At 54.4% G+C, this 53,937-nt stretch carries 66 protein-coding genes and 3 tRNA genes (2 of these 69 running past the window's edge); 23 read left to right on the top strand and 46 right to left on the bottom strand.

The window, feature by feature from the left end:
• Positions 1–487, bottom strand: the start of a protein-coding gene (tsaD, locus tag M1158_03715; protein MCL5100193.1) for a tRNA (adenosine(37)-N6)-threonylcarbamoyltransferase complex transferase subunit TsaD. It extends 491 nt beyond the left edge of the window; only the first 487 of its 978 coding nucleotides appear in the window; it begins with the start codon at positions 485–487; its stop codon lies beyond the left edge, outside the window.
• A 75-nt stretch (positions 488–562) separates the two neighbouring features.
• Between tsaD and M1158_03710 the strand changes: the two genes are divergently transcribed.
• Entirely contained in the window at positions 563–1,087 is a 525-nt protein-coding gene (locus tag M1158_03710) for a tRNA methyltransferase (GenBank protein MCL5100192.1), read from the top strand.
• Here the strand turns inward: M1158_03710 and yciH are convergent, their stop codons facing one another.
• From yciH to M1158_03695, 3 genes are read right to left on the bottom strand one after another with little or no spacing between them, the layout of a single operon-like run.
• On the bottom strand, positions 1,088–1,393 hold the full coding sequence (yciH, locus tag M1158_03705) for a stress response translation initiation inhibitor YciH (protein MCL5100191.1): 306 nt from the start codon (positions 1,391–1,393) through the stop codon (positions 1,088–1,090).
• Positions 1,393–1,629 (bottom strand): 50S ribosomal protein L29, encoded by a 237-nt coding sequence (rpmC, locus tag M1158_03700; GenBank protein ID MCL5100190.1) that lies wholly within the window; start codon positions 1,627–1,629, stop codon positions 1,393–1,395. The genes yciH and rpmC overlap by 1 nt, the downstream gene beginning before the upstream one ends.
• A 44-nt stretch (positions 1,630–1,673) precedes the next feature.
• Positions 1,674–2,300, bottom strand: a complete 627-nt coding sequence (locus M1158_03695; GenBank protein MCL5100189.1) for a hypothetical protein — start codon at positions 2,298–2,300, stop codon at positions 1,674–1,676.
• Positions 2,301–2,351: 51 nt separating this feature from the next.
• On the opposite strand from M1158_03695, the gene M1158_03690 reads away from it, so the two are divergent.
• On the top strand, positions 2,352–3,725 hold the full coding sequence (locus M1158_03690) for a divalent metal cation transporter (protein ID MCL5100188.1): 1,374 nt from the start codon (positions 2,352–2,354) through the stop codon (positions 3,723–3,725).
• Between the two features lies 1 nt (position 3,726).
• Complete coding sequence (locus M1158_03685) at positions 3,727–3,933, top strand: hypothetical protein (protein MCL5100187.1); 207 nt, start codon at positions 3,727–3,729, stop codon at positions 3,931–3,933.
• Positions 3,934–3,978: 45 nt separating this feature from the next.
• Here the strand turns inward: M1158_03685 and M1158_03680 are convergent, their stop codons facing one another.
• The 7 genes from M1158_03680 to M1158_03650 form a co-directional block, all read right to left on the bottom strand.
• Complete coding sequence (locus M1158_03680) at positions 3,979–5,226, bottom strand: transposase (protein MCL5100186.1); 1,248 nt, start codon at positions 5,224–5,226, stop codon at positions 3,979–3,981.
• 89 nt (positions 5,227–5,315) lie between these two features.
• Positions 5,316–6,062: a fused MFS/spermidine synthase gene (locus M1158_03675; GenBank protein ID MCL5100185.1), complete on the bottom strand. Its 747-nt coding sequence runs from the start codon at positions 6,060–6,062 to the stop codon at positions 5,316–5,318.
• Positions 6,063–6,093: 31 nt separating this feature from the next.
• Positions 6,094–6,606, bottom strand: coding sequence for a CDP-2,3-bis-(O-geranylgeranyl)-sn-glycerol synthase (locus M1158_03670; GenBank protein MCL5100184.1), 513 nt, complete (start codon positions 6,604–6,606; stop codon positions 6,094–6,096).
• A gap of 27 nt (positions 6,607–6,633) precedes the next feature.
• Positions 6,634–7,044 carry a 30S ribosomal protein S11 gene (locus tag M1158_03665; GenBank protein ID MCL5100183.1) on the bottom strand — a complete coding sequence of 137 codons (411 nt, stop codon included), beginning with the start codon at positions 7,042–7,044 and terminating at the stop codon, positions 6,634–6,636.
• 113 nt (positions 7,045–7,157) lie between these two features.
• The gene (locus tag M1158_03660) at positions 7,158–7,751 is read right to left on the bottom strand and encodes a 30S ribosomal protein S4 (GenBank protein ID MCL5100182.1); all 594 of its coding nucleotides are present in this window, start codon (positions 7,749–7,751) and stop codon (positions 7,158–7,160) included.
• Positions 7,752–7,755: 4 nt separating this feature from the next.
• Positions 7,756–8,436 (bottom strand): 30S ribosomal protein S13, encoded by a 681-nt coding sequence (locus tag M1158_03655; protein MCL5100181.1) that lies wholly within the window; start codon positions 8,434–8,436, stop codon positions 7,756–7,758.
• A gap of 13 nt (positions 8,437–8,449) precedes the next feature.
• A tRNA-Ser gene (locus tag M1158_03650) sits at positions 8,450–8,565 on the bottom strand.
• A gap of 206 nt (positions 8,566–8,771) precedes the next feature.
• Between M1158_03650 and lysS the strand changes: the two genes are divergently transcribed.
• Entirely contained in the window at positions 8,772–10,241 is a 1,470-nt protein-coding gene (lysS, locus tag M1158_03645) for a lysine--tRNA ligase (GenBank protein ID MCL5100180.1), read from the top strand.
• A gap of 28 nt (positions 10,242–10,269) precedes the next feature.
• Here lysS and M1158_03640 read toward each other — a convergent pair.
• A tRNA-Lys gene (locus tag M1158_03640) sits at positions 10,270–10,344 on the bottom strand.
• 198 nt (positions 10,345–10,542) lie between these two features.
• Here M1158_03640 and M1158_03635 point away from each other — a divergent pair.
• Together M1158_03635 and M1158_03630 are read left to right on the top strand one after the other, a co-directional pair.
• Positions 10,543–11,058 carry a hypothetical protein gene (locus M1158_03635; GenBank protein ID MCL5100179.1) on the top strand — a complete coding sequence of 172 codons (516 nt, stop codon included), beginning with the start codon at positions 10,543–10,545 and terminating at the stop codon, positions 11,056–11,058.
• Positions 11,051–11,575, top strand: a complete 525-nt coding sequence (locus tag M1158_03630) for a DUF488 domain-containing protein (protein ID MCL5100178.1) — start codon at positions 11,051–11,053, stop codon at positions 11,573–11,575. Before M1158_03635 ends, M1158_03630 begins: the two co-directional genes overlap by 8 nt.
• Positions 11,576–11,583: 8 nt before the next feature.
• Here M1158_03630 and M1158_03625 read toward each other — a convergent pair whose 3' ends face one another.
• The 4 genes from M1158_03625 to M1158_03610 form a co-directional block, all read right to left on the bottom strand.
• Positions 11,584–12,150, bottom strand: coding sequence for a hemerythrin domain-containing protein (locus tag M1158_03625; GenBank protein MCL5100177.1), 567 nt, complete (start codon positions 12,148–12,150; stop codon positions 11,584–11,586).
• 80 nt (positions 12,151–12,230) lie between these two features.
• Complete coding sequence (gene cadA / locus M1158_03620) at positions 12,231–14,300, bottom strand: cadmium-translocating P-type ATPase (protein ID MCL5100176.1); 2,070 nt, start codon at positions 14,298–14,300, stop codon at positions 12,231–12,233.
• 156 nt (positions 14,301–14,456) lie between these two features.
• The gene (locus tag M1158_03615; protein ID MCL5100175.1) at positions 14,457–14,576 is read right to left on the bottom strand and encodes a YHS domain-containing protein; all 120 of its coding nucleotides are present in this window, start codon (positions 14,574–14,576) and stop codon (positions 14,457–14,459) included.
• A gap of 25 nt (positions 14,577–14,601) precedes the next feature.
• On the bottom strand, positions 14,602–15,033 hold the full coding sequence (locus tag M1158_03610) for a PadR family transcriptional regulator (GenBank protein MCL5100174.1): 432 nt from the start codon (positions 15,031–15,033) through the stop codon (positions 14,602–14,604).
• Positions 15,034–15,216: 183 nt separating this feature from the next.
• On the opposite strand from M1158_03610, the gene M1158_03605 reads away from it, so the two are divergent.
• Positions 15,217–16,047, top strand: coding sequence for a sugar phosphate nucleotidyltransferase (locus tag M1158_03605; GenBank protein ID MCL5100173.1), 831 nt, complete (start codon positions 15,217–15,219; stop codon positions 16,045–16,047).
• A 5-nt stretch (positions 16,048–16,052) separates the two neighbouring features.
• On the opposite strand, the gene M1158_03600 is transcribed toward M1158_03605, so the two are convergent.
• From M1158_03600 to M1158_03575, 6 genes are all read right to left on the bottom strand, one after another.
• Positions 16,053–16,124: transfer RNA gene (locus tag M1158_03600), tRNA-Asn, on the bottom strand.
• 47 nt (positions 16,125–16,171) lie between these two features.
• Complete coding sequence (locus tag M1158_03595) at positions 16,172–16,876, bottom strand: hypothetical protein (protein ID MCL5100172.1); 705 nt, start codon at positions 16,874–16,876, stop codon at positions 16,172–16,174.
• Between the two features lie 23 nt (positions 16,877–16,899).
• Entirely contained in the window at positions 16,900–17,733 is an 834-nt protein-coding gene (locus M1158_03590; protein MCL5100171.1) for a hypothetical protein, read from the bottom strand.
• A gap of 68 nt (positions 17,734–17,801) precedes the next feature.
• Entirely contained in the window at positions 17,802–18,371 is a 570-nt protein-coding gene (locus M1158_03585; protein MCL5100170.1) for a hypothetical protein, read from the bottom strand.
• Positions 18,355–19,560, bottom strand: a complete 1,206-nt coding sequence (locus M1158_03580; GenBank protein MCL5100169.1) for a response regulator — start codon at positions 19,558–19,560, stop codon at positions 18,355–18,357. Before M1158_03580 ends, M1158_03585 begins: the two co-directional genes overlap by 17 nt.
• Positions 19,561–19,642: 82 nt before the next feature.
• The gene (locus tag M1158_03575) at positions 19,643–21,871 is read right to left on the bottom strand and encodes an ATP-binding protein (protein ID MCL5100168.1); all 2,229 of its coding nucleotides are present in this window, start codon (positions 21,869–21,871) and stop codon (positions 19,643–19,645) included.
• Positions 21,872–21,952: 81 nt separating this feature from the next.
• On the opposite strand from M1158_03575, the gene M1158_03570 reads away from it, so the two are divergent.
• The 3 genes from M1158_03570 to M1158_03560 all read left to right on the top strand — a co-directional run bounded on the left by M1158_03570 (position 21,953) and on the right by M1158_03560 (position 23,907).
• On the top strand, positions 21,953–22,324 hold the full coding sequence (locus tag M1158_03570; protein ID MCL5100167.1) for a HEPN domain-containing protein: 372 nt from the start codon (positions 21,953–21,955) through the stop codon (positions 22,322–22,324).
• A 68-nt stretch (positions 22,325–22,392) separates the two neighbouring features.
• Complete coding sequence (locus M1158_03565; protein MCL5100166.1) at positions 22,393–23,055, top strand: fibrillarin-like rRNA/tRNA 2'-O-methyltransferase; 663 nt, start codon at positions 22,393–22,395, stop codon at positions 23,053–23,055.
• Between the two features lie 36 nt (positions 23,056–23,091).
• Complete coding sequence (locus M1158_03560) at positions 23,092–23,907, top strand: hypothetical protein (GenBank protein MCL5100165.1); 816 nt, start codon at positions 23,092–23,094, stop codon at positions 23,905–23,907.
• A 1-nt stretch (position 23,908) separates the two neighbouring features.
• Here the strand turns inward: M1158_03560 and gltX are convergent, their stop codons facing one another.
• Entirely contained in the window at positions 23,909–25,636 is a 1,728-nt protein-coding gene (gltX, locus tag M1158_03555) for a glutamate--tRNA ligase (protein MCL5100164.1), read from the bottom strand.
• Positions 25,637–25,647: 11 nt separating this feature from the next.
• The gene (locus M1158_03550; GenBank protein ID MCL5100163.1) at positions 25,648–26,268 is read right to left on the bottom strand and encodes a hypothetical protein; all 621 of its coding nucleotides are present in this window, start codon (positions 26,266–26,268) and stop codon (positions 25,648–25,650) included.
• A 127-nt stretch (positions 26,269–26,395) separates the two neighbouring features.
• Between M1158_03550 and M1158_03545 the strand changes: the two genes are divergently transcribed.
• Positions 26,396–27,118: a peptidylprolyl isomerase gene (locus M1158_03545; GenBank protein MCL5100162.1), complete on the top strand. Its 723-nt coding sequence runs from the start codon at positions 26,396–26,398 to the stop codon at positions 27,116–27,118.
• 3 nt (positions 27,119–27,121) lie between these two features.
• Here M1158_03545 and M1158_03540 read toward each other — a convergent pair whose 3' ends face one another.
• From M1158_03540 to M1158_03530, 3 genes are read right to left on the bottom strand one after another with little or no spacing between them, the layout of a single operon-like run.
• Positions 27,122–27,313, bottom strand: coding sequence for a DNA-directed RNA polymerase subunit E'' (locus M1158_03540; protein MCL5100161.1), 192 nt, complete (start codon positions 27,311–27,313; stop codon positions 27,122–27,124).
• A 4-nt stretch (positions 27,314–27,317) separates the two neighbouring features.
• The gene (locus M1158_03535) at positions 27,318–27,914 is read right to left on the bottom strand and encodes a DNA-directed RNA polymerase (protein ID MCL5100160.1); all 597 of its coding nucleotides are present in this window, start codon (positions 27,912–27,914) and stop codon (positions 27,318–27,320) included.
• Between the two features lie 53 nt (positions 27,915–27,967).
• Positions 27,968–28,339 (bottom strand): hypothetical protein, encoded by a 372-nt coding sequence (locus M1158_03530; GenBank protein ID MCL5100159.1) that lies wholly within the window; start codon positions 28,337–28,339, stop codon positions 27,968–27,970.
• Between the two features lie 53 nt (positions 28,340–28,392).
• Here M1158_03530 and M1158_03525 point away from each other — a divergent pair, with 53 nt between their 5' ends.
• Positions 28,393–28,809, top strand: a complete 417-nt coding sequence (locus M1158_03525; GenBank protein MCL5100158.1) for a CoA-binding protein — start codon at positions 28,393–28,395, stop codon at positions 28,807–28,809.
• On the opposite strand, the gene M1158_03520 is transcribed toward M1158_03525, so the two are convergent.
• Positions 28,810–29,181, bottom strand: a complete 372-nt coding sequence (locus tag M1158_03520) for a DUF488 domain-containing protein (GenBank protein MCL5100157.1) — start codon at positions 29,179–29,181, stop codon at positions 28,810–28,812.
• Positions 29,182–29,376: 195 nt separating this feature from the next.
• Between M1158_03520 and M1158_03515 the strand changes: the two genes are divergently transcribed.
• On the top strand, positions 29,377–29,730 hold the full coding sequence (locus M1158_03515; protein MCL5100156.1) for a cell division protein SepF: 354 nt from the start codon (positions 29,377–29,379) through the stop codon (positions 29,728–29,730).
• 4 nt (positions 29,731–29,734) lie between these two features.
• Here the strand turns inward: M1158_03515 and M1158_03510 are convergent, their stop codons facing one another.
• From M1158_03510 to M1158_03455, 12 genes are all read right to left on the bottom strand, one after another.
• Positions 29,735–30,454, bottom strand: coding sequence for an RNA methyltransferase (locus M1158_03510; protein MCL5100155.1), 720 nt, complete (start codon positions 30,452–30,454; stop codon positions 29,735–29,737).
• A gap of 7 nt (positions 30,455–30,461) precedes the next feature.
• A complete protein-coding gene (locus tag M1158_03505; protein ID MCL5100154.1) occupies positions 30,462–31,193 on the bottom strand; it encodes a lysostaphin resistance A-like protein in 732 nt (243 codons plus the stop codon).
• Positions 31,194–31,352: a 30S ribosomal protein S27ae gene (locus M1158_03500; GenBank protein MCL5100153.1), complete on the bottom strand. Its 159-nt coding sequence runs from the start codon at positions 31,350–31,352 to the stop codon at positions 31,194–31,196.
• 4 nt (positions 31,353–31,356) lie between these two features.
• Positions 31,357–31,788 carry a hypothetical protein gene (locus M1158_03495; protein ID MCL5100152.1) on the bottom strand — a complete coding sequence of 144 codons (432 nt, stop codon included), beginning with the start codon at positions 31,786–31,788 and terminating at the stop codon, positions 31,357–31,359.
• Positions 31,789–32,199 carry a translation initiation factor IF-5A gene (gene eif5A / locus M1158_03490; protein MCL5100151.1) on the bottom strand — a complete coding sequence of 137 codons (411 nt, stop codon included), beginning with the start codon at positions 32,197–32,199 and terminating at the stop codon, positions 31,789–31,791.
• 116 nt (positions 32,200–32,315) lie between these two features.
• Positions 32,316–33,332, bottom strand: a complete 1,017-nt coding sequence (ftsZ, locus tag M1158_03485) for a cell division protein FtsZ (GenBank protein MCL5100150.1) — start codon at positions 33,330–33,332, stop codon at positions 32,316–32,318.
• A gap of 27 nt (positions 33,333–33,359) precedes the next feature.
• The gene (gene ftsZ, locus M1158_03480; GenBank protein MCL5100149.1) at positions 33,360–34,418 is read right to left on the bottom strand and encodes a cell division protein FtsZ; all 1,059 of its coding nucleotides are present in this window, start codon (positions 34,416–34,418) and stop codon (positions 33,360–33,362) included.
• A gap of 226 nt (positions 34,419–34,644) precedes the next feature.
• Positions 34,645–35,295 carry a hypothetical protein gene (locus tag M1158_03475; protein ID MCL5100148.1) on the bottom strand — a complete coding sequence of 217 codons (651 nt, stop codon included), beginning with the start codon at positions 35,293–35,295 and terminating at the stop codon, positions 34,645–34,647.
• Positions 35,296–35,341: 46 nt separating this feature from the next.
• Positions 35,342–36,235, bottom strand: coding sequence for an ornithine carbamoyltransferase (argF, locus tag M1158_03470; protein ID MCL5100147.1), 894 nt, complete (start codon positions 36,233–36,235; stop codon positions 35,342–35,344).
• Positions 36,236–36,613: a hypothetical protein gene (locus M1158_03465; GenBank protein MCL5100146.1), complete on the bottom strand. Its 378-nt coding sequence runs from the start codon at positions 36,611–36,613 to the stop codon at positions 36,236–36,238. It abuts the gene before it with no gap.
• A 4-nt stretch (positions 36,614–36,617) separates the two neighbouring features.
• Entirely contained in the window at positions 36,618–37,013 is a 396-nt protein-coding gene (locus M1158_03460) for a 30S ribosomal protein S8e (protein MCL5100145.1), read from the bottom strand.
• Between the two features lie 114 nt (positions 37,014–37,127).
• Positions 37,128–37,742 (bottom strand): NUDIX domain-containing protein, encoded by a 615-nt coding sequence (locus M1158_03455; protein MCL5100144.1) that lies wholly within the window; start codon positions 37,740–37,742, stop codon positions 37,128–37,130.
• Positions 37,743–37,877: 135 nt separating this feature from the next.
• Between M1158_03455 and M1158_03450 the strand changes: the two genes are divergently transcribed.
• Positions 37,878–38,204: a tRNA-binding protein gene (locus M1158_03450; protein MCL5100143.1), complete on the top strand. Its 327-nt coding sequence runs from the start codon at positions 37,878–37,880 to the stop codon at positions 38,202–38,204.
• Positions 38,205–38,207: 3 nt separating this feature from the next.
• Here M1158_03450 and metG read toward each other — a convergent pair whose 3' ends face one another.
• Entirely contained in the window at positions 38,208–39,872 is a 1,665-nt protein-coding gene (gene metG / locus M1158_03445) for a methionine--tRNA ligase (protein MCL5100142.1), read from the bottom strand.
• 162 nt (positions 39,873–40,034) lie between these two features.
• Between metG and M1158_03440 the strand changes: the two genes are divergently transcribed.
• Both M1158_03440 and M1158_03435 read left to right on the top strand, forming a co-directional pair.
• Positions 40,035–43,202: a hypothetical protein gene (locus M1158_03440; GenBank protein ID MCL5100141.1), complete on the top strand. Its 3,168-nt coding sequence runs from the start codon at positions 40,035–40,037 to the stop codon at positions 43,200–43,202.
• Positions 43,203–43,215: 13 nt separating this feature from the next.
• Positions 43,216–44,202 carry a presenilin family intramembrane aspartyl protease gene (locus M1158_03435; GenBank protein MCL5100140.1) on the top strand — a complete coding sequence of 329 codons (987 nt, stop codon included), beginning with the start codon at positions 43,216–43,218 and terminating at the stop codon, positions 44,200–44,202.
• Between the two features lie 35 nt (positions 44,203–44,237).
• On the opposite strand, the gene M1158_03430 is transcribed toward M1158_03435, so the two are convergent.
• Together M1158_03430 and M1158_03425 are read right to left on the bottom strand one after the other, a co-directional pair.
• Positions 44,238–44,588, bottom strand: a complete 351-nt coding sequence (locus M1158_03430) for a hypothetical protein (GenBank protein ID MCL5100139.1) — start codon at positions 44,586–44,588, stop codon at positions 44,238–44,240.
• A gap of 55 nt (positions 44,589–44,643) precedes the next feature.
• The gene (locus tag M1158_03425; GenBank protein MCL5100138.1) at positions 44,644–46,485 is read right to left on the bottom strand and encodes an ATP-dependent DNA helicase; all 1,842 of its coding nucleotides are present in this window, start codon (positions 46,483–46,485) and stop codon (positions 44,644–44,646) included.
• Between the two features lie 126 nt (positions 46,486–46,611).
• Between M1158_03425 and M1158_03420 the strand changes: the two genes are divergently transcribed.
• A complete protein-coding gene (locus M1158_03420) occupies positions 46,612–47,076 on the top strand; it encodes a hypothetical protein (protein MCL5100137.1) in 465 nt (154 codons plus the stop codon).
• An 11-nt stretch (positions 47,077–47,087) separates the two neighbouring features.
• On the opposite strand, the gene M1158_03415 is transcribed toward M1158_03420, so the two are convergent.
• Positions 47,088–47,234: a hypothetical protein gene (locus M1158_03415; protein ID MCL5100136.1), complete on the bottom strand. Its 147-nt coding sequence runs from the start codon at positions 47,232–47,234 to the stop codon at positions 47,088–47,090.
• A 31-nt stretch (positions 47,235–47,265) separates the two neighbouring features.
• Between M1158_03415 and M1158_03410 the strand changes: the two genes are divergently transcribed.
• The 6 genes from M1158_03410 to M1158_03385 all read left to right on the top strand — a co-directional run bounded on the left by M1158_03410 (position 47,266) and on the right by M1158_03385 (position 53,121).
• Positions 47,266–48,219 (top strand): hypothetical protein, encoded by a 954-nt coding sequence (locus M1158_03410; protein MCL5100135.1) that lies wholly within the window; start codon positions 47,266–47,268, stop codon positions 48,217–48,219.
• Positions 48,220–48,290: 71 nt separating this feature from the next.
• Positions 48,291–50,117, top strand: a complete 1,827-nt coding sequence (locus M1158_03405) for a hypothetical protein (GenBank protein ID MCL5100134.1) — start codon at positions 48,291–48,293, stop codon at positions 50,115–50,117.
• A 40-nt stretch (positions 50,118–50,157) separates the two neighbouring features.
• Positions 50,158–50,328 carry a zinc finger domain-containing protein gene (locus M1158_03400; protein MCL5100133.1) on the top strand — a complete coding sequence of 57 codons (171 nt, stop codon included), beginning with the start codon at positions 50,158–50,160 and terminating at the stop codon, positions 50,326–50,328.
• Positions 50,328–50,573 carry an elongation factor 1-beta family protein gene (locus M1158_03395; GenBank protein ID MCL5100132.1) on the top strand — a complete coding sequence of 82 codons (246 nt, stop codon included), beginning with the start codon at positions 50,328–50,330 and terminating at the stop codon, positions 50,571–50,573. Before M1158_03400 ends, M1158_03395 begins: the two co-directional genes overlap by 1 nt.
• 14 nt (positions 50,574–50,587) lie before the next feature.
• A complete protein-coding gene (locus M1158_03390) occupies positions 50,588–50,791 on the top strand; it encodes a hypothetical protein (GenBank protein ID MCL5100131.1) in 204 nt (67 codons plus the stop codon).
• A 32-nt stretch (positions 50,792–50,823) separates the two neighbouring features.
• Complete coding sequence (locus tag M1158_03385; GenBank protein ID MCL5100130.1) at positions 50,824–53,121, top strand: hypothetical protein; 2,298 nt, start codon at positions 50,824–50,826, stop codon at positions 53,119–53,121.
• On the opposite strand, the gene M1158_03380 is transcribed toward M1158_03385, so the two are convergent.
• Entirely contained in the window at positions 53,122–53,772 is a 651-nt protein-coding gene (locus M1158_03380; GenBank protein MCL5100129.1) for a thioredoxin family protein, read from the bottom strand. It abuts the gene before it with no gap.
• An 85-nt stretch (positions 53,773–53,857) separates the two neighbouring features.
• On the bottom strand, positions 53,858–53,937 hold the 3' end of the coding sequence (gene ftsZ / locus M1158_03375; GenBank protein ID MCL5100128.1) for a cell division protein FtsZ. Its footprint extends 958 nt past the window's final position; only the last 80 of its 1,038 coding nucleotides appear in the window; its start codon lies beyond the right edge, outside the window; its stop codon occupies positions 53,858–53,860.

Below are 53,937 nucleotides of genomic sequence, written 5' to 3'. Positions count from 1 at the left end.
CGAGCATGTTGCCGACGCCTATGTCGAACGTCTCTCCGTACACGCTGTAATGCCTGAAGGGGTCGTTGGCCATGCCAAGGATCTGGGAGTTGCCTCCGCTGACGTAAAGCGCAAGCGGATCCTTGAAGCCCGAGAGATGGCGCGTCACCTCTATGTGCGCCAGCGCATGGTTGATAGGATAGAGAGGCACGCCGAGAGCGCTTGAAAGAGTCTTTGCGGCGAGCATGCCTACGCGCAGGCAGTGGCCTATGCCTGGGCCGCGCGTGTAGCCTATGGCATTTATATCGTCGAAGCCCAACCCGGCCTGCCTCATTGCCGAGCGCACAGTCTTGGCCGCGTTCCTGGAATGGAGCTCCGCCGCCCTAGAGGGTATCATTCCTGCGCTCGTTATGTTGTACATGGCCTTGGCATTCGAGAGCACGGCTCCGTTTTCGACTACCCCTGCGCCGAAGGTGTGCGCGCTGCTCTCTATTCCGAGCACTGCCATAATACCGCCGATATGACAATACGATTCGCGTGGAACATATTAAAAGGCGCCGATGCGATTAGTAACCGATGCACTATGGGGAAGGTATACGTGCTCAGGATCGGCCACAGGCCGGAGCGAGACAAGCGCGTAACGACGCACGTCGGGCTGGTGGCGCGGGCATTCGGAGCGAACGGCTTCGTTCTTGAGGGCGACGACAGCCATGTGCTCGCGGCTGTGCGCGGGGTCCTTGAGAGGTGGGGCGGCAGGGGCTTCGCCCTGGAGAGCGCGAAAGACGGCAAAGCGTATGTTAGGAGATGGAAGCGTGCTGGCGGTGCTGTGGCGCATCTTACGATGTACGGAATCAACATAAAAGATGCGCCCAAGATGCCGCCGAGAAAGCCGCTGCTTGTGGTTGTCGGGGCGGAGAAGGTGGAGCCATGGTATTACCGCAACGCGACTTACAACATAGCAATAGGCAACCAGCCGCACTCCGAGGTCGCGGCTCTCGCGATATTCCTTGACAGGCTTGGCAAAGGCAAAGAGCTGGCCAGGAGCTTCCCCGGCGCGCACATGAAGATAATCCCCCAGAAATCAGGAAAGAAAGTGGTCAGGATATAGTCATGCGATGTCTATGTTGCCCTCCTTGTAGCCGAGGCCTATGAGCACGTTCTTGACCTTGCCCTTATGGTTGCCCTGGAGCTCTATCATGCCGTCCTTTGACGTACCGCCGCACGCGAGAGAGCGCTTGAGGTCTTTCGTGGTGTCTTCCACTTCATCGGGGTTGATCCCCTCAACTATCGTCATGATCTTATCGAACTTGGCCTTCTTCAGGTAGACCTTTATCTTGCCCTCCACCTCCTTGTCAAGGACGTCGCATACGCAAAGCTCCTTGGGAAGTCCGCACTTTGGGCATATGTCGGTCATTACTGAGGCGCACCTCTCTCTTTAAGGATGGTATTTATCCTTGCGATTGTCTTCTTCAGCTCGCGGGTCTTGACCACCTTGCTCGAAACTCCCGTTGAGGCGACCTTCCTCTTCTCGATCGCTAGCTCAAGAGAGAGTTCATCAAGCCTTGATTTCAGAGTGGTGGTGGGCAGAGCCCTTATGTCTTTTATCTTTATAACAAGCACCTGTTCGTTGTACAGCATTGTTTTGTCCATTAAGATATTAAAAGCTTTCTCAAGCCTTCCGCGCATGGCCGCGCTCACGGCTCCATGCTGTCCCTGATCTCCTTCAGCGTGGCCGTGTCGTCAGACGCTATATATGGCACGGTATCGAGGTCCTTCGGGCTGCGCGCTAGCTTCGCCGAGCTCACGAGCGAGAGGTGCCTGTTCACCTCCCGGCTGTATGCGTCCCACGACACGCCAAGAGACTCGACGTAAGCGCGCTCGCTCCTGTTCGCTATCTCGTGCGCGTATTGGTAGTCGTAGGCGCTGTCCACGAACCACTTCTCTGTTAGTTCGTGGTGCCTGCCTATGCTCTCGAGCGCGTCTACTTTTTTCCCATCAACATCTATCGTCTTCGGGAAGTTCGAGTCTATGTATATGGTTGAGCCGTCGCGTGAATAGCCGCCGGTGTACTTTATGCTGTAGCTAGTGTCTATCTTTATGCCGGTGCCTGATTCCAGCTTCTTTATCTCGCCGATGTCCTTGCCATACATGTAGACGCGCTTTTCGCCCACCTGCACGATATCGTTGGCCTTCAGCTCGACCGACACGAGCATTATGGCGTGCGTCGGCACTCTGAAGTTCATTGCATTTGCCACGAACGATTCCTGCGCATGCTCCTGCCCGGGCACCCTGTGCGTCTCGATTATCTCGTAATCGTCCATCAGTTGCGCTTGCGTGCGCATCTATAAATTGTTTACGTTCGCTCTGTAATCATGTCTGGGGGCCAGTTCGACATTGACGAGAAGCTAAATGGGTTGCCGGTGGACCTCAGGCGGAGGGCCATCGACAGGCTTGAGGTAACAAGGCTTAGGCGCAGCCGCGGGACATGGACCAGATTCCTCCTCTTCCTTGCGCTCCTTGGCCCGGGCATACTCGTCATGATAGCTGATAACGATGCCGGCGGCGTCATAACATATGCGCAGAGCGGCTCCATATTCGGCATAGGCTTCTTCGTGCCGCTCCTTGTGCTCATGATACCGGTAGCATACATGGTCCAGGAGATGACGGTCAGGATGGCTGCCGTGACAAGGCGGGGCCACGCGGAGATGATATGGAAGAGGTACGGCTCGTTCTGGGGGGCGTTCTCGCTCGGCGACCTCCTTATCGCTAACTCCCTCACGCTCGTGACCGAGTTCATAGGCATCACGTTCGGCCTGGGCATATTTGGGGTGCAGCCTGCCGTTGCTGTATTGGTCGGGATTGCCTTCGTGACAACCATAACGCTGACGATGCGGTACCATACCTGGGAGAGAGCCAGCCTCATTGTGGCATTCTTTAACCTAATATTCATACCTCTTGTGCTTTTTGCGCATCCTGACTGGTCGCTCGTGGCGAGCACGTTCGTCACATGGAGCATAAACGGCGGCTTCAGGCCTCTGTTCGTATACGTGCTGCTTGCCAACATGGGCACGACCATAGCGCCGTGGATGCTGTTCTTCCAGCAGAGCTCCGAAGTCGACAAAGGCACCGTGCCGAAAGACCTTAAGGGAGGCAGGCGCGACACGCTCATAGGCGCGATAGTGATGAGCGCAGTAGCGGTATCGATAATAGTATTCACGGGCACGTTGGTGTTCAAGCCGGGCATTGCGGCAACAGTCACCACCGCAACATACGACCTTACCAACATACTCAGCACTGTCGCGAGCAAGATCGGCATGCTGGCGGTGAAGCTATTCGCGCTCGGCCTTATCGATGCCGGGCTCATAGCCTCGATTGCGCTCACGGCCAGCACGTCCTGGGCGGTGGGCGAAGCCTTCGGGTGGCCGAAGAGCATAAACCTGCCGTTCAGGCAGGGCAGGAAGTTCTACCTGCCCGGCCTTGCAAGCATGTTCATAGCGGCAGCCATAGTGCTTATACCGCACCTTCCGCTCAGCTTCCTCAACATAACGGTGCAGGTAATCGCATCGATATTCATGCCGGCTGCCCTGCTGTTCCTGCTGCTCCTTGTCAACGACAAGAAAATAATGGGCAAGTACGCGAACAAAAAATGGGAGAACGCTGCGATAATAACCATAATGGTAGTGCTCGTAGTGATGAGCAGCCTCTACGGCATCTCGCTGGTTTTCCCTCATGTTTTTGGTGGTTGAATTGAACAACAACGAGCGCTATAGCTTCATAAAGAACGAGAATGACTGGGATGCCTTCCTGAAAAGGGAGCGAATTAAGGACTACTCAAAGATACACGTGCCAAGGGCCAGGATGAAGACCTGGACGAAGGCGGCATTCCTCTTCCTCAGGGCGTACATAATAGTGATGGTGGCGCTTGTCATACTGGGCTTCCTGCACATGCTGTGAAGCGTGACATCCTCCCACCCGTAAACGGTGTGGGCTTCCTCTGCGTCATGCAATCACTGCATCCTGCAAAGGATGTGTTTTACCGGTTCTCAGTTCCTCGACACTGCTTGCGATGCCCTTTACATCGTAGAGGCAAATATCTCCCTGAGCGTTACTTTCCCTCTGTCCGAGGGTAGCTTTTGTAAGTATGTTTATTGCGGCATTTATGTCCCTGTCCATCTGCATGCCGCATCTGTTGCAGACGTATGTTCTCTGCGACAGCGGCATTTCCATTATGTTGCCGCAGTTGCTGCATTCCTTTGATGTATTCCTTGCATATACCTTTATTACTTTCATACCAGCACTTTCAGCCTTGTATGAAAGCATCTGAATGAACCTATTCCATGAGGCATTTTGTATTGACTGGGCAAGACGATGGTTCTTTACCATGTTGTCTATGTGAAGTGCCTCTACTGCGAATGATGTATATCCCTCATGCACTAATCTGTTGGAAAGTTTGTGCATGAAGTCGTCTGATGCCCTTGTTACCCCATTCCATGCACTTTGAAGTTTCTCCTTTGCATTCTGCCTTCTCTTTGAGCCTTTGCTCCTTCTTGCAACAATCTTCTGCCATTTCGCAATTTTCTTTTCCTTCTGTTTGAAGAACTTTGGCTTTTGTATCATATTGCCATCCGACAGCGCAATGAAGTTGTTGAGTCCCATATCTATGCCGACAGGATTTGTGTCTTCTATCTTTGGAGGATTGATTATCTGTTCTGCGGTGAAGATTGCATAGTATTCATTGCCATCTTTCTTTATTGTCATCGTCTTTATGTTGCCTACGATATTCCTGTGCTGTTCTATCTGGACTCTGCCTATCCTTGAAACCCTGAGCATCTCTTTTTTCCTTTCCTTCTCTATTGAAAAAGAGCCATTGTCCTGGGGATAGACAATGCTGTAATATCTGTCTATCGATTTGAAACGCGGAAATCCAACCTTTACTTTCTTACCTGATTTCTTCTCCTTCACTCTTCTGAAGAAGTTTGCATAGGCCTTTATGACCCTATCCTCTATTTCGCATCTCGTCTGCGAGTATATCTTTAGGAAGTCCTTGTTTTCTGCAATTATCCCTTTCTTTATTCTGTTGAATGTGCTTCTTTTTATTTTGAAGGACTTGTCTTTTTCGTATGCATCTTTTGCCTTTTCGAGGAGTTTGTTGTAGAAGTCTTTTGACAATGCAAGCTGGTTTTCTATCGCATTCTGGCATTTATCGTTAGGGTAGATCCTGAATTTGTACGCCCTTGTGACTTCCATATTATTTATGTCGGCATTCGTTTTTATATACCCTCTCTATTCGCTTTCATCCCACCCCTGAAGGGTGTGGGATTTCCCACTATGCAAAGTTAATGCATTCCAGGAAATGGCTGCATCAAGAAGTATTCGTCAAGCACGTGCCTGCCTCTCTTCTTGTCAGGGAAGTTTTCTGACGTGCGCTTCGCTATCTCCGCGCCTTTTAGCTTACGCGAGCATATAAGTATTCGGTTTCCGGAGAAGCGGGGAGCGCCGAACAGGTACATGCTGAAGTTCTGCTTTAGCGTAGGGATGCGCCTCTGGAAAGCTGTGACGTTTTCCGGGCTCAGTATGTAATTGAACGTCAGTATGCCGTCATCGGAAAGTGCATGCAGCGAATTGCCGATGAACTCGTCGCTGGAGAACTTCTCAGGCAGGCCATAGGTCCGGTATGGGTCGACTATTATTATATCGTAGGTGTTGACTTTCGAGCCCCTGACAATATCTGCGCCGTCCCCTATCATGACGCGCGCCTTCAGCTTCTTCGGCAAGAATGAAGCAGAAAGCTCCGCGACCTTGCCGCTCAGCTCCGCCACGTCGATGCGGGCGTTTCGATAAATGCTTTCCATCTGGAAAGGTATCGTGCCACCGCCGAGCCCTATGACCAGGATGCGTGGGTTGCTGTAAAGAGATGGCAGTGGCAGGAAATAGTCCCAGTAGCTGCCTGTGTAGATCGTATCTAAACGCAATCTGGAGAGTACTACGTCATTGCACAAGAATACCCTCTCTCTGCCGCGCTCCCTAACGGTCAGCGTGTCGCCGCCATCTTTGGCTTGCGCGATCACCCTGCCTAGGAACATGGAGGTTATGTCAGCGAGTATGCCCGCACAATCACCACGGAACGCGCTTCAGCTTGAGCGCGTACGCGCCCATGTTGGTCGCTATGTGGAGGAAACCGGTGAGCGCCACCAAGAAGAGCAATCCGTAGAGACCTGGCAGGTGGCCCAGCCAGAAGGCGAACAGCAGCGCAAACACGAAGAAACCATACTGGTCAAGGACAGGGGCGCCGGCTCCCGACTTGAGGTTGAGCCTGCGCTTGACGAAGCTGCCGAGCAGGTCGCCGGCGTTGGCGCCGAGCGCCAGCAGCACCGATATAGGAAGCATGTAGTGCAGGAACGGGTACTCGATGGCGCCCACAACTATCCCGACAGCGATGCTGGACAGGGTGCCCCTTATGGTTTTGTTGGGGCCGAAGATGCGCTTGCCCATGAATGTACGGCCGAGATCCAAGGGCTTGCCACCGCCGAACAGCACTGGTGCGCCGTTCGCTGCGTATGCCGGGAAAATGTAGATTATAGGGTATAGGAAAACGCTGAAAAGTATCTGGTATGCGCCAGAGTACACTCGATCACGCATGCATTGCGGGCAGCTTCATACCCTCCTTCCGCGCTTGCCGCCCGGCCTCCTTGTCGTGTCGGTCGGTATGGGCGTGACGTCTTCTATCCTGTTTACGCGGAGGCCGCTCCTTGCCAGCACCCTGACGACAGCCTGCGCGCCTGGGCCAGGAGTCTTGGAGTTGTGACCGCCAGGTGCCCGTATCTCTATGTTTATGTTGGTAATGCCCTTCTCCTTAGCTGTAGTAGCCACCTTGTATGCCGCCTGCATCGCTGCGTAAGGCGAGCCCTCCTGCGAATCTGCGTTGACTATCATTCCACCGCTCCCTACCGCGAATGTCTCGGCGCCGCTCAGGTCGGTAAGCGTTATTATGGTGTCGTTCTTCGATGAATAAACATGGGCAACGGCCCAGCGCTCCGGCCTTGGCTTCATCTTCGACTCTTCCATCGCCTTGGCCTCGTATGAGACCTCGGCCTTCGGCTTCTTCACCTGCGGAGCTGCGCTCGGCTGCGCGACCTTTTTCGTGGTTGCCTTCTTTGCCATTGCAAAACACCATTTCGTTACTGTGCCTGAGCCACAGCCGGCTCTGCTGCCGACACCGGCGCAGGCTCATTCCCTGCCGACGGCTCGGCTGGCTGCGTAGGAGTCTCTGCCTGGCGCTGCGACGCGACTACAGGCGCGATCTCTATGTGCTTGAAGTAGCCGATGCCCTGCTCCTCGTCTGCGCGAACCATGTATCCAGGCCTGTCTACCTTGTGGCCGTTTATCGCTATGAAGCCGTGCGTTATGAGCTGCCTCGCCTGGCGCACGCTCCTTGCAAGGCCCTTCTTGAACACTATCGTCTGCAGGCGCCTAGAGAGGAACGCCTGCTCGTTGAGGTCGAGCAGCTTCTCCAATGTTGCGCCATCCTGCACTATGCCGAGACGCACCAGCCTGCCAAGGATGCGCTTCTCCACGTCTGCGGTGCCGGTCCCTGCGAGCAGGCCCCTTACGTTGCCCCTGAGCCTGCTCAGCTCGTACTGCGCCTTCCATAGCTCGCTCATGTTCTTGAGGCCGAACTCTTTTATGAGGGCGTTGTCCGCGTTTATCCTGGCAAGGTTCCAAATGTCCTTGGGCTTGTCGAAAGTGCGCCTGTTGCGTTTTGGTGCCCCCATTCAATCATTCCTTCTTCTCTGTTTTTTCCTCCTTCTTGGCTGTTGACGCGCCTGCCGCTTGGGCTTTTGCTGCTGGCGCAGCTGAGGCGCTTTGGGCCGGCTGGGCACCTGCTGCGCCGGGCACACCTGGTGCGCCCGGAGCTCCTGCCGCTCCCGGTTTCTGCAGCACTGCCTTCTTTACCACTCCAACCGTAGCGCCGGTCCTGCCTGTGCTCCTCGTGTGCTGGCCCCTTACCTTCTGGCCGTACTGGTGGCGCATGCCCCTCCATGCCTTTATGGTTATGTCGCGGCTCACGTCCTGCCTGGTAGAAAATATGAGATCGTTGCCTACTGTGTGCATGTCCTCGCCCGTCTCGAAGTCCTTTCGCCTGTTGAGCAGGAACTTTGGCACGCCCGCCTTGGCTGGCTCCTTGATGAGCGCTTCGAGCTTCGCAGTTTGCTCTTCGCTGAGCGAGCCGATTGCGGTCGATGCATTTATGCCGAGCTTCTCCTGGGCCATCGAGCTCATGGCCTGGGCCATGCTGAAGCTTATGCCCTTTATCTCGCGCAGCGCTCTCGTGATGCTCAGCGAACCGTCGACGTCCTTGCCCGCTATCCTGACTATCGACGTGGCGCCGCGCCGCTCATCCTTCCTCTGGGGCTTGGCCTGCACATCAGGCTTGGCCTGCTCCTTCTCGTCTGCCATATTAGCACCAAAACGCCAGGGCTGGGATATTCAGCGTGAGCTTTTGAACCCAGATGGCCCGTGAGAGCCATACGCTTGCGAGTGCACTGATTTCCAGGCGTACGCGTTACCGGTTTCCGCCACCCTGGCACGACATAATATGTGATGCGCACTCTATTAAAACGTTTGTACGTTGGTCCACGCCGAAAATCCGAGTTTCACTCGGGCGTTTCGCCTGCTTAATTCCTCTCAAACATATAAATACATTGCGGCAGCGCGGCAGTGCGCCGCAATGGCCCGGCATTTAACTAAAAGCATTAAAAGGGGCGCATAGAAACTATTTGGTGAGGGGCATCATGACAGACGATTTCAAGCTTGAGAAGCTGAAAAGGCTGCGCACGATGGGCATAGACCCATACCCGTATTCGTTCAAGCGCACCATGATGAATGCAGACATACGGAACGGCTTCGAGTCCCTGAAAGGAAAGGGCGCAACGATAGCTGGCAGGGTAACCGGAATGCGCCACATGGGCAAGCTCTACTTCCTCGACATGCTTGACCAGAGCGGCAAGCTGCAGGTTATCGCGTCTGCAGATTCAACCGAAAAGGGAGCCATGCAGCTTCTGGAGCTCATAGACATTGGAGACATTATAGGGGTAGAGGGCACTGTAGGCAAGAGCAAGCGCGGCGAGATAAGCCTCGAGGCGCTGCGCATAACCATGCTAAGCAAATCGTTGAGGCAGCTTCCGGAGAAATTCCACGGGCTCAACGACACCGAACTGCGCTACAGGAAGCGGTACCTCGATCTTATAGCCAATCCGGAGGTGCGCAACTTCTTCGTGGCACGCGCAAGGATTCTCAAATACATAAGGGACTTCCTCGACAAGCGAGGCTATGTGGAGTTCGAGACTCCTGTTCTGCAGCCGGTATACGGCGGCGGGCAGGCGAAACCATTCAAGACAAGGTACGAGGCGCTGAATACCGATGTGTATCTTAGGATAGCAGACGAGCTGTACCTCAAGCGCCTGGTCATAGGCGGCTTCGAGAAGGTCTATGAGGTGTCGAAGGACTTCAGGAACGAGGACATAGACTCGCTGCATAATCCTGAGTTCACGCAAGTCGAGCTCTATGAGGCTTACAAGGACTACAACGACTTCATGGTTATGACGGAAGAGCTCATGTCAGGGCTCGTCAAGGAGCTGTTCGACTCCTACAAGATAGCGTATCAGGGCAAGAGCATCGACTTCACACCGCCCTTCAGGAAGATCCATTGGGTTGACGAGATAAAAAGAAAAGCAGGCATAGACGTCTCGACTCTTACCGACAAGGAGGCGCCGGCAGTGGCCAAGAAGGAGGGGCTTGAGATATCGATAAAGAACGCGTACCACGTCGCTGATGCGCTATTCGACAAATACGTCAAGCCAAGCATATCTGACCCGGCCTTCGTGCTCGATTTCCCGGCCTACATGTGCCCGCTCACGAAGGACAAGCGCGGCAATCCGAAGCTCAGCGAAAGGTTTGAGCTCTACATTACAGGAAAGGAGGTGGCAAACTGCTACTCCGAGCTCACCGATCCGATAGAGCAGCGCAAGAAGTTTGAGGAGCAGGAAGCGGAGCGCAAAAAGGGCGACGACGAGGCTCCACCAAGCGACGAGGATTTCATAGAGGCGGTCGAGTACGGCATGCCGCCCATGGCAGGCATAGGCATATCGATCGACAGGCCGGCCATGATACTGACTGACAACACATCGATAAAGGAGATAATCGCGTTTCCCGCGATGAAGCCCAAGGAAAGCGGCAGGGGCAAAAAGAAATCCGAAAAGTGAAAAGCGCCGCTCTTCCCGCAAGTATAAGCGGGCCTGGAGGGATTTGGACCCTCGACCGAGAGGTTAAAAGCCTCCCACTCTAGCCAAGCTGAGTTACAGGCCCGTAGAATATGTTACTATCGCCGAAAAGGTATTAAATTGTGAGTCTTGCGGCACGCTGCAAACATATTGTGCGCTGTACCTGCCTGCAAACTGAAAGCCCTATGGGTCGAGGCATTAGGGTGTACAGCAATATCAAATTTGTGCATATAGCAAGTTTATACATTGCTTCGGATATGCAAAAGGGATTCCTGGCGATTGCGTGATAAGATACGTATTATCAAAGAACGCAAAGATACTGTTCGTTGGCATAAACCCGCATTACGGATCCTATAGCCGCGGCGTACCTTTCTCGAATAACAAGATGTTCTGGTACCTGCTGAATCGTTCCGGCATAATACATGAGGATATCGCACAGCTGAGAGATGACAGAAGCCTGAAGCAGATATATACAGGCAAGTTTCTGCCAGTATACAATCTAAATTTCACGAACATAGTGACCAGGCCTTCGCGCAACGTATCGCAATTGAGGCGTGGCGAAGAAGAGGCAGGTAGGAAAAGGGTTCTGCACTTTATCTCAGTGAATAATCCAAAGGTCGTCTGCTTTATAGGAAAGATTACTTATTCGAAATTCAAAGGTAGTGACGGCTTCAAGTTCGGTTGGCAGGAGAACATTCACAATTCAAGAGCATATGTGATGCATTTCCCGATAAGGGGCAGGGCGGTCGTCAGGATAAAAGAGCTGAGAGGGATAGATAGGGTGGCAAGGCATGGCTAAAAATAAGCCGGTCGTTTTTACAGTAGGGCATTCGACACGCAAGCTTAGTGAATTAATGAGACTGCTGGATGCATACGGGATAAAGGAACTTGTCGATATACGTACCATACCAAAGTCCAGAGCCAATCCACAGTTCAATGAGAGAAGACTCGCTGCTAGCCTGAAAAGGCACCACATGCACTACATTCACATGAAAGGCCTTGGAGGTCTTAGACACCCATCGAAGGACTCAATCAATACGTACTGGCACAATGCATCGTTCAGGGGCTTCGCGGACTATATGCAGACCAGCGAGTTCAGAAAAAACCTAATCAAGCTCATAGGCCTAGCGAAGAAGAGACAGACAGTCATAATGTGCGCAGAGGCGGTGCCGTGGAGATGCCACAGGTCGCTTATAGCGGACGCGCTCCTAGTTAAGGGTGTGGATGTTCGGCACATCTTCAGTCCTACAAACTCAAAGCCCCATAAGCTTACAAAAAGTGCGAGGGTTAACAGGTTGCGCATAGTCTATAGATGACGCGAAAATCACGCCATCCTTGATAATGCATCCTTCCTTGCCTTATCATCGACATTATTGTCCATCCATAAATACAAGTCTTCTTCCTCTGTCTTGTCATGCGCTGCCAGCAGTTGCTCCAAATCATCCTCAAGACCAGTATCTCTGAGTTTTAAGCTAGTTGCCAATCCTTTCAGATCATCTTTTATCCTGTTATGCTGCAGTATCAGCTCATCTGTTATCAGCGAACCATTTCCCATTTTCTTCTCGGAAAGCGGAAACAATATGCCTTCCTCCCATTTTATGTGGCGCTCTATGCCTGCCCTCAACTCGAGGAAGAGCTGCTCGGCTTCTGCTGCCTTTTTTGACTTCCTGAACTCCTGAAAAATATAGTCAAGCCTTAAATGGTCCCTGGACATGAAACTGTATATGCTATCCTGCCCCATCTTAGAATAAATGCTCTTCGCGTGCTTCCAGACGTCCCACGCAAGCGCAAACTTTATTATCTGTGGTTCTGTGCCTTTTGTCGCTTCGCCTAGCGTGAGCTTATACTTGATCTTCATGTATTCCAGAAACTCTTTATCGTACTGCTCCATACTGGCTATATTGCTTTCAAGCAATTTAAATGTAGTGGATGTGACGTCTGGGTGTGTGTGGTGCTTCCTTTTGGGTTTTGTTATACCTTAAACCTTCCGAGTAACAAGGAGTTTGAAACTACTGTAACAGAGCTGAAAGCCATAGCAAACGCCGCCAGAATAGGCAGGAAGCTGTAGACGCTTATTGTAAAGAACGGTATAAGCGCTCCGGCAGCCACCGGTATTAGTATTGCATTGTAACCGAAAGCCCAGAAGAGATTCTGCCTAATCTTTGACATCGTCTTCTTGCCAAGCTCCAATGCAATGTAGGCATCATAAATGCTGTTCCTTATTAGGATTATGCCGCCCGCCTGTACTGCAACTTCAGTCCCTGCGCCTATGGCTATGCCTAGGTCGGCCTTTGTAAGCGCTGGCGCATCGTTTATGCCGTCGCCGACCATGGCCACGACCTTGCCTAATTTCTGCAACGCAGCAATCTTTTCCATCTTCTGCTCAGGTTTGGACTGCGCTATAACATCCGTTATGCCCAGCTGCCTTGCAACTGCATTTGCGACACGCTCATTGTCCCCGGTGACAAGCCATACTTCTTTTCCCGAACCTTGCAGTGCCTCGATCGCCTTCTTACTGTCTTCTTTCAGGACGTCAGCAAGAGCTATAAGCCCTATTATCTTGTCATCAACAGCTATTATCAGCGTCGTTTTCCCGTCGGATTCCAGTTTCTGGAGCTGCATTCCAGATTCTTTCGGAATGACATTGCCGAACAGCTCCCTGTTGCCTATCATTATCTTCCTGCCATTCTTGTCAAATGCAGTTATTCCAAATCCTTGTTTGTAGTTGAATTTCTTCGGGAACTCTGCCTTTATCTTTTCATTGCTGGCCCTGGCAACTATCGCCTTGCCTAGCACGTGCTCCGAATTTATCTCGGCTACTGCAGCGAAACCGAGCACCTGCTTTTCGCTGTAATTGGAAAGTGGCACTATGTCAGTAACTTCTGGCTTCCCCTTTGTCAGCGTGCCAGTCTTGTCAAGCACTATGGCATTGACTTTGCTCGCCATCTGCAGGCTCTCTCCGCTCTTGACCAGTATGCCCTCCTTTGCTGCCTTTCCTGAAGAAACAAGAAGTGCCGCCGGAGTCGCGATGCCAAGCGCGCACGGGCATGCTATTATCAGCACGCTGACGAATATGAGTATGGAAACATTAAGCCCCACTCCCCAAACAAAATACCATGCAAGCGCAGCTACCAGACCGATAAGCACCACTACTGGAACGAAATATGATGATACTTTGTCAGCAAGCTTCTGTATGGGCACCTTGCTCGAAGCTGCATCCCTGACTATCTTTATTATCTGCGCCAGGGCGGTATCTTCGCCTACCTTGGCCGCCTTTATCCTAAGCGAGCTGGTGGCATTCATGGTCCCTCCAGTCACCTTGTCTCCCTTCCTCTTCGTGACTGGTATGCTTTCACCGGTTATCATGGATTCATCAACAGAGCTTTCGCCTTCCTGAACTACGGAATCAGTTGGTATCTTCTCTCCAGGCTTGACAAGGAGCATGTCATCCTCCTTAATCTGCTCTATCGGAACATCTGTTACACCATTTCCTTTCACCAAGTGCGCGACCTTAGGCTGCAGCGTCACGAGTGCTGAAACCGCGGTTGATGCCCTTGACTCTGCAAGCCTCTGCATGTACGTTCCGGTCAGTATCAGGGCTATTATGATTGTTGATGTGTCGTAATAGACCCCACCCGTTGGGAATACTGCAGGGAAGAGCACTACAACCGTGCTGTACACCCAAGCCGCTGAGGTGCCTATCGCGATTAGAGTATCCATGTTTGCCGATTTGTTCTTTATTGCATCGATTATTCCGGCGTAGAACCTTCGCCCCGAGTAGAACTGGACTATGCTAGCCAGAACAAGCATCGCATAGTTGCCATAGCCCAGGTGCAAAACATATGTGAGTATTGACACTGTTACGGTCAACGGCCATGCCACGATGAGTGCCCGTTTCAGCACCCTCATCTCAAGTTCGGGCTTGTCGAACTGGAGCTTGCACGTGGCGCTGCAAAAGTAGTATTTCTTGCCTCCCTGCTCGCTGACCAGGCTAGTGCTGCCTTCTTCAACGTTCATCCCGCATACCGGATCTGTTGCCATCACTTCAACCTCTTTCTGCTTTCTAAAGCTTCTATTGACTGGCTGGCGACTTTCAGGTTGCAGCTGTCGTGTTTAGAGCACCACTTGTAGCACCCCTCCGAAAGCCCCCTGTTCCTGTAGTGTAGTTTGCATATGCTGCACTGGAATTCTGCCATTTCATCCCTTGGCGTACTTGCCTGGTTCCTTGTCGAAGCTTTGCTTGCATGACGCAGAACAGAAGCAGTACTTCTTGCCGTTATAGTCGCTCTCGAACTTAGAGTCCTTTCCGATTTCCATGCCACATACAGGATCTTTCATATTCTCATCGTTTTTTAGCATTCATTTCCCTATAGCTCTTGGCGCAGTTCTCACAGCAGAAGTTGAGGTATTTGCCGCCTACCTTCCCCTTGTAGCCCCCTTTGTATATCTCGCAGCCACAATGCGCACATGTTGTGAGCTTGGGCTTTATCGCGATTTCAAACAGGCTGTCGAACTTGTCTGAAAGCCGCGCCACGAACTGCCGGCCCTCAGATGTCAGATAGTATGTCTGCTTGTCCCTCTCTGCCCTGCCCCTGGTTTCAACATAACTGTACTCCTTTAGCTGTTTCAGGAATGGGTATATCTGCCCTGGGCTTACCTTCTTCCCTGTCTTCTTCCCCACCTCCTTCATTATTTCGTAGCCGTACTGCTCCTTCTCGCTTAGCAGAAGGACAGTGAAGAGCTTCACCATATTCTTTATCTCGATGTCTGGCATAATATATATCATATTATGATATATATAGAAATGTTATGCCACTGTGTACCTTGTAGCACGGGGGGTTGACCAGAGGGGTCATCGCCCGAAGGCTTGATATGCCAATGGCATTCATTTAATCGCTGACGTATCGCCATGAAGCATTTTTATATGCGAATGCTTGGAAATACAATGAGTGAGCACATGGTGGACAAGCAATGCATACTGCTGGCTGCAGGCAGGGCTACGCGGCTCATGCCAGCGACCATAGAACTTCCAAAGGCCATGCTTTCTGTGCCTTACAACGGGAAGGTTGAGCCGATAATACAGGTTGTTTTTGAGGGTCTCAAGGAAAGATACGGCATCAATCATTTCATTATACCGATCGACAAGGGCACAAGCGGGCAGATAATAGAGAGGCATTTCACGCCGAACAACGGTTTGGTGGAGTACCTGCTGGCGAAGGGCAAAGACGCAGAGGCCGGCGAGCTAAAAGCCTTTTATTCGAAACTGAATTCCACAAAAATAGATTTTATCAAGGTAGATGAACCGCTGGGAACCGGCTACATGCTGCTTCTTGCCGAAAGCAAGATTAAAAACGAGTTCATGGTGGCTGCATCTGACACGATAATCAATGACCTGCCGGAACTTAGCGGCAACTCCGTAGCCCTGGCGCAGATGCAGATTAGCGAAGAGGAATTCGGCAAGAAGAACTATAGCACCGTCGAACTAGGAAAAGACGGCACGATTACCAGCCTTGCAGTAAAGCCGCAGTCGTTCCAGAATCCTATACGGATAGTGCCGCTCTTCACCACAGACGCCAGAATTTTCGATTTCATCAGGAAATCAGACAGGGTCAATGGGGAGATTGACGTCAAGGAGGCGCTCAGGCTGCAGATAGAGAGCGGCATAAAGTACAAGGGCGCCATAATCCCATACGATTCGGTCTACGATTTTGGCAATGTAAGGGCGTTCACGGAATCGATGCAACGGCTCGCTTCGAAGCAGAGGACAAAATCGAAGACGACTGCGTAATGCATCGCCCGAAGCAGGGATCGAACCTGCAACCTAGCGGTTAACAGCCGCTCGCTCTACCATTGAGCTATTCGGGCATGTTGTGCCATTTCATTTGCTTCAGATGCTTTTTATGCGTTGCCTGTCAGAGCTTCGTGCCCTCCGGCCTGAAGCCAGGCGGCGGCTCAGCCAGGTTTATTATGCGCACGTAAGTGTACTGGCTCTCGAACGGCTCGTTCGTGCCTTCGAGCTTGTCGGTCGCATAGCTGTAGCGGAAGAAGCCGCATGGTTCCTTCATTTCGATCTTTGAGAAGAGGAAAACCCTGGTGTCGTCTGCGCCAAGGAGGTCGAAAGTGCCTACGAAGGTCTCGCCATTGTGGCTGAACAGGTAGACCTTGTTCATCATCTCCTCGCTCATCCCCCTGCTCATCAGCGCGGTGACGAGCGGCTCAGGCTCCTTTATGCGCACGTATGCTATAGTACCGGCCTTGACATCCTTTTCCTTGTACGGCCTGCTGAGGAATTCGACGATGTTGAACTTGTATACCTTGTAGTCGTCCTTTTCGTACCTGTCAAGCACGTGGAAGCTCTCCTTGGCAGACTGGTTTACCGGCGCGTATATCCCATATCGGCCGGTAGAGTCGCTCTCGGTGTAGTATATGAGGCGCGTGTCATCAATCTTCTCGCCTTCCGAGAAGAACCTGTACTTGCCGTTTTCCTTGAACGAGTATATCGGCGGCAGCGTTGGCGTAAAGTCGCACACGTACCTTGCCAGATCGATAAGGCTGGCGAGCTTCACGAAATGGACGTTGAACTCGTTCTTTTCCTTCTTGCCCTTTTTCTCCGACATATGAAAGACGCCCTTGCCATCGATTATTTTGCATTGCCGAAAATTAGGCTTATCAAGTACATGACAGCGTATGCAGGCTCGTACACAATGGGGAACGTCACGGAGCCCATCCCTATGGCTTTGTAGTCGCTGGACAGGCTTGCCCTGACGGTAAGCGTCACGTTCTCGCTCTTGTACACCAATGGGCTTTCCAGGGACGAGACATGCACATCTGCCTTGTATACGCCTGGCGTATACTGGTATATCGGGTAGATGAACGTGCCTGTGGTGTGGTGCAGGGCTATTACGGCTTGTGGCGCCACGCTCCATGCGGGCAGGCCGCTCACGTTTATGACGAACGGACTGTCAGACACGCCCGTGTTGTTTATCGTTATGTAGATGTTGGTAGGAGAGCCGACGCCGCTCGCGACGCTCTTGGGGCTGACCTGAAGGTGGAACACGTCAGGCGTCACGTTGACGTATGCCTTGAAGCTGACCGAGCCCACCTTCGAGTAGTTGCCTATGTTTATGGCAGTGAGCATGAAGCTGTACGTGCCGTTCCTGGCATTCGACGATGGAGTGACCTCGACCGAGAGCGTCTGCCTGTAGAGGCCTGAGTTCTTGGCAATCCAACCCTGCGGCAGATCGCTGACGTTGAACTCGTTCCATGCGTAATTCAGCAATGTCCCCGAGCTGTTCGTTGTCGTTGACGATATCGTCACGGTGAACGTCTGGCCGGGCCCTACCTTGCCAAGGTATATGCTGCCGTTCGCGCCCGATATCGTGGCGTTGTAAGGCTCAAGTATCGAAACATATGAGGCGCCGGCCATGCTCAAGAGCATGAATGCAGCAATTGCAAACACCAGATAGGAGCGCATTTTTACCACGCAAAGCCCGATTGCCAGAATGCTTAACGCTCTAAAGGTTTATATTTATATTGCGACTGCTAGGAGTATTTGGTATTGAACTGCGCCACCATGCTGACTATGTGTGTCTGCGGCAGCGCGGAGCTCGTGTAGTTTATCCATAGGTAGCCGTTGAACTCGTTGCCGACGCCTGACGAGGCAATGCCGAGGATGCCGTAGCAGTATGTGGAGAGGCGCGCGGAGCTACCGCTGTAGATGGTAACCCCGCCATTGAGATCGTTGTTTGGGTAGTACGAGGGCGCGGCCGAGTAGCTTAGCAAATGCACGTTGCCGTATGCGGGCCTGCTGCTGTTCGTGGCGTTCACGGCGCTCGAGCATGCCATTGCCGTGACTGTGATGGTGCCGCCTGACGCCTGCACCAGCCTTATGAGCACCGCGCCAGTCGTATTTATCGCATACGAAATGCAGAGGAACGGGGGAGTCGGCGTGCACGATTGCGGCCCCGACGAGAAGCCTGACGTGCCGAGCTGCATCACCACGTAAAGCGCTATCGCGATTATAAGCAGCGCTATGCCGTATGACACCATGAAGTCGAGCGCCTGCTGAGCCTTTGCATTGTGCCGCGGAGCTGCGCTATTCGGCCTCTTCATTCTCAGGACCCTTGCCAATGCGTATGTGGACCCCGTTGTTGTCCCTGGTTATGCTTATGTCCAGGTTGTCCCTGCTCAGGAGCTTCTGCAGCTCTTCGTAGGTGTAGGTGCCGATGTTGCCCCTTTCTGGACCTCGGCTCTCGAGGACCTCGCTCCTGCGCGACTTAAGGCTATCCTTGTCTGTCTCCGAGTAGACGAGCGATATCTTAGGCACCTCCTTCGACTCGAAAAGGCTGTCTACGTTCAGGTCTATCTGCCTGTAGCCCTCGTCCTGCAGTATGAACGGCAGCACAGCACCGAACTCCTGCTGCATCTCTGCAACTGCGGCAGAGACGCCATCCTTCATCCCGGCTATGACGAACTCGTCGCTGTTAAGGAAGCCCACGAAGACGTTCGGCGATTTGCTCTTCACCGTGTCCTGGAGCAGCTGTGATGTTAGCCTGAGTATGACCATGGCGGAATGCTCGCCGAACCTCTTCGCATATGCACCGAGATTATCGATGCGCAGGGTGCCTATCGCGTAGGTTTCTCCTTCCTTGAGGGCGCGCTCAACCTCTGCCGATATGCGCTCCTCGTCTGGCAGGTCTATGAGCGCATCGAACTTCTTACCCTTCTTCCTCAGGAACAATGTTACAAGAGTGCGCAGCTCCACCGGATCGAATGGCTTCTTTATGTAGTAGTCCGCGCCGTACTTAAGCCCCTTGAACCTGTTGCTCGTGGAGTCCATGGCGCTGACGAGTATTACTATCGTGTTGCTCAGCGAAGGATCGCTCTTTATCGTCTGGCATATGTCGAGGCCGTCCCTGCCTGGCAGCATGAGGTCGAGTATCACGAGGTCGGGTCTGTTGGATTGCACGGCCCTCACCGCCTCGTCGCCGTCATAGACCTGGCTTATCTCGAAGCCCTTTCCGAGCGAGAGAGCCATGAGCTTATTGATGTTGCGGTCGTCCTCGACAACAAGCACCTTCCTTAGCGCGTTGTCGGCCTGGAGCACGTAATACGTCAGTATGCCTCCGCTGCTCCTTGACGCTATCGCCTTGCTGGCCTCAAGCAGCGCAAGGGCCGACATCAGCCTGTCCTTGGGCACCCCCCTGCTGAACATCAGGTCGGTAAGCTCATTGTAGGCTATCTGCTGGCGCTCGTTTATGACGTCCAGCACCTCCTTACCGTAATCGGTCGCGTTCTCCATGCCAGTCACCAGTATAGATTCAGCGCAAGGAATAATATATCTTGCCCGCGGGGCGCATATCAGTCCCGGGACTTGCGGGTGCTCACTTAGGCTGGGGCGCCTGCTGCTTCGACTTCCTGCGCTCGGTCTTCGCCACAGGCAGCAGCACGGTGAACGTGGTGCCCCTCCCAAGCTGCGACTCGAATGTTATCTTGCCCCCATGCAGGCTCACTATGTCCCTCGTTATCGAGAGCCCGAGGCCTGTCCCGGTGCCGTCCGGCCTCACCAGGTTCTTCTTCTGGGCCTGGTAGAACTTCCTGAATATCTTCTTCTTGTCCTCGTCGCTTATGCCTATGCCGGTATCTGCGACCTTGCACTGTATGGTCTTCCTGCTCTTCCGCGAGATCTGCACCGTTATGCCGCCCTTCTCAGTGAACTTTATCGAGTTGCCTATCAGGTTGACGAATACCTGTATGAGCCTGTTCGGGTCGGCCATTATGTTGGGCACGTCATAGCCGACGTTCCAGCTGAACGAGAGGCCCTTGTTGTGCGCCGTTTCCTCCAGCGCCTTTATGCTCGGGTTCTCGTATATGTCGCGCATGTTCATCTCGCGCACCTCGAGCTTGACCTTCTGCGCGTCGAGCTTCGCTGCGTCGAGCACCTGCGTTATTATGAGCATGAGCCTGTCCGATTCGTCCAGTATGGTCTTCACGTATTCCTTCTGCTCGGCATTGAGTTCGCCGAAGTCGCCCTCGTACATCAGCTTGGCGAAGCCCTTTATGTTGGTCAACGGCGTCTTCAGCTCGTGTGATATGTTGTAGATGAACTGCGACTTCAGGTCGCTTGCCTGCTTCAGGTTCTTTATCTGGGTGTCGCGTTCCCTGATGCCCTTTGCCTGGTCGGCCATAAGGTTCTTCGTCCACAGTTCTTTTACCAGGAACATGTATGATGGTTCAGGGCCGCTGCGCAGCTGCCTGATCGAATGAGTTGCAGGTATGACTTCGCCGTTCTCCTTCAGCACGTTCACGTACGTGTTGTCTATGTTGCCTCCCGAGCGCACATACGCGAGGTCCTTGTCCAGCTCTGCCGTATCGGTATACAAATCCCTTATGTTCTTGCCGACAAGCTCCTCCTTCGCATAGCCGAGCGCGTGCTCCACGGGCATGTTGCAGTCGGTTATATAGCCCTGTTCGTCTGTAACGATCACCACGTCGGAGGTCGTGTTAACGAAATCGTCAAGGCCGTGCTTCAGGCCGGCCACGTATTTCTCAAGGTCTGCGTTGGCCACCACAATGAGCGATGAGAGAGGCGTGCTGTGCAGCGCGTAGTGGACCATTATCCTGTTGCCGTTAGGGAGCGCCATATCTGCCGAACCGGCCTTCTGCAGTGCGGGGCGCTGGCTGCCGTGGTTCGTATCTGCAATACTTATGCCGAGCAGGTCGCTTATACTCTTGCCGAGCAGCGCATTCTTGGAATCTGCGAACTGCGCGCCCAGGCTGCCGAATATCTCCCTCACGGCCAGATTGTCATCGAGGAATAACACAGCTACGTCGCTTCCCTGCCCTATGGCGTCTGCTAGCTCCATAAACCTGCTGGCGTATGTTATGTCCTCTGCTACGACGTGAATGATTGAATCGCTGACCTTCGACGCCGAGACGCGCACCACCATGCCCTGGCTGACTTCCGTGGTCACCGACCTGCCCCCGGAGAGCTGGGCGAGCCTGGCGAAGTCCATGCCTATGGCTCCAGCTATTGAGGGATTTGACGCGAGAGACGGGAACGCCTTCATGGCCGCCTTGTTTGCCTTCACTATAGAGTTCGATGACGATACCAGGAACTGGGGTATTCCGGAGCCGAAGGCCGAGTCGAAGTAGCCCGCGAGCCTTACATTCCGGTCTGCCTCGACCTTGTATGCGAGGGAGAAGCCCAGGAACGCAGCGCCGAATGCTATGCTGTCGACGAGGTCGCCCGAGAACTTGCTCTCCTGGTTAGACAGCATCTCAAGCACCGCTATCACCTTGCCGTGCGCCATTATGGGCAGGAAGGCGCCGCTGAGGAATCCCTGATTGCGGTATGCCACCAGCTCGGGAAACTCGGAATACTTGCTGAGCTGGTTGTCTATGTACGCCTTTCTGGTGTTGGTGAGATACTCCACGATGGCGCTGCCCTTGCTCTCGGAGCCGTATACTGTATCGACGCGGGCGCTGTCTATCCCGAAAAACTCCTTGACCGTGCCGGTGAAGTTTTTTATCAAATCCGCCTCGCCGCTGGCGCTGGATGCCGTCGGAATTATGTCTGTGAGGAATTTGCCTATGAGGAAGTTCTCTACCATAACTACCAGAGTTTATATCGCGTTAATCAAATTTGTGTGTCAAAGTATTTAAGTGTGATTTGGAAATGACAATTGGTGTGGATGGTGCAGGTAAGGAAGCTGTTCAGCGCAGCCGTGAAGGACTTCGAAACTGCGAAGAAGCACGCGCGAAGCAGGAACTACGCGACCGCCTCAATCCTGTACGCGAGGGCCGCAAAGAATCTCCTCAGGGCCCTGTTCATATCGACAGAACGGCGCACTCCGCCGAAGAACGCCAGCATGACGTACCTGAACCGCAGGCTCGGGATGGCGACGGAGACCGACGAGATAGACAGCGCGCTGGCTGATGACGAGCGCGAGGAGCTTGAGGAGGAAGCGGTCAGCACGAGAGAGAAGAGCGGGGATCTGTCCAGAAAGGAGGAGCTGGTAAGGAATCTGATAGGATACACATGGACGCGTCTAAACGGCCGCTGAACAGACAGGAATGACCTCTCAATACTTATTTATAGCTGGAGCCGTCTAATCTTTTCCGGTGTTGGTGAATGGAGCGGCCGCGCAGGCTTTTCGACGGCGTGTATATGCTCGGCGAGAGGCTCGCCACTGTCAATCTTGTCGGCGGCGCAAAGGTTTATAACGAGGAGCTGTTCCGGGAAGGCGAAGTTGAATACAGGTCGTGGAACCCCTACAGGAGCAAGCTCTCTGCTGCGATACTCAACGGCATGAAGCACATGGAGATAAAGCCCGGGTCGAGCGTGCTGTACCTCGGCGCTGCCACAGGCACCACAGCAAGCCACGTGAGCGACATAGTAGGCAAAAAGGGCCTCGTGTACTGCATAGAGCTCTCGGAACGCAACATGCGCGAGCTGCTGCGCGTCTGCGAGCGCAGGCCTAACATGCTGCCGATACTTGCAGATGCAAATAACGTGAGCGGCTATGCAGATGATGTTGGCACGTGCGACGCACTATACCAGGACGTTTCGGCTAAGGAGCAATCGCAAATACTGCTCAGGAACAGCAGGTTCCTGAAGAAAGGCGGCTACGCCTATTTCGCAATAAAGTCGCAGAGCATAGACGTCGGAAAGCGGCCGGAGAAGGTCTTCAGCGAGGCGCTTGAAAGCCTCAAGGGCGCTTTTGAGGTGATTGAAACGGTGGACATAGAGCCGTACGACAAGCTGCACCTGTTCGCAGTGCTTAAAAAACTTTGATGCTTGAATAGGCAGTGTGCATTACCGGGTAACTACATGGATGTCAACAGATATGTCAAGATCCTCGATTCCATGGGAGCCTCGGCCAGCAACCTGATGTGCCGGAGCTGCGGCCTGATCACTCCTTCCATAGGGCAGCTCGGCATATGCCACAACTGCGAATCCGCAATCTCGATGGGAAGAGACATGCTGGTCAAGCGGTCGCCGGACCTTGTAGCTGCACTCGACGACATAAACGCAAAGCTGTATGCCAACATGTACGACGAGGCGCTGGCTGCATACGATGAACTAATAAAGAAGGATGCAGAGCCTTCGCTGGTCTATGCTGAGGCGCTGGCGTACAGCAGGCGTTCCAATTACGAGGTCGCGCAGATAAGCTACGACAGGCCGGGATTTATGGAGGAAAACGCGGAGCACAGGGGCAACGCGGCGAGGTACGCCGCCACGGCCAGGATGCTCTTCAACAAGGCGGCAAGCCAGTGCAGGGCTGCGCTCGCAGGCGGCGAATCTCCAAGCAGCAGATACACGGCCTTCATGTCGTACGTGAAGTTAGGGGACTACAAGGCCGCTAGGGCGATGCTCGGCGAAATGGCCGATTCTGGCAACGATTACGTGCACGAATATGCGGCAATGGTGTTCTGTTCTGCGACGGGGCGCTTCGATGAGATGCTCGGGCATGCCGAAGAGCTCACCAAGCCAGGCTCATTCTCTATAAACGCTTTCTTCTACATTGCGCTGGCGCTCCTGAAGAATCATGACAAGAAACAAGCATTAAGGCTCCTAGGCGCGCTTAAGAAGCACGTCGACAGCGACGCAATCAGGGCGCTTGATGGAGAGGCAAGCAAGCTCTGACTCACTTTGAGATGAAGATGAACTCCAACGGCTCCTTTCTGTCAAGTATGCAGAAGCCGAATCGCTCGAACTGCACTGTCTCGTGCTCTGCCAGCTTGTCCGCATAGCTTTCCACATAGCCGTCAACGACCTTCAGGCTGCCCTTGTTGATGCGGCCCTCATTATCAAGAAGGTCCAGGGGCATGGTGACCCTGCACGGCATATGGTCGGGCTCTGGCACCCACTGCACAACCTGCACTCCATCGCCCGCATCGCATGGCTCTGCGATGATGCTATTCGCTTCCTCTTTGGCCGCGCGTATCGTAATTAGATTTTTCAGGTGCAGCATGTCGCCGTGCCTCAGACGGACCGCGTCGGGCCCGCTTATGTAGATCGTATCGCTGAGATCGTATTCTCTGGAGCCCAGGCTTTCGTTTGATGGATGCAGAGGTAGTCTGGCGCGCTTGGGCATGCCGTCCCGCACAGTGATCCTGACGGGCTCCTGCACGAAGAAGAGGCGCTTAGATACTTGATCAATGATGCGCTTGTTGTCAGCCAGCAGCACCGACATGTCAACCGTGGTGTCAAGCTTGCTCATGCCTGCCTTGAGGACAAACTCGCGTATCGCCTGCGGAGTTATACCGCGCCGCCTCAACGCTGCTATAGTTATCAGGCGCGGATCGTCGAAACCCCTGAGCGTGCCTTCGTCTATGAGCTTCCGGATCTCGCTCTTCTGAGTTATGTTGTTCGCTATGCGCAGCCTCGAGAACGTATGTAAGTTTGGCACGCGCATATTGAGCGCATTGAGTATGAACCTGTACAGCTCCTCCGACTGCTCGTAGTTCTTGTCGCGCAGCACGTCGGTAACGCCGTGCAGCGAGTCCATGATGGGCGTGTTCATGTAGTATGCCGGCCATACCTTGTATTTATCGCCCTGGCGGTAGTGCGGCGACTTTACCACCCTCATTATTGCGGGGTCGCGCATCGTGGTGTTCTGCGAGCCCATGTCCGCCTTCAGCCTTATCACTATCTTGCCTTCGTCGTATTTGCCGGCGAGCATCTCGTCGAACAGGACCATGTTCCGCTCCGGCGACGTGTCCCTGTGCTCGCACGCCGTACCGCTGAACCTGTCCTTGTTTATCTTGTCGGGAGGGCAGCTGCATGCATAGGCCTTGCTCTCCGCTATCAGCCGCCTGCACAGCTCATATACCTTTTCTATGCTGTCGCTAGCGTAGTATTCGTCGTCGAACTTAACGCCGAGCCAGGCAAGGTCCGCCTTCAGCGCATCGACAAACTCCTGCTTCTCTTTCTTGGGGTTCGTATCGTCGAAATACAGGAACAGCTTGCCCTTGTAGATTTTGGAGAACTCCTGGCTCAGGAATATCTGCTTTGTATGACCGAGATGCATGTAACCGCTAGGCTCCGGAGGGTAGCGAGCCGCGAACGCTCCCTCAACAGCTCCATCCAGCGCCATCTTCGGCTTGGCTGTGCGTTCGGTCTTGGCCTTGGCCTCCTCAGCAAACTCCGCAGCATAGTTGGCATAAGGTCCCCTAAGCTCCTCTGGGCTCATGCTGTTTATCTCCTGCACGACGCGCGACGCGAGCTGCCTGAGCTCCTGCATGTTCTGCTTGGCGTCCTGGGCCTGCGACAAAACCTTGTTGACGACGCTCGCCTCGTTCGCCTTGCCGTAATCCGACGCGTTCTTTACGGCATACTTCCTGACAAGCTCTTTCGTCCTTTCGCTCAGCATGCAAAACTGCCCTACTTGTATATTACACGGATGCTGTTATTATATACCTGGCCGCTTGTCGTGACAAGGGCCTGCACCCCAACCAGCACGAAAGACTCTTCTGGTTCGAGTCTGGGAAGAGTTATTGGATACTGCGTCGAATTGCCAATTGCTACCCTGATTGGCTGGCCGCCTATATACATCGGCACAATTGCGGGAAGGCTGACGTATGCCACGGCGCTTGCGTTCTTGATTGAAGCCGGGCCTATAGCATTGGAGAGCTCCTGCTCGAGAGAATATGGAGTCAGGTTGCTGAACAGCAGCACGGAGAACGTGTTCCCGCGCGGCGTGTAGCTGATAGCGCCTTCGCTGGTCAGGTTGCTCAGTATGCCAGTGACTGAATTTATATCGGTAGTGTTGTTTGCGATAGTAAGGGAAAGCGTACTGCCATAGCCGCGCAGCGTGGCCGGCACGCTGTCGTTCGTGGCGAAGTAGGACTTGACGTTCGATGGTATGGTTGTCTTGGTGGTCGTAGCGCTGCCTTGGCTGTTGTTCGATACCAGGTAGGAGCTGACGAACATGACAGCAACTATGATCGTGCCGATAAGCATAAGGTAGCCGCGTCGCCTGCCAGCCTTGGCATTGCTTTCCATAATGCACACCAAACAGAATGCAGTAGCAGGTTTTTATTTAATGTTTTTATATGTATCAGTGAAAATGTATTCTGCAGTCGGGAGTTTTGGCTTCTTCCTGCAGGTTCCAGTTGGAAAAGGTTGTATTATGGCTTTTGCGGACGGCGATTTTGTAGAGATAGATTACACGGCAAGCGACGCGGCTGATGGCAGCGTGATAGCTACTACAAGCGAGCAGGCGGCGAAGAGCGCCGGCATATACGGCAAGGACATGCATTACGGGCCTACGCTGGTTGTCATAGGGGCCAACGCGATAGTGAAGGGCCTTGAGCGGGAGCTCAGGGGCATGGATGTCGGCCAGAAGAAGAGCTTCGTGCTAGGGCCGGAAGACGCATTCGGCAACAGGGACGAGCAGCTCGTCAGGGTCATGCCGCTGTCTGAGTTCAGGACCCAGAAGATAGACCCGTATCCGGGCATGCGCATCAATCTGGACAACATAGCTGCGACTGTGAAGAGCGTCGGGTCAGGGCGCGTTGTGGTCGATGCCAACCATCCAGATGCCGGCAAGAGCATAAAATACGATGTCGCCGTGATCAGACGCCTGCAGACCGACAAGGAGAAGGCCGAGGCGCTGTGCAAGACCTACGATGTGACGCCGACTTCCGTCGAGGTGAAAGGTGGCGAGCTTGACATGTATTTTGACAACAAGGTAAAGAAGGATGCTGATTACTTCGTGAACAGGGCGAGCATGATGGCCTCGGCGTTCGCCTACCTGAAAGGGATAGAGAAGATAGAGGTCAGGGAGGAGTACCTGAGGAGCAAGCCCGACGAAAAGCAGAATGCTACTGAAACCGAGAAAAGCCAGGAATGAAGGCTATTCCTTCACGTTCAGCGCGAAGACGCTGTTGACCTTCAGGCCGAGCTTCTTGGCTATGTCTGATTTGTCGGCATTGAGCATTATCACGTAGCCGTTCCACCTCGATGTGAGGTCGGTAGAGCCGCACAGCGGGCACTTGTCGCCATGGCTTATTATGATCCTGCAGTTTTTGCATGCTAGTTCTTCCATAGCATCACCTCTGCGATCTCCTGTTACTGCCGCCCTGCCTGCCTTTCGCCTTGCGGGCCCGCGATTCCGACATTGCAGCCCAGTCCAGTTTGCCAAGACCCTCCGGCCTCATGGTAAGCGCTATCTTGGAGTCCTTTACCGAGTTCTTTATGCTCACTGTTGATATCTTTGCATAGACGAGGTCGCCCTTCTTCAGGCTCTTGCCGCTGCGCTTCGAAACGAATGCGGGGACGCGCTTGTCGTATGTCAGGAACTCGTCCGTTATCTGCGATACGTGCACCAAGCCGTCCATGGGGCCTATGCGCACGAACGCGCCGAACTCCACCAGTTCCGTCACTTCGCCCGCCACGATCTCATCGATCTTTGGCATGAAGGCCAGCACGTCGAACTCTGCCGAGTGGTGCGTGGCAGGATCGCCAGGGTATATCATGCCGTCGCTTATGTCCCTGACGTTGAACACTGCAATTATCACGCCCATGTTCTTGTCTATCACGCCCTCGTACTTGCCCTCGAGCACCTCTGTCGCGACCCTTTCTATGTCCTTGTCGAAATACTCCGGAGGTAACTTGAACGTGTCCTTGACCGAATACATCGTGTACATTTTATCCCACCGCTAGGTTGAGCAATAAATGGCATGCGTTGTCGCATTGCCCGTCATTTCAGCTTCCCGCTCTTGGAAAGTTTCATCGTCCTCACCCCGACGAGCCTGAGTTTCGTGAGGAGAGCAGTATCGTTAGTCACTACGAGCGTGCCGGCCTCGGATGCTGCTTTCCTCAGTATCCAGGAGTCGACGTTGCTGCTTGTATTATCAACTCTAATCTTTTTAAGTTTTAGTATGGAGAGGGCGGCCCTGGCTGCGGCTCCATTGGTGCCCTTGTTCAGCGAATGGTGCCCCAGCTCGCGCATTATGCCCTTGGATATGAGCGGTGCATAGCCCGGGAGCGAGCGCTCCACTATCTCGAAGACGTCCTTCCTGTGCGCAAGGCCGAAAAGTATGGAGCTCGTGTCCACTATGGCGTAACCCATCGGTTTGTATTGCCGGCCAAGATATTAATAATGCACGGGCACCGAATGGTATGATGGCAAGCGCAGACGTTGTGGCGGAGCGCATACTAAGGGCTTTCCACACTATAGCAGTAGTGGGCTGCTCCAGGAATGAGGGCAAGCCCAGCCACGACGTGCCCGAGTATCTGCAGCAGCATGGTTACAGGATAATACCTGTCAACCCGAATGCCAGCACAATACTCGGTGAGAGGGCCTATGCCAGCCTGGCGGACGTAAAAGAGCAGGTCGACGTGGTGGATGTGTTCAGGCCTGCAACAGAAGTGCCGAAAATTGCCGAGGAGGCGCTGAAGATAGGGGCCAAGGCGCTGTGGCTGCAGGAGGGCATAGTGAGCGAATGGGCGCAAAGGTTCGCTGACGAGCATGGCATGCTCTTCGTGATGGACAGGTGCATGATGAAGATGCACTACAGGCTCATCGAAGGCATTAAGTGATTAGCGCTCGTGGAGCCTAATGTTTTCCAGGCGCTGCTTGAGCATCGACATGAGCACCACTGCATTGTTGCGCTTCGTGTCGCGCGCCGCGTAGAGCAGCGTAAGCGGATCCGTGGTGCGCGCAATCTCGACGAGCTTTAGGAAGGCCCTGCTGTCGCGCAGCTCCGCCCTGTAGCGCTTCTTGAACTCCTGCCATTTCGCCGGGTCGTGAAGGAACCACTTCCTGAGCTCCTTGCTCGGCGCAACGTTCTTCATCCACAGGTCTACGGTCGCAGTGCTCCGCCTTATCCCCCTCGGCCAGAGTCTGTCGACGAGTATGCGCGTGCCGTCCCTTATCTCGGCCTTTTCGTATACGCGCTTGAGCTGCAGCATTTACTCAGTAAGCATATGCAAATAGACTTTTAAACCTTATCAGAGAGCATGCTTCCTGAAGGGCCAGGAATGCACCGGAATTTGCCGTCGACGGACACTTCCGTTATGCGCCGCTTACAGAAAGGTTTAAAAAATATAACATGGAATATAGCGTGACACGACCTACATGGTGACCACATGGGTATTTTTGATAGAATGGGAAAAGGGCTCGGACTCTCGAAGGAGCTTAACGTCGAAGAGTACATGAATTCGGAGGAGATGGAGAACGTTGACGTGCTCAACGAGCCGGCTGATTTCTACGTAAAGCCGGTTGTGCTCAAAGGCGAGGAGGACATCGCCCTGATAGAGGGGGAGCTGAACAAGCGCAATCTCATACTCATGAACATAGCCGAGATGTCCAAGAGGCAGAACACGCTGAAGGGAATGATAGACACGCTCAAGGATTATATATCCAAGATGAACGGCGACATAGCCATGCTGGACAACGAGAAGATACTGCTCACTCCGGCAAAGGTAAAGATAATAAAGAAGCAGAAGCCACAGGCCTGACTGTTCAGCCCTTTTTTCTTTTCCCTGTTTTGCTTGCGGCTGCGGCTCTCAGCGAGAATGCAGCTGCGAGCGTGCGCAGTTCCTGCTTCGTAGGCGCGGATCTCCTTATCATGTGATAGAACGCGTTCGATACGGAGCGCTTGTCGCGTATGTAGCCCTTGCCTGCTATGAACGAGTCGAATAGCTTCTTCACCACAGCGATATCGCGCGGACCGGCGTAGAGATTGCCTATTTCGCTGTGCGCTTTGCTGTGTTCCGCATATAGCAGCCCGTAGAGCATGATGGCCAGGGCATGCGTTATGTTAAGCGTAGGATAGTCGTCTGAAGCCGGTATGAATACGGTGGCATCGCAGCCGGCCAGCTCTTCCCTGGTAAGGCCCGTGCCATCGCGGCCGATGAGCAATGTGACGTCGCGGGAGCGGCGCATGAGGCGCCTTGCGCCCTCAAGCGTGTATACGTTGTGCATGCCTGCCTCTGTCTTCCGCCACAATGCTGTTGTGCCGACGAGCAGGCTGCCCTTAGATGCCTGTCCTATGCTGCTGCACACGACAGCATGCTCGAGAATGTCGCTGGCGTGCTTTGCGTACTTCAAGGCCTGCCTGCCCTTGTAATCGCACTTGGGGTTTATCAGGTAGATGCGCTTTAGGCCGAAATTCTTGAGCACCCTTGCAGCGTATCCGAGGTTGATCTGGTATTCCGGTTCTACCATCGCAACCCTGAGCATAGCATCACTACAACGCCATTGAGGCGATCAGCGCCAATATGCCTAGAGCGTTGACCAGCATGTGCGCCGCTATGCTGGGATAGAGAGAGCCCGTGCGCCTGAAGACGTAGCCGGCTAGCAGGCCGAAGGCCAGCGCGGCTATAAACTCCGATATGGAGAGGTAGCTGAGCAGGTGCAGCAGGCCGAAGAGCAGGGCACTGAGCACTATGCCTATGCGCGGAACCATGAACCCCCTGAACAGAATCTCCTCGTCCAGCGGCGCCACTATCAATGCGAACGCGAGGAAATATGCGGGCAGGCCGGAGAATATCTGCGCCGTGTTGGTAGGCAGGCTTATGCCCGTAACGACAGAAAACGCCCCGATAGCGAGCTCGACGACGAGTATTGCTGCGAACAACGCAACGCCTATGCCTATGTTCCTGGCGGTCAGCGCAGAGCGCGAGAGCCCCAGCGATGATATTATCTGCCTGAGCGTGCGGCCCCTCCAGAGCAGGTATGAGAAAACGACAAGCAGGAAGAACAGCGAGAGCGCCATCGATGAACCGGCCTCGGCCGTTGCAAGGTTCACCAGCCCCGCGGCATACAGCGCGCCGAACACTATGAAACCGAGCAGAATGCATACTGCCAGCGACAAATAGAATATGTACCTTATGTTGGGATGGCTTGCCTCAAAAGAATAACCCGCGCGGCTTGAGTGCGCATGCGCGCCGATGTTCCGCTTGCGCCTCCCGTACGCCAATCAGGCACCTGCTTTCTTCTGCGGCTTGAATTCAGTATAGCCGCACCTTCCGCACGAATATCGGTCCGAATGCTCCGCCATGCGGACGTTGCACTTCGGGCACAGCTTCCCGGGCTTGTAGGCCTTGAAGCTCTTCTTCTGCTCTTTCTTCTCCGCCATCTAATCACGCATCGCTGGCCTGCGGCGCCTGGTGCTCCGCCTGGCCCTCCTTCGCCTCATGCTTCCCTTTGTGCTCCTGCTTAACCGGCTTCGCCTCCTTTTCGGGCTTGGGCTCCTGGCTTGGTGCTTCCTCTGCGGCATTCTTCGCGCCCTTCGATGAGCGCTTGGTCGCTCGCGCCGCGATGTGCCGTCTCTCGTACCTCTCCATGGCGCGCTTGTCGCTGTATGAATGGGCGGTGCATACGGCGCGCCTGAGGCCGAACTGCTGCCTTATCGATGTTACAATCGTGTTGTCAGGGTTGAGGTTGAGCTTCTTGCACAGCTCCTTCGCCACCTCTGAAGTCGGGGGAGTGCTAACCTCTCCGTCTATGACGAACTCTACCTCTCTCCTGCCTATGAGCTTGTTCTCCTTGTCTTCCGTTATCCTGAGTTCCATTCACTCGCCCGCATTGACAGGTCTGGATATCGCGCGCCTGCCCATCGCCTCTATTATCTCGACCTCGTTGCCAGCAGTCACGCTGCCTGCCAATTCCTGCGGTATAGGCAGGTCGTAGACCTCGTATGTTTCGGGATCCATGAGCTGCGCGCTCATACCGTTAACGGAAACCACCTGCGCGCGCTTCTTCTTTATGACAGGCACGTCCGCATCGTCATGGCTTGGCTTGAGCAGCGTCTTCTTCTGGCCGTCAAATATGCCTATGGCAGTTACGCGCATCTTGGCCGACCCGTGCTTGCCGGGAGAGCTTATCTCTATGTCGACTACCTTGCACGGTATCCCGTCTATAACTATATAGCGGTTCACCCTGATTTCCTTCATCGGGGTTCGCAATATCTCTTCGTCAGCCATGGCAAAACCACTAGGGCGTGCATAAAGAAAAACAACACTAATTAAGGTAGAAAGGTCTATAAAAGCGTGCGTGCCGCTTCGCTTGAGGGGCCCTGCATGAGGTACGGCAGGCCCGTTCAGTAGATGCGGTCTATGCCCGACAGGAACTCTGTGTTGCCGATGCTTTCGGTCATGTGCACCGGCCCGCTGAACCTCGGTGTCACGCCTGTTATTATCGACATCACGCGTATCTGGTCGTTCATCTCAGGCGTTAGCCTGGCTCCGAATATCACGTTCGCTTTGGGATTGAGCGATGCCGTGACGCCCTCCCCTATCTTCGTTGCCTCATCTATCGTGAGCGACATGCCGCCTGCCACGTGCACCAGCGCGCTCTTTCCGCCTGACGTGTCTACGTTGAGCAATGGGTGCATCGTAGTTGACTTTACAGCCTTGCTTACCTTGTCCTGACCAGAGCCGAAGCCCATGTTTATCAGAGCTGAGCCGCCATCGCGCAGCACCGCCCGCACGTCCGCGAAATCCAGGTTTATCAGGCTGGGCATCATCACTGTGTCCGCTATGCCCTTCACTGCATTGGCAGCTATGTTGTCAACCAATTCGAACGCCTTCTCTATTGGTAAGTTGGGCGCATAGCTGAGCAAACGGTCGTTCTCTATTATTATGGTGGTATCAGCATTCTTGCTGAGCTGCTCCAGCGACCAGTCTGCCTTGGCGCGCCTGCTCCTCTCAAGGGCGAACGGGTATGTTACGAACGCCACAACGAGCGAGCCCTGCTCCTTAGCTATCTTTGCTATGACCGGCGCTGCGCCGCCGCCCGTGCCTCCGCCCATGCCTGCGCTCACGAACACCATGTCGTAGCCGCTTATTGCCTCAGCTATCTCGCTCTGGCTCGCCTCGGCGCACTTCATGCCGATCTCGGGGAAGCCTCCGGCGCCCAGGCCGCGCGTTATCTCCTTGCCTATCAGCAGCTTCTTGTCCGCCTTGACTATGTTGAGGTGCTTGACGTCAGTATTGACCGCTATAGTCTTGGCGCTCTTTATGCCGCTCGCATAGAGCCTGTTGATCTGGTTGCTGCCTCCGCCTCCAACTCCTACGACTGCCAGCTTCGCTACGAATTCGTCTTGGTCGTCCATCATACCGGTCACCATTAAATGTGATGCGCGTCAGCCTATTATCTCCAGATCGCTGTACGGGTTCTTAGGCTTCTCCTCAAACTTGCCGACTATGCTCGAACCCTTGACGCCCGTCACTATGGCCACGATCTCTATCATGTCGTCGTAGCCAGGTATGAGCCTTGCGCCCCACTTGATGTTCGCCTTCGGGTCCATGCGGTCTGTTATTATCTCGCCGGCCTTTATCGCGTCGCCTATTGTCAGCGAACCGCCGCCGCTTATGTGTATGAGAGCACCTTTCGCGTTCTCGAAGTCGACGTCGAGCAGCTTGTTCTTCAGCACGCTCTCGCTCGCTATGTTGACCTTGTCCGTGCCCTTGCCCATGCCCACTGCTATGAAGCCCACCTGGCCAGAGCCCATTATCGAGCGAACGTCGGCAAAGTCTATGTTTATCAGGCTTGGCTGCGTTATCGTCCATACCAGTCCGCCGATTGCCTTGGCCAATACCTCGTCGGCCATTGCGAAAGCATCAGACATGGGAAGGTTTGGCACCAGCTTCACGAGCCTGTTGTTGTCCAGGATTATGACGCTGTCCGCGTACTTCCTGAGCTCCTGTATGCCTTCCTCGGCCTTGACCTTCCTGAGCCTCTCGAGGTCGAACGGGTATGTGACCATTGCCACGACTATGGCGCCCTGCTCCTTCGCGATCTGAGCTGCCACTGGTATTATGCCGGTGCCCGTGCCTCCGCCCTCTCCTGCGCACAGGAACACGAGCTGCGCACCCTCAAAGGCTTTCTCGATGAGCGGCCTGTCTACTTCTGCGCACTTCTTGCCTATGAGCGGGTCGCCGCCTGCGCCCAGGCCGCGCGTTATGTTCTTGCCGACCAGGATTTTCTTTATGCGGTCGTCAAGAATCTTGAAATGCTGAAAATCAGTGTTGATCGCAACGAACTCCGTGCCTTTCACGCCCGTCTTGATGAGCCGGTTTACGGTGTTGCCTCCGCCCCCGCCTATCCCCACCGTCACAATCTTTATCTGCGCCGATCCCAGCTCCTCAGAACTGGTGTTGTTTACATTTCCGCCTAGCAGTTCGTTTACAAGGTCGCTCATACTTATCCCCTGGTCAAGCAAAATTGAACTGATAACGTTTAAAAGCCTTTTGTTGCCCGACGTATTTGTTGTAGTATGCGCAAACACGCACAATGATGCGTGTAGTAAAGTAAAATTCTTTTATTGATGGAAAAGTTCATTTATCTGTCTATGTTTTTTGATACTAAAAATATGCCAAAAATCGATGCTGGAAATGCAGGATGCTCCGCCGGGCGGCTACATCTCCTTACTGCGCGGTTCTGTTCTGGGTGTAGGTTCCCAGTATGCTCGTGCCCGACGTATCCATCACCACGTAAAGCGACTGCTTTGCGCCAGATGCGCTGTAGTTTATCAGCCATGAGTCGTTGAACTGCATGCCAAGAGGCGTCGAGTTGGCGCTTATGGAGCCGAAGCGCGCATGCACGATCGTGTAGTTGTAGCCGTAGTCTGTTATGTAGTTCATTATAGAGGCATTGCGCAGCATGTAGGCGCGCGTTATAGCTACGGGAGGCGCGGATATTATGTAGCTAGGAGCGTTCGAGAGGCCGTATACCTGGCAGGCGCTTGTGTAAAGGTCCTCTATGCTCGGCACCAGCGTCACGGCAGGGTAATCGAACTGCTCGACCAAAAATGTTGGGCATGGAGATGTGGAATTGTAGATCAGGCTCACGACGACGTCCCAGCTCCCGGCCTTGAGCGCCGATTCGGATACGTTTATCACTGTTATGTTGGCTGTAGGGCTGGCCTGCTTGAGATCCGAGGTAACGAACTGCACCGCCTGCGAAGACGTGATTGGGTGGGACGATGGGCCGTGGAGCAGCTCCAGCGCCGCGACGCCTATGCCGATGATTATTATCACGACGATTGCAAGGATGGCAACGCTCTTGAGCAGTCCCATAATCCAGATAACGCTCACAAAATCTATAAAAGCATGCCAGAAGGCATCAAAGCGACAGGAATATCAGCACGGCCTTGGCTATGAGCAGCTTGTTCTTCGCCTGCTCCCAGACTATGCTGCGTGGACCGTCGAGCACGTCGCTCGTTATCTCCTCGTTGCGGTGCGCCGGCAGGCAGTGCATGGCCAGCGCGTCGGGAGCCGCAAGGGCAAGCGCCTTGGCGTTGAGCTGGTAGGGCGCGAAGAGCTTCCTGCGCGCATCAGCATTCTTCTCCTGGCCCATGCTCACGAAGGTGTCTGCGTAGATGAAGTTCGCGCCGTCCAGGCCCTCTTCCAATGAATCATACACGCGTATGTTGCCGTACTCGCGGGCCTTGTTGAAGTACGCGCTTTCTGGATTGTAGCCCTTGGGGCCGATAAGCTCTATCTCAGCGCCGAGCTTTGCCGCCGTGACCATCAGCGAATTGGCAGTGTTTGCAGCTATGTCGCCCAGGAATGCGATCTTGGCTTCGCGCAGGTCCTTCTTGTGGGCGCGCACAGTGTACATGTCGGCCAGCGCCTGCGTGGGGTGCTCCTTGTCTGTGAGCGCGTTTATCACGGGCACAGAAGAGCCATCTGCGAATGCAGTCATGTCGGAATGGCTGTCGAGCCTGGCAGCTATGAAGTCGCAATAGCTGCTGAGTATGCGCGCTGTGTCAGAAGGCGTTTCGCCGCGGCTGAACTGCGATGTTGCAGCATCTATGTATATGCCCGTGCCGCCGAGCTGGGATATGGCCGCCTCGAACGAGACGCGCGTGCGCGTCGACGGTTTCTGGAAGAACAGCGCGAGCAGTGAGCCCTCTTTGAGCGCAGCCTCCTCATGCCCCTCGCTCAGGTTGTCGGCGATCTCGAAGATCTTCTCTATCTGGTCCCTTGACAGGTCGACAGAGCTTATGAGGTTCATTCATCCACCGAATATGCTGCCGAAGCCCTCATTGGCCTTCGACTGCTCTTCGTTTATCAGGGCGATTACCTTGCTTTCTGCATCTGGAGGCGCGCGCTTGACACTCTTGAATTCGTGCGCCAGCCTGTCGTCAGCGCTCTTCAGGAAGTCGTCGTTCGCCTTTATGTAGAGGTAGTACTTGCCCTTCTCGAGCCCCATGGCCGCGCCCTCCCTCAGGCTGTACTCCTGCCTGGAGAATATTACGTTAGCGTACTTGTCGTCCTTGAGCGCCCTGAGCTTCTCGTCGTCGAGGCTCTTGTCAAGGTAGGGGTCGTACTCAAGCGCCTTTTTCAGGGCCTGGTATTCTGCCTCGTCGCATACGTATACGCGCTCAGGCATTTCATCACTCTATTAGCCTTGCCGTGACAGCGCCGTCCCTGCCGGGCCTGTTTATCACTACCGCCTTGCCGAGCTCGGTGTTGATTATCGTGCCCTTGGTCAGTATGTTCTGCCTGGCGAAGTTGCGGTTGTCCTTCGATTCGAGGACGCCCTTTATCTTGACCTTCTTGTAGCCGTCCTTTGTCAGCAGGTTCGCCTCTCCGGCCTTCTTCAGCCTGACGCTGACCGAGCCTCCGCGGTGCCTCACGGCGATCGACTCGTTGCCCTCGGCCAGTTTCGTTGCGGAGAAGTAGTTGCCGCTCTCGCTCCGCCTCCTGTCCCTGAACTTCGTCTTGTACTTGCCATTGCCCCTGCTCTTGGTGTGCGACGACGCATGCACCTGTCTGCTAGATAAGCTCATTAAACCAACTTGAACTCGCTGCCGTCTTGAAATACAGAAAAGAGAATGCAGCTTTGTCCCAAAGAGTTTTCCATAAAAAAGTATTTAGCACTTGTTGTGCGTCAACAGTCAGGCTCAGGGTTCAGGCCCGAAGATGAGCCTGTAGTTCGCAAGTACGTCGTCGAGACTGCGCCGCTCTTTGCTTTCTTTGATGTCGCGTGTCAGCAGGTATTCGCGCACCTCAGCCAAGATCTCGGCCCTTTTTGGGGACGTTACATTGAGCTTCCCAATTACCATCGACAGAGGGTTGACCGAATATGCTATGTGCTCCCTAGAAAGACGTATTTCCTCCAGGACGTAATATGGCACTATGCTGAGATAGTACGTGATGGTTTTCTCAACTTTATCCGTCGGGCGCCCGTTATCCCAGCGGCTCATCAAATATGGGCCCTCTGTGGCCTTGAAGTCACCGACCGGCTCGAATCCCTGCAGGCCAGTTTCTTCGAACAGTTCGCGCATTGCGGTCTGGCGCTCTGTTTCGCCGGGGAGCATCTCTCCCTTTGCACCTATGTCAACCGCAGGCACGTATCCGTCAGGCCTGCCGAAGGTTTTGTCGTTCTGGAGCATCTCAGCAACGTACCAAACACCATCGTTTTTTGCCACAAGTATTATGCCGCAGGAATGGCTTTTCTCGTAGCTGCGAAGCCTGATGGCAGGCACCGATGCATTGGCAGGCTTTACCGCATCCATTGAATCACGCAAACAAGCAAGTGCGCATAGGCCGGCTTCATATTTAAACATATCGTTCAATATTTTGGCAGGCAGCGCTGCTTTTTCCAATGGGTATTTAGCAGGCGCTGGCTTGAATTATGTGCAGGTGGTATTTTGGTTTCGATACAGGAATTCTCCAACCTTGACATCAGGGTAGGCAGGATAGTTGACGTGCAGGACCACGAAAAGGCAAGGAAGCCCATATACAAGATGAGGGTCGACCTTGGCGAGCTCGGCACCAGAGACATAGCTGCAGGGATAAAGGATGTTTACACCAAGGAGGAGCTCATCGGCAGGCTCGTAGTAGTGGTGACGAACCTCGACCCGAAGGAAATCGCGGGCTTCGTGTCGCAGGGCATGCTGCTCGCCGCAGAAGACAACGGCAGCATATCCCTGCTCAAGCCCGACAGGGAACTGGCGGTAGGGGCCAAGGTGCACTGACCGTTACGCGCCGGAGAACTTCTCCATCTTCTTGACTTCTTCTGCACTTACCTTCCTGAAGATCGGCCGCACTCCTGCAGAGCCTGTAACCTGCTTTGGCCCGTCGAGCGCCTTCAGGGTTGGGACTGCGCGCTGGCCGAAATAGCCCAGTATGGAAGCGCTAGCTGCAGGAGTGAATGGATAGAGCAACACCCCGAGCACGTGCACTATGTCTATCAGCGTGCCCATCACTGACTTGAACTTCTGCGCCGCCTCTGCGCTTCCCTGCGCCTTCTTCGCGAGCGCCCATGGCTCTTCGGCACTCATCGTCTCGTTGCCAAGCTCTGCTATGCGTATCACGTTATGAAGGGCCTCGCGCATCCTCACGCTCTCGAAGTTTTCCATGTACTCCTTTATCTGCGCGCCGACCTGCTCTGCCCTTCTTGGCGAACATCCCAGCGCAGTATTGTTCGCTTGCAGGGTGAGCGTCCTGTTCACCAGGTTGCCGATCTTGTCGTTCATTATCTTGTTCACTATCTCTACGAAGCCCGCGATCGTGAATTCAGAGTCTGCGTTCTCTGGAAGCATGTGCATGAGCGCGAAGCGCCAATAGTCAGCAGGCATTATGCCGAGCGAGTTCTGCATGTTCAGGCCTATGCCGCGGCTCTTCGAGAACTTCAGGCCCTTGGCGTTCAGGTACTCGTACGCCATTATCGTGTGCGGTAGCACATAGCCGTCGTTCGCGCCTATCAGTATGCCGGGCCACATCATCGTGTGGAACTCTATGTTGTCCTTGCCCATGAACTGTATGAGCTTCGTCCCAGGGCTTTTCCAGTAGGCCTTCCATTTCGAGTCCGACCACTCGCGCGTTATGCCTATGTACCCTATTACCGCGTCGAACCAGACGTATATCTTCTTGCCCTCGAAGCCCTTTATCGGCACCGGGAAGCCGAAGCTCATGTCGCGCGTTATGTCCCTCGGCTTGAGCCCCTGCTCGATGTAGCTCAGCGTCTTGTTCACAGCATTCTTGCTCCAGTTGTTCTTCGAATGCGACCTTACGAATGCAAGTATGTCAGGCTGCAGCTTCGGGAAGTCAAGTGCAAGGTTCTTCGTCTTCCTGAACTCTATTTTTTCAGAGCCGCATATCACGCAGTGCGGCTTTATCAGGTCGCTCGGATCGAGCAGGTGCCCGCAGTTGTCGCACTGGTCGCCCCTCGCATCGCTGGCGCCGCAGTAGGGGCACGTGCCTTCTATGAACCTGTCGGTGAGTATGCGCTTGTCCACCAGGCAGTAAGGCTGGGTGCGTTCCGTCTCGGTCAGGCAGCCGTTCTTGCTGAGCGCGCCAATCAGTTCGTATACTGCTGCCTTGTTCTGCTCCGAGTCGGTCTTTCCGTAGTACGTGAAGTTGCACTCGAAGTCTGAAAGCACCTTCTTTATCTCCTCGTGCACCTCATTGGATAGCTGCATGGGCTCTACGCCCTTCTTAAGCGCCATGATCTCTATCGGCGTGCCGTGCTGGTCCGAGCCGCATATGAATATGTAGTCCTCGCCCTTCATCTCAAGGTACTTGGCGAAGACGTCCGCAGGCAGTATAGAGCCTACGAAGTTGCCGAGGTGCGGCACTGCCTCGGAGTATGGCAGGGCGGACGTGACTATTATTCTGTCTTTGGTTGGTATTTTTTCGGACATGTTTGAGCACCGATGCTGCGCGGCGTGGTGACTTCCGCTATAGGGCTTGCTTTGGCGCCTTTTAAATGATTATGTGCGAAGGCTTTATACCTCTTCGTTGGCAATATTGACATTGCTGCAGAAACGCTGCAGCGTGCCTTTGGAAGTTGGTTGGGGGTTTGCATGGCTGAAGCCGCTGTGGAGATGATAAAGCAGAGGTTCGACGATTTCTTCGAGAGGTATTACCGCGAGGGCATCAACGACCTTATCATAGGCTTCCCGGGAAAGCGCAGCCTGCAGGTCAACGTAAGGGACCTAGAGAAGTTCGATCCTGAGCTGGCTGGCGAGCTAATAGACAAGCCAGAGCTCATACTCGATGCTGCAAACGCATCATTGAAGGGCAAGATGAGCGACGTGGATTTCGGCATCTTCGAGCCGCATGTGCGCTTCTTCAACCAGAACGTCAACATGCCGATGGTGCAGGATGTCGGCTCTGCCTTCATAGGCAAGCTCATAATGCTCGACAGCCTGATAGTCAAGCGCTCGGACATAAGCCCGCGCGTCAGGATAGGCACATACGAGTGCACATTCTGCGGCAACCGCGTGCCTGTGATAATCGACAAGGAGGACCCACCCGAGATATGCCCGCAGTGCAAGAGGCGCTCGATGAAGCTGGTAGAGGAAGAATCGCAGTTCGTGAACCTGCAGAAGATAGCCGTGCAGGACCCGTTGGAGAAGCTGAGGGGCAACACACCGACGTGGCAGCTTGAGGTGTGGCTTGAAGATGACCTTGTCAATACAGTCATACCCGGCGACAGGATAGAGCTGACGGGCATACTGCGCATACGGCCCAGAAAGAACACGAGGGGCAAGGTCGACCCTAACATGTACTCCATGTTCCTCGAGACCAACTCGATAATGCCGAAGCAGAAGGAGTTTGCAGAGCTGGACATAGGCAACGAAGAGGAGCGCCAGATACGCGAGCTCGGCAAGGATCCGCAGATATTCGACAAGATAGCCAAATCGATAGCACCGTCGATATACGGCTATGACGAGATAAAGCAGGCGGTCGCTCTGCAGCTCTTCGGGGGCACGACGGGCAAGACACTGATAGACGGCGGCCCAGTCAGGAGCGACATGCACATACTGCTCATAGGCGACCCTGGAAGCGCTAAGACAAGGATATTGCAGGCAGTTTCAAGGCTCGTTCCTAAGGGCATATACGTCAGCGGCAAGTCAGTGACTGGCGGAGGCTTGACTGCAATAGCCGAGCGCGATGACTTTTCAGAAGGAGGCTGGGTTTTGAAAGCGGGGGCGCTTGTGCTTGGAAGCGGCGGAGTAGTATGCATGGCTGCAGACACTGAGCTGTATGAAGGTCAGCGTCTTATAACAGCTGAAAGGCTTTGGGACGAACAGGCCGGCCCTATCTATGCAACGAAGCATGGCATGGAGGCCAAAAAGGTGGCTGTGCCAGTCACCGTATACGATGTGAATAGGAAGACAGATATGTTACAACAGCAGGCATTCGCAATATTGCGAAGGAGATATTCTGGCGAACTTGTCAGACTGACGTTCGCATCTGGTTTGAGCATTGACGTGACGCCAGACCACAGGTTCAAAAGGCTGACCCACGTAAAGAATCTGTGGGTAAGGGCAGAGGACCTTGCGGAGGGCTACGTGCTTAGGGCCCCGACCAGAGTGACCGGGCCGGTGGCCACCCTTGACACTAGCGAGGATGATGCCTATGTGCTCGGATGCGTTTACGGCGACGGTCACATAAGGAACGACAGCGTGATAATTTCGCAGTCCAAAAAGAACATGGACGTCATCAACAACGTGATGGCGAGATCTGCAGTATTTTCGCTTTACGACAAGAAGGACAGGATGCGCGAGCTAAAGGGCCACGACGGCAAGGTCTACATGCTGGTTTCCAGGATGTACCAGATGTGGACCAGCAACGAGATGTTCGTGGAGCGCGTTAACTTCTTCCTAAAGCATCCGTCAATAGACAACATACTGATGCTGAACGACAGGGCACTTTCGGCATTCATCGCAGGGGTCTTTGACACGGACGGGGATTTCAACCATGTAGGTGGTAAGATAATTGCCATGCGCATGTATCCCACAAAGTCAATGCACGAACTTCGCGTCATTCTATACGCGTTGAGAAGGCTTGGTATATATGCGCGCATACATGACTTAAGAGGGAAAATCCCGATCATACAGGTCACGGGCGGAGACATAACGCTGCTTATCGAGACAATCAGGCCCTACAGCGCAAAGGCGAATAGGGAGACAAACATCGAGATAAAGCCCAAACGGTACGCTGTCGTAAGGGGCACGGAAAGGGTGATGAAGGTGGAGAGGGTGCCTTACGATGGATATGTCTATGACCTGAGCGTAGCCAGATGGCACAACTACGAGGGTTCGCTCGTGTACATGCACAATTGTATCGATGAGTTCGACAAGGTGAGCGATGACGACAGGGCCGCACTCCACGAGGCGCTAGAGTCGCAGACGATAAGCGTGGCCAAGGCGGGCATCATAGCAACGTTCAACGCCAAGGCAGCGGTTCTCGCCGCAGCGAACCCGAAGTTCGGCAGGTTCGACCCCCACAGCTACCCTGCAGACCAGTTCGACATACCGCCCACATTGCTATCAAGGTTCGACCTCATTTTCCCGATAAAGGACATAATGGACGAAGAGCTCGACAGGAACATAGCGAGGCACATACTCGTGCAGCACGAGGCTGCGGGCGCAGCCATCGCGGAAGTGCAGAGCTCCGTGCATGTGGAGCTGCCGCCGCTCGACGGCGAGCTGCTCAGGAAGTACATCGCCTATGCGAGGAGGAACATCAATCCGAGGCTCAGCGAGGAGGCGTCAAAGCGCATAGCCGATTACTACATAGACTTGAGGAAGGCGGGCGTGCGGCAGGGCGCGACGCCAATCACGCCGAGGCAGATAGAGGGATTGGTAAGGATGAGCGAGGCCAGCGCGAAGGCGAGGCTGGCCGACACGGTTGAGGTGTCCGACGCGGACAGGGCCATAACGCTGAGCGAGTTCATGCTGAAGACGCTTGCGGTCGACAGGGGCGGGCGCATAGACATCGACACGATACTGACGGGCATGCCAAGAGAGAAGGTCGACAAGATAAACATAATGCTCGGGATAATAAAGAGCCTCGAGGAGAGCGAGCAGGTGGCGAAGATGCAGCGCGTCATAGAGGAAGCAAGCAAGGTCGGCATAGACTCCGCGACTGCCACTAAGTACATAACCGAGCTGGAGAGGAGCGGCGACGTGTTCAGCCCGAGGCAGGGCATAGTGAAGATAGTCAAGCACGAGGCGGAGTAACGGGGCGCTGGTTTTGGGTGTCAGGGTAATAGAGGGCAGGCAGCTTCTTCAGATACTCGTAATGTTCATGATCGTACAGTTTGCAGGGCTGTTCCTCGCGGCGCTGCTCTTCAACGGCGCAACGTACCAGCAGGTGGCGAGCGTGCAGGTGGTGTCAGGGCCCAGCACAGCGCTCTTCTTCATAGCGTACATAATAGCGATCACGGTGCTCATGATACTGCTCATGAAGTTCTACATAGGAGTGTATAGGCTCTTCGAGGGCTTTGTAATATTCGTGGCCTCGGCAATAGTGTTCTCGGTGCTGCTGTCTGAGCTCACGGGCGCCGCAGTAACAATACTCAGCAGCACAGTGCCCGTCGCATTCATAGCAGGAGGCGCGCTCGGCATAGCATTGGTCATAGCGAAGAACATGAGGCCTTGGCTCAGGAACGCCACCGCCATATTAGCAAGCATAGGCGTTGGCGTGGCGCTTGGCGCTGGCTTCGGCTTCGTGGTGGCGTTGGTGCTCATGGCGCTTCTCGCCGTATATGACTTCGTTGCCGTGTTCATCACGAAGCACATGATAACGCTGGCTGACGCTGTGCAGAAGCAGAACCTCGCCTTCATGGTGGATGTGCACGAGGTCGAGGCCGTGCCGAAGAGCAGCCTGAGCGCTGCCGAGCTAAGCCAGTACAACAGGGAGCTTGTCGAATTCAAGAAGGCCGGCGGGCACATCACTAAGATACACCAGAAGGGGCTGAAGGGCATGGTGCCCATGGTGGCTAGCGTCGGCCTTGGAACAGGCGACCTTGCCGTGCCGCTCATGGTTGCAATAGCAGCCTACAAGGTGTTCCTGAGCTTCACGCTGAGCATGTTCGTGATATTCGGCGCGGTGCTGGGGCTTGCGCTGACCATGTACATACTGCGCAGGTACAGGCGCGCCCTGCCTGCCATACCTCCCCTGCTTTTCGGCATAGGCATAGGGATAGCGCTGTACGCGCTGATATATGGGGCGCTGTAGGGTCGGTACAGTATTTAGCATCTGATTGCCGTCAGTCAAGGCAGCAGCGAGGAACAGGCTGTCGCAGAATGTCGCCCGGTGCTGGACGCTATGACGAACGCCGTCAGAAGGTATTTGTTTTGGTCCAGCAGAATCGCACTAGACGAATATCCTTCCAGTATCTTGCTCGCAGTGTCTTCATCTATCTCCTTCTTACTCAGTTTTTTGAGCAGCGCATTCCCAAGCTCTGGCAGAGCAAGAGGCACCGTTGATGAAATGCTTATATACCACTCGACTGCTTGCCAGCCTGGTTCTTTAGAAAAGTATTTGACAATCGCTGACGAGCCAATGAGCGGCATACCCTTTACTTTCTGCTTTATTCTGACACTGATGACGACGCTATCCATGCGCATAATAGGGTATTTTGTAAACATGTATAAACATTTGTATACAAATTAGTAGTCAATCATCCTGCAAAGGCGTTGTGCGGCTGCTTTCTATGGCCTTTTTCCAGAACTCGTCGATACGCGAGATGTAGTTCCTGGTGTCTTCTATAGGTATCGAATTCCTTACTAGGCTGGAATACATGCGCCAGCCGTAGCGCATGTCCATCAGCACTATCACGGCGCGGTCGGTCTCGCTGCGTATCGCCCTGCCCGCTGCCTGCACGGCCCTTATCACGGCAGGTATGGTGTACATGTATTCGCTGCCCCTGCCTGTGAACTTCTTGTTGATGTAACTTATCTTGGCGCTCAGCTCCAGATCGGGCTTCGTTAGGGGTATGCCCACTATCACTATGCCCTTTATTGAGTTGTTCGGATAGTCTATGCCCTCGCTTAGGCTGCCTCCCATGACCGCGAAGAGCATGCTGTCTTGGCTTTCCCTGAAATTGGTGATCAGCTGCTCAACGGCGACGTTCTTCATGTCGCGGCGCTGCCTGAATATCGATACGTCTGCCATGTGCCTGTGCACGCTGTCCAGCACGTCGAAGCTGGGGAAGAAAACGGCCAGGTTGCCAGGCACCCTTGCCTTTATCGACATTATGTTCAAGGCTATCTTTTTGTATTCCAGCTGCGACCTGTGCTCGTACTTCGTAGTCACGCTTGCGTCTATGAAGACGCGCCTGTTCGCCTGCGGGAACGGGGAGCCGTAGCTCTTCAGCATCGCATCACCCACGCCGAGGAGATTCGCATGCATATCCAGCGGCACCAGCGTGGCGCTCATGAATATGTTCGAGTACGCTTCGCCGAACACCGGCACCGAGCGATCGGGGTAGAGGCAGCTGAGCGTCAGGCGCAGCCTGTCGTTCCTGCGGATCATTATGCGAGCTATGGAGTCCGATTCAGCCTTCCATTCCTCAAGGAACTTCGCCAGGTGCATCAGCGACGAGCGCTTGGCCCTGCTCTGCTCTATGAACTCGAGCCCTGCGCGCTCCAGCGAGGCCGTGAGCTGCTCCGAGCCTGCGGTTATCTCTTCCGGCATGTCGTCAATGCCGATGAACGCCTCGGCCTTTGTTCTGAGGTGCCTCTCGGACATGCCCTTCAGCGCGAACGAGAGGTAGCTGAGGTCTATCGGGCTGCCGATAGACTTGAGCTCGGCAGACGCCCTCTCTATCGTGTAGTTTGATATCGCGTTGCTGAAGTAAGAGTTCGCGGCTTCAAGGATGTTGTGCGCCTCGTCCCATATGATTACGCTGCGCTCCACGCTGTGCGCTATCTTCTTCAGGAAGGTGCTCCTTGTGTACGGGTTCAGTATGTGAGGGTAGCCGGCAACCACAACGCGTGCGTCGCGCGCGAGCTTTGCTGCAATCTCATAGGCGCAGAGGCCGTGGTCGAACGAGAACCCGAAGAGTGTGTTGTGGCTTGCGTCAACCACGTCCTTCAGCTCGTTCGCGTTGGTCGTGAGCTTTGCCCTTGAGAAGAACGGGCAACGTTCCTTCTTTACCAGATTCTCGCACGCTGCATAGAACGCCTCGTTCTCTATGGCGTTGATCTTGTCGTTCACGCACATGGTTCGCTTGCCCACCATGTCCACGAAGCTGAAGTCGAGGCCGAACTTGGAGCGTATGCCTGATAGCACATCCACCGCAATCCTGTGCTGCGATATCTTAGGCGTAAGGAAGAACACGTCGAGGTCATTGTTCAATGCATAGGTGAGCGCAGCGCTGAGCGCTGCATCGGTCTTGCCCACGCCAGTAGGGGCATTGACCAGTATGTCGCGCTTTGAGGAGAGCGCAGCCGTTATGTCATCCATCATATCCTTCTGGAACGGCCGCGTGCGCTCGAACCTGAACAAGTAGTCCATGGTAGTATTGCTGCACGAAATGATAAATATGGTTGCAGCCTGGTGCTAGAACCCAGTATATGGCTTTAGCAAATGCGCCTCAAAAGCAATAAATATCTGATTCGGCGATAGGTGAATGATGGTGCTATGGCGCAGACTGTTGCTATAGGGGAAACTGGTGGAACAAAGCAGGCAGGCAAACAGGTCAATGTATTTCAGCTCTACAAGGATGAGAGAGCCCTTACCCATCTCCTCAGGAAGGAGTGCGTCGACGTGCTGGGCAGAAAGAGCAAGATCGAAGAGCTTGCGGCCAAGCTTGATGCGGAGACGGACGACTTAATAAGGGATGATAAAGCGATCGATTACTTCTTCAACATGCTGGTGAGGGATTTTACTTGGCATCCGAATCGTATAGACGAGACGCTTTACAAAGATATAAATTACGGAAAGCTTAAGCAGGGCAACTTCGGGATAGAGACGGTAGTTCTTCTTATTGATGAGAACAGGGCTGCAGCGGCGAAGCTTCTGCAGGAGATGAAGCTGAGCAGGGAGAACGCTATCAAGGATAGGATTGGCGAATGCGAATTCAACTTTGACAATGCAGGCGAATAAGCAGCTACAGGTCAAAGGACTTCAAATGAGGTTAATGTGCCTGTAATGCTAGGAGTTTCAGCACGGTCTATTTTGTGCACTTCGGGCCTGTGGTATATCTTTACGTCTATGTCCTTTATGAACTCCGAGAGCTTGCTTCTCTCATCGCCAGCGACCAAGGTTTAAAGATTAGCATTCGCAAATATCACTATGGCAGGCTGGAAGGGCATATCTTACATATCTCTGGCAGGGGGCTTCCTAGCCGTGCTCGCGACGTTCTACTACATGGAGGTGCTCTCATATGCTGCAGGCGTTGATACTGGAGCCGCAGTGATACTCAATACGTACAATATAACTCCCAGCAACACGATCCTGCAGACGCTTGTCAGGGCTTCGTCGCTGCCAATAGGCATGCACATAACCTACATAATGCTGCCGTTCGCCCTGCTAATGTTCGCCATAGGGGTGCTCTGGCTCTTCTCCAAGGCCTACGTGAGGCTGGCAGGCAGCGTCGTTGCGTTCTCCGCCTTCGCATTCATTCTCCTTTCGGTAATACTCGACACCGACTTCAGCTTCGGCGCGCTGCAGGTCTCCGCGCCCTACATAGCCGGGGCGCTTTCCCTTGTGGGCGGGGTGCTTGCGATGCTCGAGAGCGCGGGCAAGCAGCAGCACAGGGCCACGCGTCCAATAGAGATAAACCCCGAGAGGCCCTATTCGAACATGCTCGTCATAGCGAACAGGCTCATAGGTAGGATGGAGGGCGAGGTGAGCATACTGGACATGCACTTCGACCCAAAGGCGATGGACAACCTGACGAGGCTCGCTGACAAGAGCGTGGGAAACGTGAGCAAGGTGCGCCTGCTCACCAGGGCAGACAGGCTCGGCAGGGACTTCGAGAAGAGCTACATGGATTTCGTCGAGGAGATGCACAACCTGAAGATAGAGTTCGAGCTGCGCATCATGAACCAGGATGACGCAGCGCAGCAGCACGAACGCTTGATAATGGACTCGAGGAGCGCCTACAAGATACCGCCGCTCAACATAATAAACAAGAAGAGCGAGCACATAGTCAGCATAGACCACGCGCACGCGAAGAGCCGCTTCGATTTCCTGTGGAACAGGGGCACGAAGTACGAGACCGTGATGAGGCAGGGCGCGCAGTAGCGCGGCGAATTCGCGAAATGTCCAGAATGGTTTATTAAATTTTGCAATGCAATATGTCTCTGCGTGTTCAAATGAAGTCTATTCTACTGGCGGCGATGGCGCTGTTCGTACTGGCAGGCTTGGCAGGCGCCCAGATTGCAGGCACGGCGCAGATACATGCACCTGCAGTGGTGCTCCTGAACAATACAGGCACGATAACGCTCATCGGCCTTACCGTAACGCACGGCAACGGCACTGTCGCAGTAAGCGGGCCGGCAGAGGTAGCGAACAACACGCTTGCATCGGCCAGGACCGCAGCAGAGGTAGGGGCTGCATTCTTGGGCATGAATTTCAGCGCCTACAACTTCTCGTATTACATAATGGATCAGCAGGCGAATGTGTCGGGCCCTAGCGCAGGAGGCGCGATGACGATGCTTGCGGTGTCTGCGCTTAGCGGAAGGCCGCTGCGCACAGACTTCACCATGACGGGCACGATAAGCAACGATGGTGGCATAGGTGCTGTAGGCGGCGTCTATGACAAGGTGGCCGCTGCCGCAGCATCGGGGCTGGACCTCGTGCTCGTGCCGGCTGTGCCGAGCACGTCATTCGAGGACGAGCTGTACCTGCTTATACAGACAACTTTCGGAGTGCCGCTGGTGCAGGTTGCGAACGTGAGCCAGGCCTATGCGTATGCGTTCTCGCAAATCAGCGGCATCGCCAACGAAACTTCGTACAACTTCACAACTACCAACTATCATGTAGCTTCGTTGCCACAGGCAAGCATCATGTGCAGCAACGCATGCAACGAGAGCGCCTTCGATTCGCTCGATGCTTATACAATAAACTTCACCGATTTCGCCATATCAAGCCTTGCCGCTGAGCCTGGCTTCTCCGGCATAGCTTCGCAGATGCGCAGCGACCTGAGCCAGAGCACGGGCCTGGCTTCCAAGGGCTATACTTACACGAGCGCGGACGTGGCGTTCTTGGACTATATCAACGCTTACATGTTTTTGCATCATGATGCGACCAAGCAGAGCGGGCTGCAGACCCTTAACTCGCTTAACGCGCAATGCGGCTCACTGGCAGCACCGCAACTCACCTCTGCAAACTACGAGTATGTAATAGGAGGGGAGCTCAGGCAGGCATGGGCCGAGTACACGCTTAATTCTACTATCGGCACGTACAACGCGACTGCAATAGACACTGACGGAGTGCTTGAAGATCTATATTCGGCAGGCGAGGCCAGCGGATGGTGCGCCGCTGCGAACTACATGTACGGCATCGCAGGCAAGCTCGGCGGCAGTGCCGCGGCAGTGCCGAGCTCGCTCTCGAGCATTGCCAATGCGAGGATGACAAGGGCAGAGCCATACGGCATAAGCCTTTACCTGGCTGCTGCGAACAAGGCCTACGCGCAGGGCAATTATCCCGTCGCGATATTCAGCGCCGACTATGCCTATGCGTTCGGCAGCCCAATCGGCAACATGAGCACGTCAGCCATGCTCTCAACAGCGAAGGCCTTGGCGTCAAACGCAACGTACGGCGTGTGGGCCTCGCAGTTCGCCAACGAGGCCATGGCCTACTATTACAATGCTGAGACAGCGAGCAACGCGAGCGCTGCTGGCGCGTATGCCGTTGATGCATACCAGACCGCGCTTCTTGCGAGCCAGCTGAGCAACGATACGAGCAACATATACGGCGCGTTGTCGCAGCAGCAGACCACAACCGTGGAGCCCGTCGTGACGCCGCCATCGCCGCAGATCCAGCTGAGCGGCATAGTAATTATATACCTTTTGATGGCGCTAACTATAGCTGTATCAACAATACTGTATGCGGCATTCGCGTACAAGCCCAAGCGTGTGGGCAGGCCGAGGAAGCGCGGAAGGCCGGCAGGGCGCAGGCATGCAGGCGCAAGGCGCTGACTTCTGCCCTTAATTGCAAACTATAAAAGAGATCGATTGTATGGCATCAATATTGCCCGGCAAGGAATGCAGGTCGTGCGGGAGGCTCACGCACGAGTACACTGAGTTCAAGTGCCCGAGGTGCGGCAAAGACACCATAGTGAGATGCAAGCACTGCAGGGAGACTTCCAACATCTACAAGTGCAACGAGTGCGGATTCGAGGGACCCTGATGAGCGACGTAGGTGTTATATACAAGGTGTATCCGAAGGAGGGCGAGCTCGAGAAGGCGCTCGAGGGCATAAAGAAGCTCAATCCGAACGGCCTGCAGACAGAAGACGTGGCTTTTGGCATTAAGGTCATAAAGGCCTTCTTCGCGTTCGACGACTCGAAGGTCAGCTCATCGAGCATAGAAGAGAAGCTGAAGAAAATCGAGGGCGTGAACGAGGTAGAGGTAGAGCAGGAGACGCTCATCTGACGTCTAAACGTGGGATGGATGAGAGGCTCAGATTCGTAAAGCTATTGGCAGACTACGTGAGAAGGACGCCAAACGGAAAGTGGTCCAAGCAGCAGAACACACTTATCAATTCGGTGCTCAAATCGGCAAGCCAGGACATTTCATTATATCTGAAGGTAAAAAAAGCTGGCAAGCAAATAGCTAGCCCTGTAGCAGATACGCCACCTTTTTATAGATAAATTCCGTATATCAGCGTAGGTCGGCTGATCCTGTGATAAATTCCATAGAGCTCAAGGATTGGAAGACGCATAGGCACAGCGTCATGGAGTTCCAGAAGGGCGTGAACGTGCTCGTGGGCCTTATGGGCGCGGGCAAGAGCTCCGTGATGGACGCCATATCGTTCGCGCTCTTCGGCACGTTCCCGGCCCTTGAGCACAAGCGCGTGAAGATAGCCGACATACCGACGAGCAGGCCCAGCATGGCGGACGGCGCAGAGGTAAGGCTGACGTTCGACCTCGGCAGTGACATCTATACCGTCACCAGAAGCGTGCAGAGGGGCAAGTCCAGCATAGCGAAGCTGGAGAAGAACGGCAGGTACCTGCAGACGCAGCCTGAGCGCGTCACGGAGGAGATAGAGTCGGCGCTCAAGATAAACTACGATACCTTCTCCAGGGCGGTATATGCTGAGCAGAACAGGCTCGATTACTTCCTCGAACTGGACAAGAAGAGCAGGAAACGCGAGATAGACGAGATGCTCGGCCTTGACCACTTCGCTGCAGTAGAAGACAACGCGACATCGCTGATAAACAGCATCAAGAGCCTCGTCAAGGAGGACGAGCAGGTGCTGGCCCAGATGAGCCTGGCGGAGCTGAAGGGCAAGGCAGAGGCGCTCGATAAAGACCTGGCAAAGGCGAAGGGCGAAGAGGAGAAGCTCAAAAACGAAATCGCGGCATTATCCGTAAAATTTTCTGAAACTAAAGAGCGTCTTGAAAAGCTGAAGCGGCTCAACGCGAGGCGCGTCGAGCTCGGCAGGTCGATGGAAGGGCTGAAGGGCAAGGCAGATACGCTTAAGGCCAGCATCGCCGAGATAGATGCCAAGAAGCTCGACGAAGAGCAATTGCGCAAGGAGTGCAAGGCAGCAGATGAACAGGACAAGAGGCTTGAGCGCGAAGTGGAAGAGGCAAAGGGGAAGGAGCAGGCGGCGCTCAAGGCGCTGACTGCTGCCGAGACTGCAGCGAGGCAGGAGGAAAAGAGGCAGCATGAGAAGGAAGCGCTGCTGAAGGAGGTGCACGGCAAGGACATGAAGGAGCTTTCCGGGCTCCTTGAGGCCGAGAAAAGCGAGCTGCAGAGGCTCATAGAGGAATCCGCGAGCGCGGGAAGCCGGAGAAAGGAGCTCGCGGAGTGGATAAAGGAGCTCAGCAAGCACCTAAGCAAATGCCCCGTATGCGAGCGCGAGCTGGACGACGGGCTCAGGGCGAAGCTCCTAGCGGACAAAAAGGGCCTGGAGAAGAGCCTCGGGGACGAGATGGCCGAAAAATCGAAGGTCGCGGAGCAGAAGAGGAAGCTCGTCGCAGAGCTCGAGAGGCAAACGGCTGCGCTGCAGCTGGCGCTCGGCAGACTGAAGGACTATGAGGGCGCGGAGAAGGCCCTCGAGGAGCACACGGCGGTCGCGAAAAGGGAAAAGGAGAAGCTAGATAGTGCAAGCGCCGAGCTCAAGGCAAGGAGCGAGGAGAGCAACAAAGCCAAGAACACAATCAGGGAGCTGACGAGCAAGGAGGAGGAGCTTGTGCGCAGGAGGGGCTTTGCCGAGGAGCTATCAAGAGCAGAGGCAGAGCTCGGCAGGCAGGCGGCGGAACTGGCGGAGATAAAGGCCGACGACAAGCAGCTAGAGGCTGCGCAAAGCGCCTTCACCGAGCAGTCCGCATCGCTGAGCGCCGCGAGGGAGAAGCTGGAGAGCGAAAGACGCTACATGGAGAGCGTGGAGTCGCAGCTCAAGGAGCGCAGGAAGGAGCTGGACAATGCAGGCGCGCTCGAGAGGCGCATAGCCCGCAGCAGGGAGCGCGTCACGAATCTCAACAAGTTCAAAGAGGCCATAATATCGACCGAGGGCGCGCTAAGGGCGCGCCTCGTATCGTCGATAAACGAACTTATGCTTGACCTGTGGCCGAGGCTCTACCCGTACGGCGACTACTCTGCCGTGGCGCTCAAGGCATATGATGACGACTACGCACTTGAGACAAATGTCGGCGCCAATGGCTCTGGCGCTTGGGTGCCTGTCAATTCAGTGGCGAGCGGCGGGGAGAGGAGCGTGGCCTGCCTGGCGCTTCGCATCGCGATGGCGATGGTCATAGTGCCTAACCTGCGCTGGCTCATACTCGACGAGCCCACGCACAACATAGACAGCGCGGGCATAAGCAAGCTTATAGACGTATTTGGAAGCACCCTGCCCGGCATAGTCGAGCAGATATTCATAATAACGCACGACGACAGCCTGAAGCAGATAGGCGGCGCACGTGTCTTCTCGCTCGACAGGGACAAGTCTGCCAACGGTCCCACAGTCATAGAGTGACTATGCCTTAGCGGCCTGCAGCACGTATTCAAGGAAGGCGTCCTCTGGATACGCGCCCTCGAACGAGACGCTGTCGTTTATCACTACCTTCGGCACCCCCATGACGCCGTAATGCTGGGCCAGCTCCATGAATTCCGTGGCTTCTATCATATGGCCTTTTATCATGCTGTTTTCCATGGCGAACTGGTGAGCCGTGCGCACGGCCTTAGGGCAGTATGGGCATGTCGGCGTCACGAACACCTTTATCTCTACAGGAGTCTTGACCTCCTTGAGGCGCTCCTTTGTGGCCGGCGAGAGCCGCGTTACGCCCTTAGAGGCGTCGATCATGTCATCGAGCAGCGACGAGAACTCGTAGCCTGCAGGTATGCCGTAGTACACCACGTTGTAGAGCTTCTTGCCTCCCACAACAAGCGCTGGCGTCTTATCCACTCCGAGAAACTTGGCCTCCTTCTGCGCAGAGTTGATATCGTACTCTGTGACCTTTATCTTGGCGTTCAATGCAGCCACTTCCTTGACCAGGCCGCGCGTCTGCTCGCAGAGCTCGCATTTGGACGGCGAGTCGTAGAACAGCATGAGGTTCACCTCGCCCTCCAGATTCTTGCTGAACAGCTCAGATACGGTTTTCTTGTCAGAATCCTTCAATAGTCCCATTTGATCACTCTCGCAGAACAGCATGAATTGTTATGATTGCATAAATGCGCATGCACGGCCTTTCCGAAAACTCCAGGAATGCGGATTAGAGGTGGGTAAGCCCGAATGGCTGCCCTGGCTGCTCCTCGTGCTCCTTGCTCGAGAATATTGACGGGCTCTTGACGC

The organism is Candidatus Marsarchaeota archaeon, assembly GCA_023473665.1.
GTDB lineage: Archaea > Micrarchaeota > Micrarchaeia > Micrarchaeales > Micrarchaeaceae > JAMCYM01.
Note: the sequence above shows the minus strand (reverse complement) of the source record. Positions and strands in the feature narration are given on the sequence as shown.

Coding starts and splice junctions, on each gene's coding strand:
- M1158_03710 (MCL5100192.1), top strand. CDS start 563: ATGGGGAAGGTATACGTGCTCAGGATCGGCCACAGGCCGGAGCGAGAC.
- yciH (MCL5100191.1), bottom strand. CDS start 1,393: ATGACCGACATATGCCCAAAGTGCGGACTTCCCAAGGAGCTTTGCGTA.
- rpmC (MCL5100190.1), bottom strand. CDS start 1,629: ATGGACAAAACAATGCTGTACAACGAACAGGTGCTTGTTATAAAGATA.
- M1158_03695 (MCL5100189.1), bottom strand. CDS start 2,300: ATGGACGATTACGAGATAATCGAGACGCACAGGGTGCCCGGGCAGGAG.
- M1158_03690 (MCL5100188.1), top strand. CDS start 2,352: ATGTCTGGGGGCCAGTTCGACATTGACGAGAAGCTAAATGGGTTGCCG.
- M1158_03680 (MCL5100186.1), bottom strand. CDS start 5,226: ATGGAAGTCACAAGGGCGTACAAATTCAGGATCTACCCTAACGATAAA.
- M1158_03675 (MCL5100185.1), bottom strand. CDS start 6,062: ATGTTCCTAGGCAGGGTGATCGCGCAAGCCAAAGATGGCGGCGACACG.
- M1158_03665 (MCL5100183.1), bottom strand. CDS start 7,044: ATGGAAGAGTCGAAGATGAAGCCAAGGCCGGAGCGCTGGGCCGTTGCC.
- M1158_03660 (MCL5100182.1), bottom strand. CDS start 7,751: ATGGGGGCACCAAAACGCAACAGGCGCACTTTCGACAAGCCCAAGGAC.
- M1158_03655 (MCL5100181.1), bottom strand. CDS start 8,436: ATGGCAGACGAGAAGGAGCAGGCCAAGCCTGATGTGCAGGCCAAGCCC.
- lysS (MCL5100180.1), top strand. CDS start 8,772: ATGACAGACGATTTCAAGCTTGAGAAGCTGAAAAGGCTGCGCACGATG.
- M1158_03630 (MCL5100178.1), top strand. CDS start 11,051: ATGGCTAAAAATAAGCCGGTCGTTTTTACAGTAGGGCATTCGACACGC.
- M1158_03625 (MCL5100177.1), bottom strand. CDS start 12,150: ATGGAGCAGTACGATAAAGAGTTTCTGGAATACATGAAGATCAAGTAT.
- cadA (MCL5100176.1), bottom strand. CDS start 14,300: ATGGCAACAGATCCGGTATGCGGGATGAACGTTGAAGAAGGCAGCACT.
- M1158_03615 (MCL5100175.1), bottom strand. CDS start 14,576: ATGGAAATCGGAAAGGACTCTAAGTTCGAGAGCGACTATAACGGCAAG.
- M1158_03610 (MCL5100174.1), bottom strand. CDS start 15,033: ATGCCAGACATCGAGATAAAGAATATGGTGAAGCTCTTCACTGTCCTT.
- M1158_03605 (MCL5100173.1), top strand. CDS start 15,217: ATGGTGGACAAGCAATGCATACTGCTGGCTGCAGGCAGGGCTACGCGG.
- M1158_03595 (MCL5100172.1), bottom strand. CDS start 16,876: ATGTCGGAGAAAAAGGGCAAGAAGGAAAAGAACGAGTTCAACGTCCAT.
- M1158_03590 (MCL5100171.1), bottom strand. CDS start 17,733: ATGCGCTCCTATCTGGTGTTTGCAATTGCTGCATTCATGCTCTTGAGC.
- M1158_03585 (MCL5100170.1), bottom strand. CDS start 18,371: ATGAAGAGGCCGAATAGCGCAGCTCCGCGGCACAATGCAAAGGCTCAG.
- M1158_03580 (MCL5100169.1), bottom strand. CDS start 19,560: ATGGAGAACGCGACCGATTACGGTAAGGAGGTGCTGGACGTCATAAAC.
- M1158_03575 (MCL5100168.1), bottom strand. CDS start 21,871: ATGGTAGAGAACTTCCTCATAGGCAAATTCCTCACAGACATAATTCCG.
- M1158_03570 (MCL5100167.1), top strand. CDS start 21,953: ATGGTGCAGGTAAGGAAGCTGTTCAGCGCAGCCGTGAAGGACTTCGAA.
- M1158_03565 (MCL5100166.1), top strand. CDS start 22,393: ATGGAGCGGCCGCGCAGGCTTTTCGACGGCGTGTATATGCTCGGCGAG.
- M1158_03560 (MCL5100165.1), top strand. CDS start 23,092: ATGGATGTCAACAGATATGTCAAGATCCTCGATTCCATGGGAGCCTCG.
- gltX (MCL5100164.1), bottom strand. CDS start 25,636: ATGCTGAGCGAAAGGACGAAAGAGCTTGTCAGGAAGTATGCCGTAAAG.
- M1158_03550 (MCL5100163.1), bottom strand. CDS start 26,268: ATGGAAAGCAATGCCAAGGCTGGCAGGCGACGCGGCTACCTTATGCTT.
- M1158_03545 (MCL5100162.1), top strand. CDS start 26,396: ATGGCTTTTGCGGACGGCGATTTTGTAGAGATAGATTACACGGCAAGC.
- M1158_03540 (MCL5100161.1), bottom strand. CDS start 27,313: ATGGAAGAACTAGCATGCAAAAACTGCAGGATCATAATAAGCCATGGC.
- M1158_03535 (MCL5100160.1), bottom strand. CDS start 27,914: ATGTACACGATGTATTCGGTCAAGGACACGTTCAAGTTACCTCCGGAG.
- M1158_03530 (MCL5100159.1), bottom strand. CDS start 28,339: ATGGGTTACGCCATAGTGGACACGAGCTCCATACTTTTCGGCCTTGCG.
- M1158_03525 (MCL5100158.1), top strand. CDS start 28,393: ATGGCAAGCGCAGACGTTGTGGCGGAGCGCATACTAAGGGCTTTCCAC.
- M1158_03520 (MCL5100157.1), bottom strand. CDS start 29,181: ATGCTGCAGCTCAAGCGCGTATACGAAAAGGCCGAGATAAGGGACGGC.
- M1158_03515 (MCL5100156.1), top strand. CDS start 29,377: ATGGGAAAAGGGCTCGGACTCTCGAAGGAGCTTAACGTCGAAGAGTAC.
- M1158_03510 (MCL5100155.1), bottom strand. CDS start 30,454: ATGCTCAGGGTTGCGATGGTAGAACCGGAATACCAGATCAACCTCGGA.
- M1158_03500 (MCL5100153.1), bottom strand. CDS start 31,352: ATGGCGGAGAAGAAAGAGCAGAAGAAGAGCTTCAAGGCCTACAAGCCC.
- M1158_03495 (MCL5100152.1), bottom strand. CDS start 31,788: ATGGAACTCAGGATAACGGAAGACAAGGAGAACAAGCTCATAGGCAGG.
- eif5A (MCL5100151.1), bottom strand. CDS start 32,199: ATGGCTGACGAAGAGATATTGCGAACCCCGATGAAGGAAATCAGGGTG.
- ftsZ (MCL5100150.1), bottom strand. CDS start 33,332: ATGATGGACGACCAAGACGAATTCGTAGCGAAGCTGGCAGTCGTAGGA.
- ftsZ (MCL5100149.1), bottom strand. CDS start 34,418: ATGAGCGACCTTGTAAACGAACTGCTAGGCGGAAATGTAAACAACACC.
- M1158_03475 (MCL5100148.1), bottom strand. CDS start 35,295: ATGGGACTGCTCAAGAGCGTTGCCATCCTTGCAATCGTCGTGATAATA.
- argF (MCL5100147.1), bottom strand. CDS start 36,235: ATGAACCTCATAAGCTCTGTCGACCTGTCAAGGGACCAGATAGAGAAG.
- M1158_03465 (MCL5100146.1), bottom strand. CDS start 36,613: ATGCCTGAGCGCGTATACGTATGCGACGAGGCAGAATACCAGGCCCTG.
- M1158_03460 (MCL5100145.1), bottom strand. CDS start 37,013: ATGAGCTTATCTAGCAGACAGGTGCATGCGTCGTCGCACACCAAGAGC.
- M1158_03455 (MCL5100144.1), bottom strand. CDS start 37,742: ATGGATGCGGTAAAGCCTGCCAATGCATCGGTGCCTGCCATCAGGCTT.
- metG (MCL5100142.1), bottom strand. CDS start 39,872: ATGTCCGAAAAAATACCAACCAAAGACAGAATAATAGTCACGTCCGCC.
- M1158_03440 (MCL5100141.1), top strand. CDS start 40,035: ATGGCTGAAGCCGCTGTGGAGATGATAAAGCAGAGGTTCGACGATTTC.
- M1158_03430 (MCL5100139.1), bottom strand. CDS start 44,588: ATGGATAGCGTCGTCATCAGTGTCAGAATAAAGCAGAAAGTAAAGGGT.
- M1158_03425 (MCL5100138.1), bottom strand. CDS start 46,485: ATGGACTACTTGTTCAGGTTCGAGCGCACGCGGCCGTTCCAGAAGGAT.
- M1158_03420 (MCL5100137.1), top strand. CDS start 46,612: ATGGCGCAGACTGTTGCTATAGGGGAAACTGGTGGAACAAAGCAGGCA.
- M1158_03410 (MCL5100135.1), top strand. CDS start 47,266: ATGGCAGGCTGGAAGGGCATATCTTACATATCTCTGGCAGGGGGCTTC.
- M1158_03405 (MCL5100134.1), top strand. CDS start 48,291: ATGAAGTCTATTCTACTGGCGGCGATGGCGCTGTTCGTACTGGCAGGC.
- M1158_03400 (MCL5100133.1), top strand. CDS start 50,158: ATGGCATCAATATTGCCCGGCAAGGAATGCAGGTCGTGCGGGAGGCTC.
- M1158_03395 (MCL5100132.1), top strand. CDS start 50,328: ATGAGCGACGTAGGTGTTATATACAAGGTGTATCCGAAGGAGGGCGAG.
- M1158_03390 (MCL5100131.1), top strand. CDS start 50,588: ATGGATGAGAGGCTCAGATTCGTAAAGCTATTGGCAGACTACGTGAGA.
- M1158_03380 (MCL5100129.1), bottom strand. CDS start 53,772: ATGGGACTATTGAAGGATTCTGACAAGAAAACCGTATCTGAGCTGTTC.